This window comes from Desulfatibacillum aliphaticivorans DSM 15576, from assembly GCF_000429905.1.
In the GTDB taxonomy this organism is placed as follows: Bacteria; Desulfobacterota; Desulfobacteria; order Desulfobacterales; family Desulfatibacillaceae; genus Desulfatibacillum; species Desulfatibacillum aliphaticivorans.
In genome coordinates, this window is sequence record NZ_AUCT01000018.1 from 115,344 (window position 1) to 173,014 (window position 57,671).

43 protein-coding genes and 1 tRNA gene (2 of these 44 cut by a window edge) are annotated in these 57,671 nt (G+C 55.7%); 30 read left to right on the forward strand and 14 right to left on the reverse strand.

Annotated elements, in window-relative coordinates; genetic code table 11:
* Window positions 1-684, forward strand: the 3' portion of a protein-coding gene (gene rfaE1 / locus G491_RS0116110; RefSeq protein ID WP_028315335.1) for a D-glycero-beta-D-manno-heptose-7-phosphate kinase. The gene continues 786 nt to the left of window position 1, outside the view; the window shows 684 of its 1,470 coding nt (coding positions 787-1,470); its start codon lies beyond the left edge, outside the window; its stop codon occupies window positions 682-684.
* Window positions 685-790: 106 nt separating this feature from the next.
* Window positions 791-1,162 carry a nuclear transport factor 2 family protein gene (locus G491_RS31090; RefSeq protein ID WP_035219104.1) on the forward strand — a complete coding sequence of 124 codons (372 nt, stop codon included), beginning with the start codon at window positions 791-793 and terminating at the stop codon, window positions 1,160-1,162.
* Here the strand turns inward: G491_RS31090 and G491_RS34060 are convergent.
* Window positions 1,159-2,172, reverse strand: coding sequence for an AraC family transcriptional regulator (locus tag G491_RS34060; protein WP_051327303.1), 1,014 nt, complete (start codon window positions 2,170-2,172; stop codon window positions 1,159-1,161). The genes G491_RS31090 and G491_RS34060 overlap by 4 nt on opposite strands.
* A 133-nt stretch (window positions 2,173-2,305) precedes the next feature.
* Here G491_RS34060 and G491_RS0116125 point away from each other — a divergent pair, with 133 nt between their 5' ends.
* From G491_RS0116125 to G491_RS34065, 4 genes are all read left to right on the forward strand, one after another.
* Complete coding sequence (locus tag G491_RS0116125) at window positions 2,306-2,794, forward strand: hypothetical protein (RefSeq protein WP_028315336.1); 489 nt, start codon at window positions 2,306-2,308, stop codon at window positions 2,792-2,794.
* 362 nt (window positions 2,795-3,156) lie between these two features.
* Window positions 3,157-4,959 (forward strand): hypothetical protein, encoded by a 1,803-nt coding sequence (locus tag G491_RS0116135; RefSeq protein ID WP_028315337.1) that lies wholly within the window; start codon window positions 3,157-3,159, stop codon window positions 4,957-4,959.
* A gap of 254 nt (window positions 4,960-5,213) precedes the next feature.
* On the forward strand, window positions 5,214-7,370 hold the full coding sequence (locus tag G491_RS0116140) for a thioredoxin domain-containing protein (protein WP_084511546.1): 2,157 nt from the start codon (window positions 5,214-5,216) through the stop codon (window positions 7,368-7,370).
* Window positions 7,371-7,511: 141 nt separating this feature from the next.
* Window positions 7,512-8,966 carry a SpoIIE family protein phosphatase gene (locus G491_RS34065; RefSeq protein WP_051327304.1) on the forward strand — a complete coding sequence of 485 codons (1,455 nt, stop codon included), beginning with the start codon at window positions 7,512-7,514 and terminating at the stop codon, window positions 8,964-8,966.
* Window positions 8,967-8,972: 6 nt separating this feature from the next.
* Here G491_RS34065 and G491_RS31105 read toward each other — a convergent pair whose 3' ends face one another.
* Together G491_RS31105 and G491_RS34070 are read right to left on the reverse strand one after the other, a co-directional pair.
* Window positions 8,973-11,327 (reverse strand): PAS domain S-box protein, encoded by a 2,355-nt coding sequence (locus tag G491_RS31105; protein ID WP_051327305.1) that lies wholly within the window; start codon window positions 11,325-11,327, stop codon window positions 8,973-8,975.
* 190 nt (window positions 11,328-11,517) lie between these two features.
* The gene (locus G491_RS34070; RefSeq protein ID WP_051327306.1) at window positions 11,518-14,628 is read right to left on the reverse strand and encodes a sigma 54-interacting transcriptional regulator; all 3,111 of its coding nucleotides are present in this window, start codon (window positions 14,626-14,628) and stop codon (window positions 11,518-11,520) included.
* Between the two features lie 662 nt (window positions 14,629-15,290).
* Between G491_RS34070 and G491_RS0116165 the strand changes: the two genes are divergently transcribed.
* Genes G491_RS0116165 through G491_RS0116175 form a run of 3 tightly spaced genes read left to right on the forward strand, consistent with a single transcriptional unit; the run spans window position 15,291 to window position 18,875 of the window.
* On the forward strand, window positions 15,291-16,334 hold the full coding sequence (locus tag G491_RS0116165) for a (Fe-S)-binding protein (protein ID WP_028315339.1): 1,044 nt from the start codon (window positions 15,291-15,293) through the stop codon (window positions 16,332-16,334).
* A 16-nt stretch (window positions 16,335-16,350) separates the two neighbouring features.
* Window positions 16,351-17,709 carry an FAD-binding oxidoreductase gene (locus tag G491_RS0116170; RefSeq protein ID WP_028315340.1) on the forward strand — a complete coding sequence of 453 codons (1,359 nt, stop codon included), beginning with the start codon at window positions 16,351-16,353 and terminating at the stop codon, window positions 17,707-17,709.
* Entirely contained in the window at window positions 17,709-18,875 is a 1,167-nt protein-coding gene (locus G491_RS0116175) for a (Fe-S)-binding protein (protein WP_015947595.1), read from the forward strand. Before G491_RS0116170 ends, G491_RS0116175 begins: the two co-directional genes overlap by 1 nt.
* A 771-nt stretch (window positions 18,876-19,646) precedes the next feature.
* On the opposite strand, the gene G491_RS0116185 is transcribed toward G491_RS0116175, so the two are convergent.
* The 3 genes from G491_RS0116185 to tadA are packed head-to-tail and all read right to left on the reverse strand — an operon-like array spanning window position 19,647 to window position 22,398.
* Window positions 19,647-20,582, reverse strand: a complete 936-nt coding sequence (locus G491_RS0116185) for a GGDEF domain-containing response regulator (protein ID WP_028315341.1) — start codon at window positions 20,580-20,582, stop codon at window positions 19,647-19,649.
* A gap of 60 nt (window positions 20,583-20,642) precedes the next feature.
* Complete coding sequence (locus G491_RS0116190; protein ID WP_028315342.1) at window positions 20,643-21,935, reverse strand: adenylosuccinate synthase; 1,293 nt, start codon at window positions 21,933-21,935, stop codon at window positions 20,643-20,645.
* Entirely contained in the window at window positions 21,928-22,398 is a 471-nt protein-coding gene (gene tadA, locus G491_RS0116195; protein WP_028315343.1) for a tRNA adenosine(34) deaminase TadA, read from the reverse strand. Before tadA ends, G491_RS0116190 begins: the two co-directional genes overlap by 8 nt.
* 103 nt (window positions 22,399-22,501) lie before the next feature.
* Here tadA and G491_RS0116200 point away from each other — a divergent pair.
* Window positions 22,502-22,578, forward strand: a tRNA-Arg gene (locus tag G491_RS0116200).
* Window positions 22,579-23,186: 608 nt separating this feature from the next.
* Here the strand turns inward: G491_RS0116200 and G491_RS0116205 are convergent.
* The 4 genes from G491_RS0116205 to G491_RS0116220 all read right to left on the reverse strand — a co-directional run bounded on the left by G491_RS0116205 (window position 23,187) and on the right by G491_RS0116220 (window position 29,312).
* Window positions 23,187-24,425: an iron-containing alcohol dehydrogenase gene (locus G491_RS0116205; protein ID WP_028315344.1), complete on the reverse strand. Its 1,239-nt coding sequence runs from the start codon at window positions 24,423-24,425 to the stop codon at window positions 23,187-23,189.
* A gap of 694 nt (window positions 24,426-25,119) precedes the next feature.
* On the reverse strand, window positions 25,120-25,590 hold the full coding sequence (locus G491_RS0116210) for a PaaI family thioesterase (protein WP_028315345.1): 471 nt from the start codon (window positions 25,588-25,590) through the stop codon (window positions 25,120-25,122).
* A 42-nt stretch (window positions 25,591-25,632) separates the two neighbouring features.
* The gene (gene priA / locus G491_RS0116215) at window positions 25,633-28,107 is read right to left on the reverse strand and encodes a replication restart helicase PriA (protein ID WP_051327307.1); all 2,475 of its coding nucleotides are present in this window, start codon (window positions 28,105-28,107) and stop codon (window positions 25,633-25,635) included.
* On the reverse strand, window positions 28,104-29,312 hold the full coding sequence (locus G491_RS0116220) for an aminopeptidase (RefSeq protein WP_028315347.1): 1,209 nt from the start codon (window positions 29,310-29,312) through the stop codon (window positions 28,104-28,106). Before G491_RS0116220 ends, priA begins: the two co-directional genes overlap by 4 nt.
* Window positions 29,313-29,487: 175 nt before the next feature.
* Here G491_RS0116220 and G491_RS0116225 point away from each other — a divergent pair, with 175 nt between their 5' ends.
* The 7 genes from G491_RS0116225 (at window position 29,488) to recD (ending at window position 42,767) form a co-directional block, all read left to right on the forward strand.
* Complete coding sequence (locus G491_RS0116225; protein ID WP_028315348.1) at window positions 29,488-29,715, forward strand: hypothetical protein; 228 nt, start codon at window positions 29,488-29,490, stop codon at window positions 29,713-29,715.
* Window positions 29,716-29,717: 2 nt separating this feature from the next.
* Window positions 29,718-31,634, forward strand: a complete 1,917-nt coding sequence (locus G491_RS31115) for an ATP-dependent helicase (RefSeq protein WP_035219111.1) — start codon at window positions 29,718-29,720, stop codon at window positions 31,632-31,634.
* A gap of 34 nt (window positions 31,635-31,668) precedes the next feature.
* Complete coding sequence (locus G491_RS31120) at window positions 31,669-32,532, forward strand: substrate-binding domain-containing protein (protein WP_051327308.1); 864 nt, start codon at window positions 31,669-31,671, stop codon at window positions 32,530-32,532.
* A gap of 18 nt (window positions 32,533-32,550) precedes the next feature.
* On the forward strand, window positions 32,551-34,152 hold the full coding sequence (locus G491_RS34075) for a two-component system sensor histidine kinase NtrB (protein WP_028315349.1): 1,602 nt from the start codon (window positions 32,551-32,553) through the stop codon (window positions 34,150-34,152).
* Between the two features lie 88 nt (window positions 34,153-34,240).
* Window positions 34,241-37,498: an exodeoxyribonuclease V subunit gamma gene (recC, locus tag G491_RS0116245; RefSeq protein WP_028315350.1), complete on the forward strand. Its 3,258-nt coding sequence runs from the start codon at window positions 34,241-34,243 to the stop codon at window positions 37,496-37,498.
* On the forward strand, window positions 37,498-41,001 hold the full coding sequence (recB, locus tag G491_RS0116250) for an exodeoxyribonuclease V subunit beta (RefSeq protein WP_028315351.1): 3,504 nt from the start codon (window positions 37,498-37,500) through the stop codon (window positions 40,999-41,001). Before recC ends, recB begins: the two co-directional genes overlap by 1 nt.
* On the forward strand, window positions 40,998-42,767 hold the full coding sequence (recD, locus tag G491_RS0116255) for an exodeoxyribonuclease V subunit alpha (protein ID WP_028315352.1): 1,770 nt from the start codon (window positions 40,998-41,000) through the stop codon (window positions 42,765-42,767). Before recB ends, recD begins: the two co-directional genes overlap by 4 nt.
* Window position 42,768: 1 nt before the next feature.
* Here recD and G491_RS0116260 read toward each other — a convergent pair whose 3' ends face one another.
* Genes G491_RS0116260 through G491_RS0116270 form a run of 3 tightly spaced genes read right to left on the reverse strand, consistent with a single transcriptional unit; the run spans window position 42,769 to window position 44,446 of the window.
* A complete protein-coding gene (locus G491_RS0116260; protein WP_028315353.1) occupies window positions 42,769-43,410 on the reverse strand; it encodes a YkgJ family cysteine cluster protein in 642 nt (213 codons plus the stop codon).
* A 7-nt stretch (window positions 43,411-43,417) separates the two neighbouring features.
* Window positions 43,418-43,585, reverse strand: a complete 168-nt coding sequence (locus G491_RS35535) for a hypothetical protein (RefSeq protein WP_015947611.1) — start codon at window positions 43,583-43,585, stop codon at window positions 43,418-43,420.
* 12 nt (window positions 43,586-43,597) lie between these two features.
* Window positions 43,598-44,446 carry an alpha/beta hydrolase gene (locus G491_RS0116270; protein ID WP_028315354.1) on the reverse strand — a complete coding sequence of 283 codons (849 nt, stop codon included), beginning with the start codon at window positions 44,444-44,446 and terminating at the stop codon, window positions 43,598-43,600.
* A gap of 353 nt (window positions 44,447-44,799) precedes the next feature.
* Here G491_RS0116270 and G491_RS31130 point away from each other — a divergent pair, with 353 nt between their 5' ends.
* Complete coding sequence (locus G491_RS31130) at window positions 44,800-45,912, forward strand: response regulator transcription factor (RefSeq protein ID WP_211239152.1); 1,113 nt, start codon at window positions 44,800-44,802, stop codon at window positions 45,910-45,912.
* Between the two features lie 975 nt (window positions 45,913-46,887).
* Here G491_RS31130 and G491_RS0116280 read toward each other — a convergent pair.
* On the reverse strand, window positions 46,888-47,679 hold the full coding sequence (locus G491_RS0116280) for an RNA 2'-phosphotransferase (protein WP_028315355.1): 792 nt from the start codon (window positions 47,677-47,679) through the stop codon (window positions 46,888-46,890).
* 145 nt (window positions 47,680-47,824) lie between these two features.
* On the opposite strand from G491_RS0116280, the gene hemL reads away from it, so the two are divergent.
* The 12 genes from hemL to G491_RS0116340 all read left to right on the forward strand — a co-directional run.
* Window positions 47,825-49,102 (forward strand): glutamate-1-semialdehyde 2,1-aminomutase, encoded by a 1,278-nt coding sequence (gene hemL / locus G491_RS0116285; protein WP_028315356.1) that lies wholly within the window; start codon window positions 47,825-47,827, stop codon window positions 49,100-49,102.
* A gap of 121 nt (window positions 49,103-49,223) precedes the next feature.
* Entirely contained in the window at window positions 49,224-49,445 is a 222-nt protein-coding gene (locus G491_RS0116290) for an AtpZ/AtpI family protein (protein ID WP_319792468.1), read from the forward strand.
* Between the two features lie 5 nt (window positions 49,446-49,450).
* Window positions 49,451-49,846 (forward strand): ATP synthase subunit I, encoded by a 396-nt coding sequence (locus G491_RS0116295; protein ID WP_015947617.1) that lies wholly within the window; start codon window positions 49,451-49,453, stop codon window positions 49,844-49,846.
* A complete protein-coding gene (gene atpB, locus G491_RS0116300) occupies window positions 49,847-50,536 on the forward strand; it encodes a F0F1 ATP synthase subunit A (RefSeq protein ID WP_028315357.1) in 690 nt (229 codons plus the stop codon). It begins immediately after the preceding gene.
* A gap of 91 nt (window positions 50,537-50,627) precedes the next feature.
* Window positions 50,628-50,906, forward strand: a complete 279-nt coding sequence (atpE, locus tag G491_RS0116305; RefSeq protein WP_015947619.1) for an ATP synthase F0 subunit C — start codon at window positions 50,628-50,630, stop codon at window positions 50,904-50,906.
* 109 nt (window positions 50,907-51,015) lie between these two features.
* Window positions 51,016-51,666 (forward strand): redox-sensing transcriptional repressor Rex, encoded by a 651-nt coding sequence (locus tag G491_RS31135; RefSeq protein WP_015947620.1) that lies wholly within the window; start codon window positions 51,016-51,018, stop codon window positions 51,664-51,666.
* A 98-nt stretch (window positions 51,667-51,764) separates the two neighbouring features.
* Window positions 51,765-52,679, forward strand: coding sequence for a sensor domain-containing diguanylate cyclase (locus G491_RS0116315; RefSeq protein ID WP_028315358.1), 915 nt, complete (start codon window positions 51,765-51,767; stop codon window positions 52,677-52,679).
* A gap of 19 nt (window positions 52,680-52,698) precedes the next feature.
* On the forward strand, window positions 52,699-53,766 hold the full coding sequence (locus G491_RS31140; RefSeq protein WP_051327309.1) for a histone deacetylase family protein: 1,068 nt from the start codon (window positions 52,699-52,701) through the stop codon (window positions 53,764-53,766).
* Window positions 53,767-53,856: 90 nt separating this feature from the next.
* Window positions 53,857-54,219: an LIM domain-containing protein gene (locus G491_RS31145; RefSeq protein ID WP_051327310.1), complete on the forward strand. Its 363-nt coding sequence runs from the start codon at window positions 53,857-53,859 to the stop codon at window positions 54,217-54,219.
* A 356-nt stretch (window positions 54,220-54,575) separates the two neighbouring features.
* Window positions 54,576-55,259: a PTS sugar transporter subunit IIA gene (locus G491_RS31150; RefSeq protein ID WP_051327311.1), complete on the forward strand. Its 684-nt coding sequence runs from the start codon at window positions 54,576-54,578 to the stop codon at window positions 55,257-55,259.
* A 7-nt stretch (window positions 55,260-55,266) separates the two neighbouring features.
* Window positions 55,267-56,988, forward strand: a complete 1,722-nt coding sequence (locus G491_RS0116335; protein WP_015947625.1) for a chloride channel protein — start codon at window positions 55,267-55,269, stop codon at window positions 56,986-56,988.
* A gap of 57 nt (window positions 56,989-57,045) precedes the next feature.
* Window positions 57,046-57,671, forward strand: the 5' portion of a protein-coding gene (locus G491_RS0116340) for a universal stress protein (protein WP_028315360.1). 202 nt of this gene lie beyond the right edge of the window; only the first 626 of its 828 coding nucleotides appear in the window; its start codon is at window positions 57,046-57,048; its stop codon lies off the right edge, out of view.

Sequence of the window (57,671 nt, forward strand, 5' to 3'; positions counted from 1 at the left end):
GCCCAGGCCAGACAGGTGTTTGACGTCTCCGGCGCCGGGGATACGGTCATCTCCGTGCTGGGCCTGAGCCTTGCCGCGGGGGCGTCGTACAAGACCGCGGCGGCCCTGGCCAACACGGCCGCCGGAATTGTGGTGGCCAAGGTGGGCACGGCCACGGTGGATCAGGCGGAGTTGAAAGCCCAGTTGCAGGACCAGCCTATCGCTTACCAGGCCAAGCTCAAACCCCTGCAGGAGCTTAAAAGCGCCCTGGAAAACCTGCGCCGCCAGGGCAAAAAGATCATTCTCACCAACGGATGCTTCGACCTTTTGCACGAGGGGCACATCAATCTTCTGGAGCAATCACGCAAGCTGGGCGACGTGCTTGTTGTGGCCGTGGACGACGACGAGTCGGTGCGCATGGTCAAAGGGCAGGGCCGCCCCATCATTCGGGAGCGGGAAAGGGTGAAAATCATCAGCGCCATGACCGGCGTGGATTTTGTCACGGTCTTTTCCACAAACCAGTTGGACGAACTTATCCGGGCCGTTCGCCCCGACATCCTCACCAAAGGGGGGAATTACAAGCCGGACCAGGTGCTGGGCCATGAGATCGTGGAGGAGTTGGGAGGCCGGGTGGCGCTGATTCCCGACGCCTCGGACGTTTCGTCCACCCGCATCATTCAGGATATCCGCAACGGCAGGGGATAAAAAAAAGAGGCAACGCCTTCGCAGCCGCCCACAGGCAACCACTCGGCCGAGCCTCCGTTTTCAATGTATCTCAACAATGACTTCTTGTCAAAAGGTGGAGGCAAAAATGACTGACAACGCGCAAGACCTGGAAATGATCAAGGAAACCGTTCAGAACTATTTTGACGGCATGTATTACGGCGACGTAGCCAGGCTGGAAAAAGCCTTTCACGCCGAGGCTTTTTTGTTCGGCCATTTCCACGGCAAGTTCTCCCACATGCCGGCCTCGGGCTTTTTCAAAATGGTCGCTTCCGCGCCGTCTCTTGAATCCAAGGGAGAGCCCTTTGACATGGAAATCCTGACCATCGACGTCACCGGCCAGGTGGCAGCGGTCAAGGTCCGCGACGTGTATATGAAAATGCAGTTTTTTGATTACCTGAGCCTGGCCAAGGTGGACGGGGAATGGAAAATCGTCAACAAGGCCTATCATCACGATTAAAGAACGGACTTCGGGCTTTTGCCGGTCCAGCGTTTAAAAGCTCGGTTGAACGCGCTTTGCTCGGAAAATCCCAATAAGAAGGCAATGTCGCACAAGGTCATTTCCCCTTTCTGCAAATATTGCAGGGCCGCTTCCTTGCGCACGTAATCCAGGATTTCCCGGTAGGTGGTGGATTCCTCCTTCAGCCGGGCCTGCAGGCTTCTCACGCCCACTCCCAAATCCTTGGCCGCAGCGTTCACATCAAAGGACGCCCCGCGGACCAGCCTGGAGGTAATGATTTCCGCTGTCTTATGCGCCCAGGTTTGGGAAAAGTAAACGCGATGCAAAAGGCTTTGGGCGAAGCTCTCCAATCTTTGCAATAAGGCGGGATTAGCCATGGCCACGGGCAGGGACAGGTCTTGCGCTGATATAATCACCTCGCTTTTCGGGGCGTTAAAAACCAAAGGCGCGGCGAACCGATCCTCATATGGCCCGCAGTCGCCAGGCTCGGGATATTGAAACCGCGTCTCTTTAAGCCGAATTCTCCCCTGCCCCAAAAATTCCAAAATCCCGGCAAAAAAAGACAGCAAGGTCTCAGCTATGGCGCGGGGCGGCCTAAAACCAGGAATCTCGGTTTTCCAGCCCAGGCGGGCGACTTCTCCGTCTATCCGCATGCAAGGCCGCAAAACATCGGCCATGAGGTCGTGATACCGGAAAAATCGGTCCAGGGCCTCGCCCACGGTGGGGCTGTTCATCATCATGTTGATGAGAACGCTGCCGCCCGGGTAGCTTCGGGCCATTTCCCGCCCGAAATTCAGCCCAAAACAAGGGTCCTGAGCGGCTTTTTCGGCCTCCCGGAACAAAAGCTGGTACTCCAGGGCCGGCAGCCGCGCTTCCGGATCGGAAAAACAGCGGGCGTTCGGATCCAGGGCCGCGGTTTGGCATATCGAGTCAAAATCCAGGCCCAAACCCAGCACGTAGTTTTTTAAATTATGCACCATGAGGGAGGAAACTGTCGGGCTTCGGGGCATGGAATTTTTTCCTTGGGTTAAAAATTACGTAAATGGTCAATGGAAACGCGCTGCGAGTCAATACGGGCTGGCTGGCTTTTTTATATACCTTGGGCCGGCTGAATTGAGCAACCCCTAACCCAAGGAGAAAAAAATGGAAGCTATCGGAAGAAAAATTGTGTGCACCAAGGAAAAAACCCTCAAAGGCTCGCCTTCGGAAATTTTCCCCCTGCTCTGCCCGGTGCTGGAGGAAAGATGGATTCCCGGTTGGGAGTACGACTTGTTGTACACCCAAAGCGGAGTCAACGAAACCGGCTGCATTTTTCGGGAAAACATGTCCGGGCCCAACCTGTTCGAAGAGCCCATTCCCGCAATATGGACCACCATCCTCCACGATCCTGAAAAGACACGGGTGGAATTTGTCATCTGTTATGAAGGCAGGGGCGTCTCCTGGTCCTCGGTGCAGCTTTCCCCAGCCGGGGAAGGCCTCACCAAGGCAAACTGGCGCAAGGAACTGACCTCCCTCAGCCCCAAAAACGACCGGTTTTCGGACCAGGAATTACACGACAAAATGCTCGTCTCCCTGGATTTTCTAGCGGACGCGCTTTCCCATTATTGCGGGACCGGAACCATGCTTGCATAGGCATACTAAAGCGGTCTCATTGAATGCGGCCTATGAAAGCGCAGCCTTCCCGGGCGGATTCGAAACCCGCCCGGGGAAAGCCGCCGCAACGCAGGGGCGCCCGCCTTGAAATAAGGGGCGGATTTTTTAAAATTATCAGTAAATAATCAAAATTTAATGAATTTTAAGTATAATTTATTTTGAATTTACTGCGTTTTTTATCCAACTTCCACGATTCCTATTTCGCGCTTTATCCACGCCTTTTTTCCACGCCAAACCCGTCTTTAATGTTTTTTTTGACATGATATGGACAGATTGTCATAATTGAACCACCGGATCAAAACATAGCCTGAGCAAACGCCCAGGCCTGCAGGGAGGGACTAATGATTATGACAAAGCGCTCCATGGGCATTGTTGTTCTTTTTTTGCTCCTGGCCCAAGCGGTCTTCGCGAATGATAGCCGCATCGCCGGCAAAGCCGTAATTCCCGGGGCTCCCGGAGTTGTGAACGGCGACGTTAACGGCGACTCCATCGTCAACCTAAAGGATATTCTGTACAACATGCGCACATTGACCCGGATATCCAATCAAGCGGCGGACTTCGGGGATCTGGACGACGCCTCCACCAATTTTCCCACCACCCTTGGGACGCAAAACGCGATAGCCGGACGCACCGGTCCGTATCACAGAAACGTGTCCCACGAATGGATCGGCTCCGGCTCCTCTTCCACCACGGATACCGAGCTGGACGCCAAAACCATTGATTTGGACTTTGACGACGCGGATTTTGACATTTATCCCATATCCTCCAACAGCCAGGCCACCGGAGTCGGGGTCATCAGGATTCCTATAGGCACTGACAGCGATACAGCCGTCCGTTATCTGAACGTGGCCGCTGACTTGAACAATGACGGCCGTTTCCAATCGTACGGAACACTGCCCAACAGGCAGCACGAATGGATTGTGGTCAACTTGCCCATCCAACACCAGGGCGGGCAACGGGACATCAGCACGTCTTTCGCCCTGACCGACCCCAACGCCCTCATCGCTTTTCCATGCATTCGCATCACCCTGACCACGGAAATGATCGACCCGGCCTTGTTTGGGGATAACGGATGGGACGGATCCGGGCCGGCAGGCGGGTTCGCCCGGGGCGAGACGGAAGACTGGTGTTTCGGCCCCCAAGGCGAGACCACGACAACAACGTATGACTGGCCCCTGGCTTATGGAATACAGCCGCCCGCCTGGGAGGTTCCCCCGCTTCAATGGCCGGAGCCCGAGCCCCCCATCTACGACCCGCCGGACAACCCCTTCCCTCCGGGATTCGCGCCGCCCGGAGGTAAAATCCAGGACGGAGGCGAAAACCATCCCGTCACCCAGGCTCCAGGCCCCATGGCCGAACCGGCGGGCTTTCAAAAAGCATTCAAAAAACAGGCCCATATCCCCGAAATGGTCGGAACCAAACAAGAGGGCGATTATGACTGCGCCCCCACCTGCGGCTCCAACTCCGTAACCTATCTCCTGGAAAAAGCCCGGCTCATCGGGGATATCCAGGAGGCCGCCTATTCCGAAAACCCGGAAACAGCCGCCAGAATTGCAGATTCCATTTTTAACGGCATCCCGGAATGGCCGAATCATGCCGAAGAATTTGTGCGGGAAAAACTCAAGCAAGCCATGAAAGACGGCGGCATGATGGACGCCGCCAACAATAAAGGCACCACCCCGGATGGGTTCCTGGCCGGGAAAAAAGCCGCCTCCAACGCCGTGAAGGCCGCCACCGGGACAGGCCTTACCACCAAAGGCCGCGAAAACGCCTGTTTCAATAATATATTTCAAGCCGTCTCCAAAGGACGGGACGTGGAAGTCGTCCTCACCTTTAAACCCGAAAGCACCCCGCCGGAAGGCCACATGGTCATCGTGACCGGAGCGACTATGGATCACAACGGAAACCTGACCCTGACCTTTGTCGATCCCCTGCACAGGGAAAAAGGCGAACAAACCTACACGGTGGGCAACGGAGCTGAAAAAGGCTCCGACACTGCGGTCAACAAAAGCGGCCTTGAGGTGAAAAACTATCCGGGCTCAGGCGGAAAACGAGCTGTAATCACACACCTTTTCGAAGAATACTTGACGGATTCCACGGAAAGCACAGGAGGAGGCGGAGTGATTGGCGGTATAAGCAAATAAACGCAAAAAGCCCGGCATGGCTGGATCATGCCGGGCTTTTTGCCACTACGCGCCCGGGCTCCCATCTCTAATCCCTTTTCAAAATAACTCTCCCCTGGCGTTTCGTCCCGATTCTTTAAAATCCATCCTTCCACGCTTGCCATATGTAGTATTGATTATTATTTTCAATGAAAGAAGTGGTACACAGGAGGCTTTGCGGCTTCTTTTTAATCAGGCCTTGAATACCCATTGGGAAAGGGGGAACAGGACGCACTATGGACAGCCAGGCAAGACGCACCCATGCATATTTTCCCACGCCGGAGGAAATAAGAACCCTGCCTCCGGACGGCGGCGCCAATTATAATCGTCTGATTTTTGAGAAAAGCCCGTATCTGCTGCAGCATGCGGCCAATCCGGTGGATTGGCGGCCCTGGGGGGACGAGGCTTTTGAACAGGCCAAAAAAGAGGACAAGCCGGTATTTTTGTCCATTGGGTATTCCACCTGCCACTGGTGCCATGTGATGGAACGGGAGTCTTTTGAGGATCCGGAGGCGGCCGCATTGTTGAACAGGCATTTCATCTGCATCAAGGTGGACCGGGAGGAGCGGCCGGATATTGACCATGTGTACATGAGCGTCACCCAGGCCATGACCGGCGCCGGCGGCTGGCCCATGAGCGTATTCCTGACTCCCGGCAAAGAGCCTTTTTATGCAGGCACCTATTTTCCCAAGGAAGACCACATGGGGCGGCCGGGGCTCATGCGCCTCGCAACTCTTTTGGGGGAGCTTTGGAAAAACGAGCGCTCCAAGGCTTTAAACGCCGCCCAGCAGGTGGTGCAGGCCCTCTCCCAGGCCCAGCCGAAAAAGGGCCGGGAGGAATTGGGGCCCCACACCTTGGGCAAGGCTTTCGCCGGGTTGAAAGCCTCCTATGATGTTCAACGGGGCGGGTTCGGCCGGGGCAATAAATTTCCCACCCCGCACAATCTGACCTTTTTGCTGCGCTACTGGAAACGCACGGGAGACGCCGAGGCCCTGGCCATGGTGGAGAAAACCCTCACGGCCATGCGCATGGGCGGCATATACGACCATGTGGGATTCGGCATTCACCGCTACGCCACGGACCCGAACTGGCTTTTGCCCCATTTTGAAAAGATGCTGTACGACCAGGCATTGACCGCCAACGCCCTGTTGGAGGCGTATCAGGCCACGGGCAAGGAGGAGTATGCAACCAACGCCCGGGAGATTTTCACTTACGTGCTCAGGGACATGACCTCCCCGGAAGGGGGATTTTACAGCGCGGAGGATGCGGACAGCGAGGGCGAGGAAGGCAAATTTTACGTCTGGACCACTAAGGAAATTACCGAGATTCTGGGCAAAGAGGACGGAGCCTTGTTTATATCCGCTTTCAACCTGGTCAAAGGCGGCAATTTTTTTGATCAGGCAACAGGCCAAAAAACAGGCGACAGCATCCCCCACCTTCAGAAGGATCCGGGCCGATTGGCCGCGGATCTTGGCATGGAAAAGGCGGAATTGGAATCGCGCCTGGAAAAAATCCGGGCCGCCCTTTTTGCGGAGCGGGAAAAACGCATTCATCCGTACAAGGACGACAAGATCCTTACGGACTGGAATGGACTCATGATCGCCGCCCTGGCCAAGGGGGGGCGCGTCCTGGGGGATGAGAAATACACCCTGGCTGCGGTGCGCGCCGCCAACTTCATATTGGACGCGCTCCAGGACGGCGAGGGGCATTTACAAAAACGCTTCCGGGAAGGAGAGGCCGCCCTGCCCGGCCTGCTGGACGACTACGCCTTTATGGTCTGGGGCTTGCTGGAATTGTACGAATCCACCTTTGGAGTCAAATGGCTGAAAAAAGCCGTCACTTTAAACGAAACCATGCTGGATTTGTTCTGGGACCGGGAAAACGGCGGCTTGTTCATGAGCCCGGTTTACGGCGAAAAACTGTTCATGCGCGGCAAGGACCTGCACGACGGCGCCCAGCCCTCGGGAAACTCCGTGGCGGCCGTCAATCTTTTGCGTCTGGCCGGGATTACAGCCAATGAGGAATGCCGGGAAAAGGCCGAGGCCATCCTGCAAGCCTTTTCCGGGCAAATCGAGGCCCAGCCGTACGTGTACACCCATTTGCTGGGCGCCCTGGATTTTATCATCGGCCCGGCCTTGGAAATCGTCATATGCGGAGATCAGGGCGCCAGGGACTCCACGGTCATGCTGGACGGCGTGAATCAGCGTTTCGTACCAAACAAGGTTCTGGTCTTCAGGCCCAATACAGAGGATTGCAAGGAGCTTGACGAGCTTGCGCCGTACACTCGGGAGCAGGCCTGCGTGCAAGGCAAAGCCACGGCTTATGTATGCCAGGGATATACCTGCCAACGGCCCACCACCGACCCGGAGGCGCTTTTTCGCATTTTGTCGTGATGACATGAGCAAGGCGCTCATGTCATAATGGATAAAAATGGATTGTTCACCAACATAAGGAAGGCGAATATGCGCATCGCTCTGCTATACGGAATATTCACCGTCATCCTGACCCTGTACGGGGGCAAGGTCTGACCGTTCATGGAGAACCTGCCCCCCGTGAAATTGGGGGCGGCCATATTGTTCTTTTTTGCGGCGGCTTTGATTCCCCGCTGGTTTCTGGAAAAGCGGTGGGTGGAAAAAAGCCCCATGTCCCAGTCCGGCCGACAGATGGCCATGGATCTTGTGCTGGTGCTGATTTTCGGGCTTATGGGCGCCATCTACGCCCATGTGTATCTGGGCTTCCCCCGGACCAGCGCTATTTTGCTTTATGTGGGATTCTCTTTGGCCGGCTTTTTCATCGCCGTGGACATGGCCTTGCACCGGGAGCGCAAAGTCCTGACGGCCGCCCTGGACGCCAACAACTATTTGCCTCCGAAAAAATTCTATTCGGTCACCAGAAAATTCGCTCTTGTGGCCATTTCCTCCGCGCTCCTGACCACCTTCGTGATCTATCTGGTGGTGCTCAACGACATTGACTGGCTCGCTTCGGCCGGACAGGATGCGCAAAGCATCGCCATGGCCCAGGAGTCCGTAGGCAAGGACATCCTGTTCATCATGCTGATATTCATGGCCTTGGCCGTGAACATGATCTGGTCGTACTCCCGGAATTTGAAGCTGCTGTTTGAAAACGAAACCAATGTGCTGGAAAGCGTCAGCAAGGGGGATTTGACCCGCAGGGTTCCCGTGGCCACCAACGACGAGTTCGGCGTGATCGCCGGCCACACCAACATCATGATTCAGGGGCTCAGCCACAGGCAAAAGCTCCTGGGCGAACTGGCCCTGGCCGAGGAAGTGCAGCAAAACCTCCTGCCCCAGGCGGCGCCTACTGTGCCCGGCCTGGACCTTGCCGGAACCAGCCGGTACAGCAGCCAGACCGGCGGGGATTATTTTGATTTTATCACCCTTCCGGATGAAAAAATCGGCCTGTTGATCGCCGACGCCTCCGGCCACGGCGTGGGCTCCGCCCTGCACATGGCCACGGCCCGGTCCATTTTCCGCACCCTGGCCTTGCGGGAAGACCGGCCCGCGAAAATCGTCACCGACATGAACAGGCAGCTTACCCAGGACACCTGGGAAACCGGCCGGTTCATGACCTTTTCCTACACGGTTGTGGACCTGGATAAACGCGCCCTGACCTGGGTGCGGGCCGGACACGACCCGGCCTTTTTATACGACCCGAAAACCGACGCGTTTGAGTATCTGGACGGACGCGGCGTGGCCCTTGGGCTGCATCCCGCCTGGGAGTATGAGGAATACGGCATGGAAGGCTTTACGCCCGGCAAGGTCCTGGTCATCGCCACGGACGGCATTTGGGAGTCCGCCAACGCCCAGGAGGAGATGTTCGGCAAAAAGGCCATGGAAAAGGTCATCCGCCAGCATGCGAAAAACAGCGCGTCCAACATCATGGAAGCCATCCTGGACGAGGCCCAGGCCTTCCGCGCCGGTCAAAAAATGGAAGACGACATGACCATCATTGTGGCCAAGGCGGTGTAGAAAGCGTCATTCCGCGCAAGTTTTCTGATCCAGAGCCTCCCTGACTTTTATGGCGACTTCATGTTTGGAAAAAGGTTTGTTAATGAAATTGATGCCTTCGTCAAGTACGCCGTGATGGGCGATAACGTTGGCCGTATACCCGGACATAAACAGACATTTCATACCGGGGTAAGATTCTGTAAGGCGCTCCGCCAAATCCCTGCCGCTCATTTCCGGCATAACCACATCGGTCATCAGCAGGTGGATGCGCCCGGAAAACGATTCAGCAAGTTGGATAGCCTCTTTGGGTCCGGAGGCGGCGAGCACCTGATATCCAAGACGTTCGAGCATCATTTGCGATACTCTTAAAAAGGCTTCTTCATCCTCCACGACCAAGACTGTCTCCGTCCCCCCTGCTATAGGCTCCCTCTCGGCCCGTTCCCGGTGTTGCATGGATTCCTTGATGTACCTTGGAAAATACAACTTAAAACAAGTCCCTTCCCCCGGTTCGCTATAGATATTTAAAAAGCCGTTGTTCTGTTTGACGATCCCGTAAACGGTCGCCAATCCCAGACCTGTTCCCTGACCAATTTTCTTTGTGGTAAAAAAAGGTTCAAACAACTTGTCCATATTTTCCTTCTTTATACCGCAGCCATTATCGCTTACTGCTATCATTACATACTCGCCTGACTTAAACCCTTCATGATCCCGGCAATACTCCTCTCCAAAGAACATGTTATTGGTTTCGATGGTAATTTTGCCGTCGCGTTCAATGGCATCTTTGGCGTTTACGCACAAATTGGCCAAAATCTGGTCAACCTGAGAAGGGTCTATCATAACCTTCCACAGCCTGTCTTTAGGCCTCCAGGCAAGGTCAATATCTTCCCCGATCAGGCGGGACAGCATCTTAAGCATGCTTTCAATCGTTTCATTCAGGTTGAGCGCCTTGGGAGCGATGGTTTGCCTTCGAGCGAAAGCCAGGAGCTGTCGGGTGAGGTCCGCCGACCGTTTAGCCGCTTTCTGGATTTCCTGAAGATTGGCGGCAATGGGAGCATTTTCGTCCAGGTCTTCCAAGGCCATTTCCGCAAAACCGGATATTATGCTCAGCATATTGTTAAAATCGTGAGCAACGCCGCCCGCCAGCCTTCCAATGGATTCCATTTTCTGGGCTTGCTGCACCTGCGCCTCCAATTTGCGTTTTTCGGTGACATCCTGCACAGTGGAAATCATCAGATTCTGATCAAAAATCGGAATATTCTTAGCAAAAACAATGCGCTCCGCCCCCGCTTTCGTCGTTATTTTAAGGTCTTCCCAAGCCATTCTCTTGGGGTCGCCGGAGGCCATGTCCTCCATGATGCGCAGTTGCAGGGCCTCCCGTTCTACGGGGTCGGGAAAAACTTTTTCAAAAAAGCCTTGAATATTGGGAAACTCTTCTTTCCCCCAACCATATATCTCTTCAAACTTCCGGTTTAGATAGGTTACTTCGCCAGTATCGATAAAATTAACCCCAAGCCCTATAGGGAGATAATCCAAAATCATCTCTATAAATCTGTTTCTCTTTAACAATTCCTGCTGAACAGAGGCCTGTTTCATTTCAAAGTCTTTATAGTCGGTTATGTCCCTCGCGATGGCATAGGTTTTCCCAACCTCCGGAATGGGATGCGACACCCAGCTTAACCAGCGATAGGTCCCGTCTTTGCATCTGTACCGGTTTTCAAAATTGATCACATTCTTGCCTAATTTCAAGGAAGTCTCAACCACTTGGCGGGTTTTTTCAAAGTCATCCGGATGAAGAAAATCCAGGAACGATTTATTCAATAGCTCTTCTTCCGAAAAGCCCAGGGTATCGGTGAACGCTGGATTGACTTTCAGAAAGGCGGTGGTGTTTATGTCCGCAATGCAGACCATGTCTATGGATAAGGCAAACAGCTGGGCGTACTCAGCCTCCCTTTCCTTCAGTTCCGTAATATCCGTATATGCTCCAAGCATTCCCTTTAGTTCACCCTCTTCATTGAACAAAGGCGCCTTGCTTGTCAAAATCGTTTTAACAGATCCATTCGGACCCGTTTGCGGCTCTTCAATAAGCAATTTGGGTTTGCCGCTCTGAATAACCTCCTGATCGTCAGCGCGATACTGCTCCGCCTGGTTTTTCCAGGCCATTTGATAATCATCTTTGCCAATCATATCCTTGGGGTCATCAAAACCTGCATCCTTGGCAAAAAGTGTATTGCAGCCCAGATACCGGAGATCCGTATCTTTCCAAAAAACTCTTACCGGCGCCGCATCCAAAATGGTTTTGATAATTTGCCTTGAGTCATGCAAATCCTTCTCTAACCGGTGCACTCTCTCTTCGAGTTCTTCATAGATTGGCTTCGGGGGCATAGGCATCCTTGTTTTTTGCATTCCGGAAGAAGAATGGGAGGAGTTTCTACTATCGCAACTTTAATTTACCAACGGTCATGAACTGGTGTCCAGAAGTTTCCTCCAATAAGATTGACCGCGGCTTGCCGCATGCCGCGGTGTTCAGCACGTCCTGCATTGGCGGCAAATCCTCTATACGCAGGACATTTCTTTAGGGACGCTTTATGCCCAGTTTTTTCATGCGGGCGGCGAGGGTGGAGGGGTTGATGTCCAGGAATTCAGCGACGCCCCCGGGGCCGCGCACCTTCCAGTTTTTTTGCTCCAAGGCCCACAGAATATGGCTGCGTTCGTTTTCCTCCAGGCTGTGGGGGCGGTGCAGGCTGCGCCCGTCTTCCTGGTCTTCCAGATCCGGAGCACGAAACAGGGGGCCGGAGCTTAAAATCATGCCCCGCTCTATCACGTTGGCAAGCTCCCGGATGTTCCCCGGCCAATGATACTTCAGGAGCTTGTTCATTTCCTCCCGGGAAATCTTTTTGGCCTCTATTTGCATTTTTTGGGCGAAAACCCGGATGAACCGCTCGGCCAGCAGGGGGATGTCCTCCTTGCGATCCCGCAAAGGCGGCACGACGATGGGAAACACGTTCAACCGGTAATAAAGGTCCTGCCGGAACCTCTTACCCGCAGCCAGGCTTTCCAGATCCCGGTTGGTTGCGGCTATAAGCCGAAAGTCGGACCGGATGGTTTCGTTGCCGCCCACCCTTTCGAACTCGCTGCTTTGCAGCACGCGCAGGAGGTTGGCCTGGACGTCCAGGGGCAGGTCTCCGATTTCATCCAAAAAGATGGTCCCTTTGTCGGCCAGTTCAAAACGGCCGATCCGGCGGGAGGAAGCCCCGGTAAAGGCGCCTTTTTCGTGGCCGAATAATTCGCTGTTGATGAGGGTTTCGGTAAGTGCGCTGCAGTTGGCTTTGACGAAAGCCTTGCCCCGCCTTTGGCTTTGATAGTGGATGGCGTTGGCGGCAAGCTCCTTGCCCACGCCGGTCTCGCCCAGGATGAGGACGTTGGAGCCGGTCCCGGCCACCTGCTCGATCAGATGCAGCATTTTGCTTACGGCCTGGCTTTTTCCGATGACCTCCTTGTAATTATCCCGGGAAAAGCTCGGCCTTGATTGAATGCGCCTCCCCTGGGACATGGCTCTTTTCAGGCGCTCGATTTCCTCCTGGGCGTTGGCGTTATCCAGGGCGGCTGCGGCCTGGGCCGCGAAAAAGGAAAGCAGTTCAAAGTCCGACTCCTTGAAGGCGGAATTGAGCAAACGGTTGTCGTGATAGAGCACGCCCAGGGTTTTCCCTTTGAATATGATAGGCGCGCAAATGCTTGATCGGGCCGCCTCGCCGGACCCGGCGCTCCACTCCTCCGGGGGGCCGGATTCCTTGCGGATAAAAGATTTTTTGTCCACGCCCAGGGAGGCCGCCTGTTGGATCAGACGCATGGAAGGCTCAAATGCGGGGCGTTCAACCTGGTCGGCGGTTAAATTCCTGGAGGCCCGCAGCTTCATAAGCGGACCGTGGGGATCTTCATTGGCCACGAAAATCGCCCCCCGCTCGGCGCCGGTCAACTGATTGACCGTTGACAGGATGCTGTGCAAAAGCTCCTTGCCGTCCTGGACCGAGGCCATGTCATTGCCCAGGCTGTAGATGCCGGAGAGCAGCCTTTGGGCGGAGGCCCTGGTTCGAAAAAGGGGTTTGAGGTCCGGGGGAATGGTTTCTTCGTGATACTGCTCCAACACGCCGGACAGCCGGTCCGCCATGCCTTGCGCCGCTTCGGCCTCCCCTTGCAAAAGAAGCCTGCGTATGATTTCCATACGGGTGCGGAGGATTTCCAGTTCGTGGCCCGACTCCTCCAGCCACTTAAGGGATTGATCCAGGGATCGCCTGATGGCCTCTTCCGGCTCTTTATGGAAGGCCTGCAGCAGGGCTGTATAGCGATAAGCCAGGCCTTTGAGAAACACGTTCCGGCCGACCAGGATGCTTTGGATTTCCCGATCCAGGGAAAGGTTGAGCATGCGGGGATACTTGCCTTGCTCCATGGCCCAGCAAAGCTCCAGCAAGTGGGGCTTGTGGTGCAGGGCGTCCACGTTGACCTCCCGGCATTTTAGCACGAACCGCCTCAGGGCGGCCACCGAGCGGCGGATGTCGCCTTTCAGATAATACAAATGGGCTAAAAAGCCGTCGGCCAGCATTTCGATATAATTGTTCCCGCTTTGCTTGAGGGCGGCGTGGTTCGCCTCGATGTATTCCAGGGTTTCCGCCGTGGACTTGATGCTGTGCAAGGCGTTGTGAATGGAGCCTGTGGCGAATGCGGCCGTATGCAGGTCGCCTGCTTCCAGGCAGGATTTCTGGATGGCGTCCAACATGCCCAGGCCCTGGGTGATCTGGCCCGTAAAGGTGTAGCACTGGCCCGCCGTGATGGTGACCAGCAGGGGAAATCCCCCTTCCGGCCGCGCTTCCACATCTGAGACGGCCGTTTCGTACAGGGCTGCGACCTCTTTGAACCGGCCCTGCCAGAAAAGAAAAAAGGTGCGGAAAGCCAGGGCCGAACGCATGAGCCAGGGCTCGTTGCACTGCAGAGCCAGAGCCCAACCGTCCTTGAAAATTTCGTAGGCGCCGTCGTACCGGTTTAAAAGCCACTCGTTCTTGGCGATGTGCATGCGAATGAGCGCCTGGGAGGCTTTATCCCCGCGTTTCTCCGCACGCACCAAGGCGTCCCGAAGCACGGCGGCCGTCTCGTCCGTACTTTGCCGGGCCGTGGAAACCTTGGAGGTCTTCAAAGCCATTCGGATGAACAAATCGTCGATGGCCGGCCCTTCCAGCCTCAACAAGTCGTCCTTGAGCTTTTTGTAGCATTCCAGGGCCTTGTCCGGTTGAAACTTCTTTACGAACGCGTCCCCCGCCAAGAGCAGCCCGGCGCAGCCCTGTTCGTCGTTGGGTATCCGAAGTAAAAAGGGCGCAAGATGAGAGGCGTCCAGGTCGTTCTCCCGGCATTCCTTCAAAAACAGCATGGCGGCGCTGCGAAAGCGTTTTTCCCTTTGGCCCGGCCCCATGCCGGCCAGCACGTGGTCGCGGATTTTAGGATCGGCCAGGGCGTAGCTCCCGGCGCCTTTGGGCGCCAGCCACCCGTCCTCCATGGCTTGTTCAAAGATTTCCAGGACCAGGGAGGGCCTTTGGCCGGAGAGTTCGATGATCCAGTCTATGGAAAAGTCCCTCTCGAACAAACAAACGGCTTCCCGCACTTTTTCCTGGGCGATTTTTTTCGAGATCGGGGCCATGGGCGCCTCTCCTTTGTTATTGCGCTTTAAATGAATATATCAATTTCAGCGCGGGGACCGCACAACTACGGCGAGGAGACCTCGCAACTACCGCGCGGGGACCGCGCGACTACGTCCCCCCCCATCCTGTCCTTCCCCCGCCAGGGGGGAAGGGACCATGATTCTCGGGCTCTGGTATTTAGGCAGACCATAGGCGCAAAAGTAGTTGTTTGATTTCAGGCCGTTGCTTCCAACCCCAAAGGTTGCATAAAGAGTCTTTCCTGAATCATCAAAAAGAGGACGCTGGGTCCCCGCTTGCGGCCGATCCCAAAAAACGGATCGGCCTTGCGGGGATGACGGGCTTTTGCACCGGACGCCTCCCCAAGAGATGATTGAGATTTCGGATAAGATTTCCGGGCTCGTCCCCTGCAGTTCGGATGCTGCATGGTATACTGTACTCGGGCGTTTTTCAGGAGTCAAGAAAAACGCTATATTTAGCCTTTAGACGTCAAATATGATGCATCGTCGTCCAGCTAATTACTAACCGACTAAATACACAAGAAATACGAATCAAGCCCCCTGGCGCCCTTCTTGCCTATTTACACGCCGGCAAGAAAGACAACCAACCAAAACGCACAACAAACCAATCGGACTATCTGCACACCCAACCACAGGAGGCGTCCATGTATGAATTGAAATTCGATCCGGACCTGTGCATGGCCTGCGATACCCAAGACTGCCTGGTCAAGTGCCAGCACATGGATATCGACCAGGAAACGGCCCGCACGGAGATCCTGAAACTGGCCGACGGGGAGGACTCGTTCGTCCTTCGGGACTGCGTAACCTGTTACGCTTGCGAGGAATACTGCCCCAACGGCAACCATCCTTTTTATTTGATCGTGAAAATGCAGGAGGAATTGGGCATGCTGCCCCTGCCAGATCCGCTGGTAAAAAGCGGCGTCCAGGTGGGCATTCCCTTCAGGGGGGAGCCGGTCATCGACGAAATGGAGGGAACGGTTCTGAATATGGGGGTGTTCAGCCCGCTGCTCGGCCGGGTGGAGGGGAGCAAACTCTTTGAAGGGCTGCCCGTCATTTCTCACGATTCCCGCAAGATGTTCCATTATTTCTGCCAGTTGATGTATTTGCATTACGGCAAGACCTCGGTGATCAACGAACGCCTGGACGGGATCATTCAAACCTTGGCCTCCCACGGGGCAAAGGAAATCGTGCATTTTCACGACGAGTGCTACGGGACATACACTTCCTACGCCCCGGCTTTTGGGATCGAGGTTCCGTTCAAATCCATCCACCTTTTTGAATTTTTGTACAACCGGCTTTTGGAACTGAAGGACGAAATCAGGCCCCTGGGGTACAAGGTGGTGTATCAGCGACCCTGCTCCTCGCGCCTGTCTTCCGACAAGCACCCATTCGTCGCCAAGATTTTCGACCTCATCGGCGTGGAATACATGGACCGGGAATACAAGGACGAAAACGCCATGTGCTGCGGCGCCACCATCCTGGGTCAGAAAAAGGAGGGCAGCCGGGTTTATTGCGCGGAAATCCAGAAGAAAAACATCGACGACATGAAAAAGGCCGGCGGCCAGATTTGCGTATTCAACTGCCCTGCCTGCATGCAAACCCTTGGCATGCCGGTAAGCAAGGCGGGCATCATGCCCTTGTTCATGAGCGACCTGTGCAGGCTGGCCATCGGCGAAAAAGTCGGATAGAAAAGGGGGATAAACCATGAGTTCCATTCAACAGGAATTAGTCAATATAGTGGGGGAGGATTACGCCTCGGACCGGCGGGAGGAGTTGTTCACCTACTCCAAGGACCTGGGCACATCCCAGCCCTTGTGGCCCGAATACGTAGTGGCGCCCAAGACCACGGACGAACTCCAGGCCGTGGTCCGGCTTGCCAACGAAACCAAAACGCCCATTGTTCCGCTGGGCGGCGGCCTGACCCTGGCCGGCTTGGCCCTGCCTCAAAAGGGGGGCATCATCATCGACCTCAAACGCATGGATAAAATCCTGGAGGTCAACGAGCAGGGCCGGTACATCGTGGTGGAGGCGGGAATCTCCCACGGCAAGATCACCTCGTACTTGAAAAAGAACCACCCCAACCTCATGCATTCCGAGCCGGGCGCGCCTCCGGCGGCCACGGTAGGCGGCAACCTGGCCATTCACGGCCAGGGGGACCTGGCCCATCCCTACGGGTTCAATACGGACATGGTCAACGGCCTGGAAGTGGTGCTCCCCACGGGCGACATCGCCCGATTCGGGTCCTGCGCCGTGGGTTCGGGCTGGTACACCATGCATCCCCTGCCGGACATCGGCCTTTTCCTGGGCTGGAACGGCGCCACGGGGATCATCACCAAGGTGTCCCTCAAGCTCTATCCCTGCAAAAAATTCCGGGAAAACAATATGTTCGTGGTGGAAAACGAGGAGTTTGTCCCGGACGTGCTCTTTGAAATCTCGCACCTGGGCATGGCGGAAGACCTCATCGCCACCAGCTCGGAAATCCCGCCCATGATGAACCGGCTGCACTATATCAGCATCATCAACACCGGGGATTCGGAGGAGGAGCTGGAGTTTAAGCGGCACATGACCTTCGACGTTCAGCTTGCCAAATACATCCGAAGCGGGGTGGGCGGCATTGTGTCGCTTTATGATGAACGGACCCGCCCCCAGGTGAGCAAGTCCGCGGACTGGAAAAAAGGCGGCGGCTTTGAATACGTAGGCGCCATCGTGCCCGTGTCGTTCTATCCCGAATGCTATCGCCGGGGCTCGGAAATCTCCGGCCGGCATTTCATCCCGTACACGGTCCTTGGCCGGGTTATCGGAAGCTGCCACAGCATGATGTTCTCCTGGTCCTATGCCTTCAACCGGGCGGACGACGCCACAGTCAAGCACGCCAGGGACGCGCTGCACGAAACGGATGAACTGGTCATGGAGATTAACGGGACCATTTGGAAGCCCGCTATTTTCGGCCAGAAACTCATGCTCGAACGCATGGACCAGGGCGCTCTTCGCCTCATGAAGGAAGTGAAAAAGATTCTCGACCCCAATGGGATCATGAACCCCGGCAACTGGGAGGTGGACTAATGAATCTCATGGAATACAAATACAAGGATATGATTCACCGCTGCTTTCGATGCGGATACTGCAAGTTCCCCACGGATTGGAGCGACGTCACCAACTGCCCGCCTTACGCCAGGTTTCGCCTGGAAAGCTACTCCGCCGGCGGCAGGCTGTGGCTCATCCGCGCCTGGCTCAACGGAGAGCTGGAATGGTCCCCCAACCTGGCCAACATCGTCTATTCCTGCGTGGGCTGCAAAAACTGCGTGGAAAAATGCCCCCACAGCTTTAACGACGACGTGGTCAACATGATCATCGCCGCCAAGACCGCCATGGTGGACGAGGGGAAAATTCCCAAGGCCGTGGGCGAGTTCCTGACGAACGTCCAGTTGCACGGCAATCCCTACGGCATGGCCGCAAAGCGGCGCGAAGACTGGATGGAAGGCCTGAACCTGGAGCCCTACAAGAATCAGGAGTACCTCTTTTACGTAGGATGTGAAGGCTCCTACGACACCCGGGCCCAAGGCGCGGCCAGGGCGACCGCCAAACTCCTGCAAAAGGCCGGGGTTTCCTTCGGCGTCCTGGGCTCGCAGGAAATTTCCGACGGAAACGAAGTGGAAATGATGGGCGAAGACGCCCTTTTGGAGGATCTGGCGAAAAAGAACATCAAGATGTTCACCGATCTGGGGGTGAAAAAAATCATTACCCTCTCGCCCCATTCCTACAACGTGTTTAAAAACCGGTATCCGGATTTCGGCGGCGAGTTCCAGGTTTATCACCACAGCCAGATTCTGGCCAACCTGCTTAAAAAAGGCCTGATCAAGGCGCCCGAGCAGGCGGACGCCCGCATCACCTTTCACGATCCCTGCTTTTTGGGACGCTGGAACGAGGAATACTCGGCCCCAAGAAAAGTACTGGCCGCCATTCCCGGTGCGACCTTTGCCGAAATGGCCCGCAATAAAAAAGGCGCGCTGTGCTGCGGCGGCGGCGCCGGCAACTTTTACACGGACTTCCTGGGCGGCAGCGAGGACAGCCCGGCCCGCATCCGGGCGCGTGAGGCGGACGAAACCAAGGCCAATATCCTGGCCGTGGCCTGCCCCAACTGCCTGACCATGCTGGAGGACGCCGTGAAAACCGAAGGCCTGGAGGATAAAATCAAGGTGCGGGATATTTCGGAAATCTTGACCGCATAATGGCGCAGCCATTGTTGAAACAAATGAAGAAATCCCGGGGTGGTTTAAACTGCTCTGGGATTTCTTTTTGTATAAAGGAAATGCCATTCACCAGTTGCATTTGGACGATTGGAAGTTCTCCAAGGCGCTGACAACAATGCTGCTCCGGATAGCAAGAATGAAAGGCTGCAAGGAAGGAAGAAGGTTTTGGAGAAATCCATTTGGCCGGGGCTTACAGCGACCAAAGCAGACGATCAGGAATAGCCCAATCTTTTCCTGGCAGGCACGGGGGCCTGCAACTACAAAACTATTTAGCATCTTCGCCTGATGATGCAGTGTAGTTGCGCCCCCCTGTGGGCGCCGATAAACGTGCGAGGGGCCTTGAAAGCAAGGCAAGTCCTACGGCAACATTGAGCCGCAAATCAATAAAGGTTAAAATCCGGCTTCATGTATGTAGGTAGCCCCGGCAGAGCAGTATCCTGCCGGGGTCGCAACGCGACATGCAGTAAAACCTCACAGGCTGTAGAATCTAAGATCATATTGCGAACGAACGATCTACCCAACACAGGAGCAGAATTTCGACCCGCTCTGCATGCCCGCCGGCCGCTCCCAATTTCAACCGCCCTTAGGGCCGCACCTTGTGTGCTATCGCACCCAGGCAGCAAACAGCGCTGCCTGGGCCACCCAACGGCTTTCGCGTCAATTTTCTTTTTAAAACGGTTATGACCGGAATAGATGTCAAACAATTTTTCGGGATGCAGCAATAAGGGATTGTATCAGTCTTCCGCGCAACTACGCCTCGCCCCCCGGCTTGCCCGGAGCGGACAACGCGGCCACCTGGTTTCCGCCTGCGCGTTTGGCCTTGTACATGGCCTCATCCACTCTTTTGACCATGTCGGCCAGGTCTTCGCCGGGAATGCACTGGGTGACGCCCACGCTGATGGTCAGATGCACGTCCTTGTCCTCCACGCGATGCACCAGATCCCGCGCCTCTTCACACACCCTCTGGCCAACGCCCAACGCCTCTTCCTCGTCGGTTTCCGGCATGAGCACGGTAAACTCCTCGCCGCCGTATCGAAACGCAGTATCGGTGAGCCGGATGCAGTCCTGCACGGCCCTGGCTATGCGGGCCAGGGCGCGGTCTCCTTCAATATGGCCGTAGGTGTCGTTGAAATTCTTGAACTTGTCGATGTCGAAAAGCAAAAGGGACAAGGGCCGTCCATAGCGCCGGGCCCGGCGGATTTCCACGTCCAGGGTTTCGTAAAAGTGGCGGGAGTTATACAGCTTGGTCAGCCCGTCCGTAACGGCCAGTTCCTGGAGCTTGCCCATGAGCTTTTCCCGCTCCTGGTCAAAGGCGCGCTCCCGCAGAACCCGTTTGATGCGCAGGCTCAACTCGGAAAATTTGATGGGCTTGATAATAAAGTCGCTGGCGCCTTGCTCGATGGCGTCTTCGTAGGTGTACTGCTCGCCGAAGCCGGTCATGACAATGACGTCGGCGCCGTGCTCCTTTGTGATGAGATTGGTCAGCTCCAGGCCCTGTATGTCCGGCAGCTCAATGTCCGTGACCACAAGGTCCACCTGCCTGTTTTTCAGGATTTCCAGGGCCTGCTCGCCGTTTTCCGCCTTGACGCCGTTATAACCGGCGGCCAGGACCAACTTCAGGAGGGTATTGCCGACATCAATATCATCGTCCACAATCAAAATATCAGCGTGCCTGAAATCCGTCATGGAGCTTCTCTCCGTTTCCGTTGATCCCGTCCGTGGGCTATAATTTATAGGTCCAGCGAATTATCCCGCAAAAGGATCCTTCACGACCATGGTTTCATCGCGGCCGGGGCCGACGGAAATAATCTTGATGGGCGCGCCCAACAGCTCTTCCACCCGGTTCAGGTAGTTCCGGGCGTTTTCCGGCAGGTCGTCAAAGTTTCTGACGCCTGAGATGTCCTCGGTCCAGCCGGGCATGGTTTCATAGACCGGCTTGCACTTGGCAAGCACCTTGAGGTCGGCCGGGAAGAAATTAAGGGTTTCGCCTTCGCATTCGTACGCGGTGCAAATACTCAAGGAATCCAGGCCGCCCAGGACGTCCAGCTTGGTGATAGCCACGCCGGTCAGTCCGTTCAAACGGGCCGTGGCTTCCAACAGGACCATGTCCAGCCAGCCGCAACGGCGGCGGCGGCCGGTGGTTGCGCCGAATTCCGCGCCTTTTTCCTGGATCCGGTTTCCGACTTCGTCTTCCAGTTCCGTGGGGAAGGGGCCCATGCCCACCCGGGTGGTGTAGGCCTTGACAATGCCCAGCACTTCGTTGACCTGGCCGGGGCCTACGCCCGAGCCGGCGCACACGTTGCCGGCCACCGTATTGGAGGAGGTGACGAAAGGATAGGTGCCGTGGTCGATGTCCAGGTGGGTGCCCTGGGCGCCTTCAAAAAGCACCTGCTTGCCTTCTTTGATCCCCTGGTTCAGAACCACGGAAACGTCGACCACGTGGGGGGCCAGGCGTTTGGCGTATTCCGTGTACTCGGCGATGATGGCGTCCGGGTCCACGGGGTCCGCCTTGAAAAATTCGGTCAGGAGAAAGTTTTTTTCCTCGCAGGCTTCCCGCACCATGGAGTCAAACACTTCCGGGTCCAACAGGTCCACAAAGCGGACGCCCTTGCGGGCCGCCTTGTCTTCGTAGCAGGGGCCGATGCCGCGGCCGGTGGTGCCGATTTTCTGGGCGCCTTTTCTGGCTTCCCTGGCGTGGTCCATGGCCTGATGATAGGGCATGATAATCTGGGCGCGTTCGCTGATAAGCAGGTTATCCGCGTTGATTTCCACTCCCATGCCGAGGAGCTTGTCCACCTCCTCCAGCAAAACCTTGGGATCCACAACCACCCCGTTTCCGATGAGGCAGGTCTTGTTCTGAAGAATCCCGGAAGGAATCAGGTGGGTGATGGTCTGGGTTCCGTCCACAACCACGGTGTGTCCCGCGTTGTTTCCGCCCTGGAAACGGGTGACCATGTCGGCCTTTTCAGCCAGCATGTCCACGATCTTGCCTTTTCCCTCATCTCCCCATTGGGTGCCAACCACTACGATGTTAGCCACTTTTTGCTCCTTGTCTTTTTAGACGGAAAAATTCCTGCATGATCGTCCGGCACGCCTCTTCGCACACTCCGGAAACGATCTCCGGATGATGGTTCAAACCCGGGTCGGACGCAAAGTCGTACAAGGATCCGCAGGCGCCCCATTTGGGGTCCGGCGCTCCGAAAACCACCTTGCTGACGCGGGCGTGAATCACAGCGCCCATGCACATGATGCAGGGTTCTACGGTGCAGTATAGCACACTGTTTAACAACCTGTAATTGCCGATAACCCGGCCCGCTTCCCGCAGAGCCAGGATTTCCCCATGGGCGGCGGCGTCGTTCAGACCAATGGTCCGGTTGTGCGCCTTGATGATAAGGTCCTGATCCGGCAATACAAGAACCGCGCCCACGGGAACCTCGTCTTCATCCCATGCCGTTTTGGCCTCGTCAAGAGCCATTTGCATGTATTTGGAATGTTTTTCCATAAAAATCCTTTGTCAGGAAACAATTTTTTTTCGTCCCCGATATTTTCACCCTAATAGGGGCTTGACAAAAGGCATGAAAGAGAATAATTCAGTCCCAGTTTTTGCGCCCGTAGCTCAGCTGGATAGAGTGCCGGACTACGAATCCGTAGGTCGCAGGTTCGAATCCTGCCGGGCGTACCAAAAATAACAGGGGTCGGCCCAAGCGGGCTGATCCCTTTTGTTTTTCAGGCCTCTACAGCCTCGTTCAATCCCCTTATGTCCGCCCAGGCCCTTTCCACCGCCGCATTTACAACCGAATCTTTGAATCCCAAAACCCCGAGCCCTAATAATTAAGGATATACACCTTTCGCCGCGGAGCGTCCATAGCCTTTAGGCGGGCACACCCTAAGCCATCCCGCTGTTGAGCAATTGAAAATGATCTGCAATCACCGCATTAAATATTTTCCTGTTGCTTGCTTTCCGTATCGTTATTTTAGGATAAAGCGATAAGCTAAAATAAAAGAGAACCATATTTGAGGGGAAAGTCAGACGCTCATGTGCAGTTCGAGCCCCCCCCTTCTTGCGAGCATTTTTACAGGTACGCGGATTTCATCGAGATTTTAAGTCGCGGCGCCGAGATTCCGGACTGATACGAGCATCCGGCATCCAATCCGTAGGTCTTAGGTTTGAATCCTGCCGGGCGCACTAAAAACAACAGGAATCGGCCCAAGCGGGCTGATCCCTGTTGTTTTTTGCGGCCTCTTTCTTTTCCGCATGTTCGGCAGGCTAAAATTATCCGTCCGCCGGATCTATGCCTGAAGCGACTTAATGACGGCCATGCAATCCTCCAGCTTCATGATCTTGGGGACCGGATAGTTGGGGTTGCACTCGCTCAATGCGCGCTCGGCAATCAGCGGGATGTCTTCATCCTTAATTTGCTCGAACTTCTCGGGAATCCCGATTCGCTTATTGAGATCCCTGAGGGCTTGAATAAATGCGTTGGCTTTTTGGGCTTTGTCCATGCCGGCGGCGCTGATGCCGGTCATGTCGGCAAGCTCCGCCAACTGTTTGTGGATTATTTTGCCATACCAATCGAGCACATAAGGCAGGATGACCGACATGGCCAGGCCGTGGGGAATGCCGTACATGCCGCCGAGATTGTGGCCTATGGTGTGGACGTTGCCCACGCCCCCGCGGGTAAAGGCGACCCCGGCTTCATAGGCCGCGCGCAGCATCTGGCCACGGGCTTCCACGTCTTGGCCGTTATTATAGGCTTTTTCGATATTGTCGAAAATGAGCTGGATGGCCTTTATGGCTTTGAGGCGCGTACTTTCGTTATTATAAAACTTGCCGATATAGGACTCCACAGCGTGCGTCATGGCGTCCATACCTGTCGTAGACGTGATGTGCGGAGGCAGGTCCAGCGTCAGCATGGGGTCCAAAACCGCGTACCGCGGCCGGAGGACGAAGTCCCCCACCGGAAATTTTTCGTGGGTTTCAGGATTGGACACCACCGCTGCGATGGTTGTCTCGGAGCCGGTGCCGGCGGTTGTAGGCACCGCAAAAAGCATAGGCGGAAGCAAAGAGCCCATTCTCAAAGCAGGAAGGATCACCTTGAACAGCCCCTTCATCTTAACCACCGAACGCCCGGGACGGGCCACCCGTGCGCCTGTCACTTTGGCGCAATCCATGGGAGATCCGCCGCCGAACGCAATGATGGCCTGGCATTTGTTCGCGTTGTATACATCCAGCGCGCCTTCAATGTTTGCAATGGTCGGATTGGGCTGCACCTGGTCGTAAACGAAATATTGAATGCCGGCCGCCTTCAAAGCCTCAAAAAGCGTGTCGAGCAGGTTCAGTCCCATGAGCACCGCGTCCGTGACCACCAAAACCCTTTCAAACCCCTTTTCCTTAATAACAGCGGGAAGTTTCTTAACGCTGTCCGGGCCGTCTATGATTTCCGGCTCGAGCCAGGGAGACACTTTCATCCCCAACCCCAATCCGTATTGATAAGTCCGGTAGTAAGCCTTTTTTAATTGCCAGATCATGATCCCCCTCCTTAAAGTTAAGTTGCAAGCCGATTCTATCCGGTATACTTGGCATGCCTCGCGCCGGCATCGGCAATGACGGCGGTCCCCTCCGGCTTGCGGCGAAGCGGCTTCCGCCGTTCCGCCAGGATTAAACAGCTCGGTTACGCCTCTGAAAGGCGTTCATTTCGACTGGTGTTAACATAAAAAAAACGATGCCGCCACTGGCCGGTCAAAGCGGGAATTCTTTGATAGAAAAAATACGTCTTCCCGGCCTATCTGCCTAAATTACTTCCAGAAAATAACCCCTGAAAACTGGAATTCCGGTGTAAATATGGAACACCCCTGTCAAAAGCGGAAAAGGCGCGCTCATAAAGGGCCGGTCGCAAATAAAGGGCTTTTGAGAGACATCCAGAATAACAAAATATATCCACTGTGGACATTTCATATCTTGTACATAGGATTTTAATGCATAGCTCAGCCATGGTGCGCTCTTCTTGAAATATTCGAATTGAGAACTTTTGGAAGGCGGATAAGACAGCAAAATATAATTATTTCAGCATGATAAAAAATAAATTGTGATCGGCGACATCTCTTAACAACGCATAAACCGTAGATGCAGTAACTTAAATTTCATATTAGGAAGTCGGTCTTTGGTTGACTTTTAAACCTCTTTTCCAGGCCGCCAAAAGTCAACCAAAGACTTGACCCCTTATTACAGAGTTTCCTTGACCTGGATCATCAAGGCCTGGCCTTCGGCGCAGACCATGCCCTCGGCGATCAAGTCCACGCCGATGGTCACTTTGCGGCCCTTGATTTCCAATACCTTGCCCCGAAGCTCGATCTCCGCGCCAATGGGCGTGGGCGCCTTAAAATTCACATTCAAATTGGCGGTGACAAACCGGGGCATGGTCTCCCGGGTCATTTCCTGGCCCAGCTCCTTGATCTTGGCGGCAGCGGCCGTGCCAGCAGCATGGCAGTCGATGAGCGAGGCGATAAGCCCGCCGTAAACAATGTGCTTCATCCCGCCGGTGTAATAATCCCGGGGGTGGATGCGGCACACGCTTTCTTCGCCGTCCCAATAGCTTTTGATCTGCATGCCGTGCTCGTTCAGCCTGCCGCAGCCGTAGCAATGGGAGTAATCGTCCGGATAAAAGTCCTGAAAAGCCTCTAATTTGTCTTCCATGTGCAAACCCTTCCGTAAAAATAATGGTGGTGAAAAATAAAATTATAGCATGTTCACCGGGTCAACATCAATGACGGCGGTGGGGCCTTTGGCCCCGGCCTTGCTTTGGATGATCCGGTTCACCTGCCTCAGGTATGCCCGAAAGGCCTTGTGATCCAACCCCTTCAAAAGCATTTGCCACCGGTGCATGCGAGCGATCCGCGCAATGGGCGACGGGATGGGCCCCAACACCTGGACGGAATTCTTAAAGGCTTTTTCAGCCCATAGGAGCTTGCGGCATTCCTCGCCTATGGAATTGGCGAAGGCGCCGGTCTCCTTGGAATCCTCCCCGGTGAAGCGGATTTGCGCCAGCCGGGCGAAAGGGGGATATTTCAATTGATGCCGGAACTTTAGCTCTTCGTTGCAAAAGGCGTCATAATCGTTGGCGCAGGCCGTAGTGATGCAAAAATGCTCCGGGTTGTAGGTCTGGAGCACCACCCGGCCGGGCTTTTCGCCGCGGCCCGCCCTGCCCGCCACCTGGGCCAATAGCTGGAAGGTCCGCTCCCCGGCCCGGAAGTCCGGAAATCCCATGGAGAGGTCCGCGCACACCACGCCCACGAGGGTGATGTTGGGAAAGTCATGCCCTTTGGTGATCATCTGGGTGCCCACCACGATGTCCGTGGTTTTTTCTCGCAGGCCCTTCAAAACCGAGACCAGCCCGCCTTTTTTCGCGGCCGTGTCCCGGTCCAGCCGGCCTATGCTGGCTTGCGGAAACATGGACCGGAGGGAGTCTTCCACCTTTTCCGTGCCCATGCCCATCATCTTAAGTTTGCGGGAGCCGCACGAGGGGCAGCCTTTTGTTATGTCCTGGCAAAAGCCGCAGTAGTGGCACTGGAAGCAGCCGTCCTCCTGGTGATAGGTCAGGGACACGTCGCAATGAGCGCAGGTTATGGTTCCGCCGCACTCCAGGCAGACCGGAAAATTGGCGAACCCGCGGCGATTGAGGAAAAGCAGGGCCTGTTCGTTTTTCGCCAGGGTTTCAGTCAGATGATGTTTAAGCACGTCGGTCAAAAGGGAGCGATTTTGACCTGTGGTTGTGTTGCGGAGATCCACCAGGGTGACTTCCGGGAAAGGCCGCTCCGCCACCCGGTTTTTGATGCTGATCTTTTGGAATTTGCCGTTGGCGCAATTATGCCGCGAGGATATGGACGGCGTGGCCGATCCCAGCACGGTCACGGCTTTTTCCATGTGGCATCGCATGACCGCCAGGTCCCGGGCCTGATACCGCAAGCGGCTGTCCTGTTTGTAGGATTCGTCGTGCTCCTCGTCCACAATGACCAACCCGAGATTTTTCACCGGCGCGAAAATGGACGAACGCGCGCCTAAAGCGATGGGCGCCTGGCCCCGGACGATGCGCATCCACTGGTCCAGGCGTTCGCCGTCGGTCAGGCCCGAGTGGAGCACCGCCACTTTTTCGCCGAATCGGGCCAAAAAGCGCCTTTGCATCTGGGAAATCAAGGCGATCTCCGGCACCAGCACAATGACCGAAAGGCCTTGCTCCAGGGCTTTTTCCACGCACCGGAGATACACCTCGGTCTTGCCGCTGCCGGTCACGCCGTGGAGGAGGATGGATTTGTATCCCCGGCCCAGGGCTTGCGTGATTTCCTTGTATGCGACCTCCTGCTCGGAGGTGAGGGTGAAGCGGGTTTCGTCGGGCGGGATGGGCTCGCCGAAGGGATCGCGGTAGACCTCTTTTTCAAACACCTGGATTTCCCCGGCCTCCTCCATCTCCCAAATCCAACGGGGCGCGGACGGAACCTCCTTTTTCAGGGCCCGCATGGCCATTTCCCCGTCTTTGGGAAGAATTTCCAGGATCTTGTGCCGGGATTTCTGCCGGGCCGGGGCGTCGCTTTTATCTTTCAAGGCTTTTATATAGGTTTCGGTCTTGGAGCGGACCCGGCCCTTTTGCATGACCCGGTTGATCTCCACAAAGCCTTTACGCTGCATGGTCAAAATGGTGGAGACCGAAGCGCCTTTGCCCGCCTTTTTGACCAATTGATTCTGGGCAGTGGCGCCCGCAGTCAGCAAAATTTCCAGAAACCGCTGTTCCTTGGGGTTGGCCTGGCCGGCTTCCAGGGCTTTTTCCCCTTCAGGCAGGATTTGCACCATGGCCAGTTCCAGGTGGTTAACGCCGGAAGGCAGGGATTCCTTGATGGTCAGGCCCAGAGGATAGAGGTAATAATCGGCCAGCCACCGGAAAAGGGGAACCATGGCTTCGGGAAACAGGGGGAGCTCGTCCAGGATATCCAGGATGGACCGGGCTTTAAAGCCCTCGGGCTTGGGTGCAGGCCCCAGGATATAGCCCGTGACCCTGCGCCGCCCCATGGGGACCAGCACCCTCTTGCCGGGCTCGGCAAGGGGCGCCTGATCCTGGGGCAGCTTGTAGGTCAGGGTTTGCTCCAGAGGCGCGGCGACAGCCACCTCCAGATAGGCATCCTGAGGTTGGGAGGCGCCCCGTCTGACTCCCGGTTCCTTCACTTGGCGGTTGCGCCCGTGAATTCGCCGTCTTTATAAATGACCAGGGACTCGCCGGATTTCAGGTGCGCGGTGACGGTTTTCTTTTCCGTGTTCACCAGGTCCCAATGAAGGGCGGAGTCATTGAAGCCCAATTTCTTTTTCAGGTCGGCGTCCAGTTCCTTGGCGTCCCCGGAGTAGGTGTCGGCGTAGGAGGCTCCGATGGCCACGTGGCAGTTGCCGAACTTGCCGCCGTAGTTCTCGTCGAACAGGGTGTTGGCCATGAACTTGTCGATTTTGGAGAAGGTTCTGTCCGTCAGGGAGAATTCGCCCAAACGGCCCGCGCCTTTATCCATGGCCACTTGTTTTTTCACAAAATCCTCGCCCTGTTTGGCCGTAACCTTCACCACCTTGCCCTTGGAAAACTCCAGGCGGACGTCCTTGACGTAGTTTCCGCTCCGGAACGAGGGCTGATTGGCGAAATACACCCCTTCCGTTCCGCGCCAGTCCGGGGAGAGAAAAAGCTCGAAGCTGGGAATGTTATGGCCGGAAATGCCGATCCAGCGGCGTTTTTCGCCTGGATCGACCTTGAGGTCCGTATTGGCGGATTTTACCTGGTAATAATCCACATCCATCCCGTTAAGCCAGGCCTTGAGGCTGGTGGCGCGATTGAACAGCTTTTGCCATTCCTTGGCCGGGTCGTCGTGATCCAGCAGGCAGGCTTTGATCCACTGCTCGGTGTAGGCTTTCAGGGACAATTTGGCCTGCTTGGCCAGTTCCTGAGTCGGGACAATGCCCAAGGTCCAGCCGAAGGCGCCGTCCTGCTCCCGTTTGTCCAGGATGTCCCGGAACGGCTTGCGGGCCACGGCGGCCTTGCCCATTTTGGAGGAGTCTATGTGCGCCAGATGGGTGAGAGACTCCGGGGCAATCAGGCTGATGCTGCCGTTGATGTTCTGAAAAAGCTCCTCGTCTCCCGGTGGGATGAACACCAGTTGCTTGTTGCTGGAAAGCTCGTAGAATTGCCGTTCCATGGTCGGGGTGTAGCTCATCCGGAGAATGGGGTTCATGCCCTGCTCCAAAAGCATGGCCTGGAGGACTTCGGCGGTTTCCATGGCGGCCCGGTCGTACCTGACTAAAATGGAGTCGCCTTTTTTGTATTTATCCACCCTGGCCGTGGTCAATCCCCACCAGAAAACCTGCGCATATTTCTTCAACAACTCAAGGTCCATACTCGCCTCCGTAAACAACGCCTTTTGCAGGCCTGTGCAGCTATTTGAAGTTCGGACGAAAACGCCATTATCGCTATGGTTAACCCGCCTTCTTGACAGGGTATCAATAGTTACATACTATCTTCCAGCAACGCAAGACCGCAAGCAATTTCCATAGATTAAAAGGGAGAAACCCATGAGCGATAATACCGAGACCCTGCTTATCAACGCCAACATCGAAATTCCCGTAGAGGCTCTGAAAACCATTGTGGCCAAGGCCAAGGAGGCTGTAGGCGCCGACGCCAAGGGAATATACCGGGTGGATACGTCCGAAGCGGTGAACAAAATCATCACCAAGTTCCTGGCCGAAAGGGACTTCATGGACTTTGTTTCCGACCTGACCAACTACCAGGAAAAATCCTGATTATGGCATCCAATATCCAGTACGAAAAGGACCTGAACGAATCCCAGTACGAGGCGGTAACCACCCTGGAGGGGCCCATGCTGGTCATCGCAGGGGCGGGCAGCGGCAAAACCCGCACCCTGACCTATCGGGTGGCCCGTCTGGTGGACTCCGGGGCGCCGCCGGCCCGCATCCTGCTTTTGACCTTCACACGCAAAGCCTCGGAGGAAATGCTCCGAAGGGCGGGCGTGCTTTTGGGCATGGACTGCGACGACGTCGCAGGCGGCACGTTTCACTCTTTTTCGCACCAGATGCTTAGGCGCTACGCCTTTAAGCTGGGCTTTGACCCGGGATTCGTCATCCTGGACAGGCCGGACTGCGAAGCGCTCATCGACCGTCTGAAAAAGGAATTGGTTCCCAAAGGCGTGAGGAACTTCCCTCGTAAAGGGACGGTCGCGTCCATTTTCAGCCGAAGCGCCAACACGGGCATGAGCGTGGAAAAAATCCTGTTTTCCGAATACAACCACTTCATTCCCCACAAAGACATCCTGGACGAGATGTACACCCAGTACGCCATGACCAAGTCCCAGGAAAACCTGATGGACTTTGACGACCTGTTGCTGCATATGCGCATTATGCTGGCCACGGAGCCGGAAATCCGGGACGTCATATCCAAAAAATACGATTACATCATGGTGGATGAGTACCAGGACACCAATCTGATTCAGGCGGACATCCTCAGATACCTGGGCGAGGGCCACCAGAACGTCATGGTGGTTGGGGACGACTGCCAAAGCATATACGGATTCCGGGGCGCCAACTTTGAAAACATCATGCGCTTTCCAGACGTGTTTCCGGGCACAAAAATCATCCGGCTTGAGGAGAATTACAGGTCCTACCAGCCCGTACTGGACGTGACCAACAAGATCGTCAAGCAGGCGACCAGAAAATACAGCAAGACCCTGTTCACCAATCTCCAGGGTGGGGCCGCGCCCGTCCTGGTAAGTACACGGGATGAGAATTCCCAGTCCCATTTCGTGGTGGACGAAATCAAGAGGCTGCAAAGCCAGGAGATTCCCTTGCGGGAGATCGCCGTCCTGTTCCGGGCGGGGTATCAGTCCTTTGACCTGGAAGTGGAGCTGACCCGGGCGGGAATCAAATTCGTCAAATACGGGGGATTCAAGTTCATGGAATCCGCCCATATCAAGGACGCGCTGGTGCATTTGCGGATCGCCGCCTTTCCCACGGACAAGCTGAGCTGGCATCGCGCCCTTTTGCTGTTGAATAAAGTGGGCGCTAAAACCGCCCAGACCTTGTCGGATAAAATCTGCTCCGGCCCGGGCCTGGCCGCCGTCAAGCCTGCGCCTTCATACAAATCCGGGTTTAATGCTTTGCGGGATTTGATCAAGGATATTTCCCGGCCCGGACAAAAGGTGGCGGACGTCGGCAAGAAGGTTTTGGAGTACTACCGTCCCTATTTGGAGAGCAACTTTGACAACTGGCCCAAACGCCAAAAGGATCTGGACCAGCTTGTCTCCATGATGGAGCGTTACGGCGCCGATCTTGCCAAGTTTATTCACGACGTCACCCTGGAGCCTCCCACCAGCACAGTGGAAGACGTCCTGGCTGTGGGCGAAGCCCCGCCGGACCGCATGGTCCTTTCCACCATCCATTCGGCCAAGGGCCTGGAATGGGAGGCGGTGTTCGTCATATGGACCTTGGACGGCCGGTTTCCTTCGCGCCAGGCCGTGGCCAAAGAGGGCGAAAGCCTGGAAGAGGAGCTTCGCCTGATGTACGTGGCGGCCACCAGGGCGAAAAAGGAGCTGTTTTTCGTGCATCCCACGGATGTTTTCGACGCGGCGTCCATGACCTATTTGTATCGCCCCTCCCGGTTTTTGGAACGGCTTCCAAGAACGGTGTTGAGGAGGGAGTCGTACTAACCCCTTATCAAAATTACGATCATCCGGAGGAACCATGCGCAATTTTTCAAAAAAATCCCGCATGACCACAGTTGTGATTTTGACGTTCATTTGTACGGCCGGATTCCTGGTAAGCGTATGTTTTGCGGAGGACGTCAAGGGCGGCCTTGGCCTGGACGCCGATGTTGTGGTGGGCGGCAGCGGTTCCGCGTTGGGCGCATTCAGCCTTTTGGCGGAAGCCTATATGGCCGAGCATCCCGGAGTTTCCGTCAAGGTTTTGCCAAGCCTGGGCAGCGGCGGGGGAATTAAGGCTTTGGCCAAAAAACGCATCGACTTCAGCCTGAGCGTGCGGCCTTTAAAGGACAAGGAAAAGGCGCAGGGGCTCTGGCAAAAGATCTACGCCAGGGCGCCCTTTGTTTTTGCAACCACTGCGGCTTCCTCCGGCGAAAGTATTACGTACCAGCAACTGGAGGGAATTTATTCGGGCGACATCCAGTCCTGGCCGGACGGCGGCCCGATCCACCTGATTGTGCGCCCCGCTCAGGAGTCTGACACACTATACATCAAATCCATGACTCCTGAACTGGATAAAGCAGTAGACAAGGCCCTTGCCCGTCGTGGTATGATGTTCGCCGTAACGGATCAGGATACCGCAGACTTGCTGGAATCCAATAAAGGGGCGCTCGCCTCCTTGTCCTTGGGGCAAATCATGGCCGAGAAAAGAGCGGTGAATATTCTTTCCCTGGAAGGCGCTCCGCCCCTGATAGACGGCAAGGTCAATCCCGAATATCCTTATTTCAAAACCTATTACATGATATTCAGGCCCGGCATGAGTCCTGCGGCCCGGCAATTTGCAGACTTTGTTTTTTCCGACAGGGGAGTAAAAATTCTGGAGGACACGGGCCACCTAAGGCCTTAGCAACCTATTGAGAGGCCTATGTCTGATCGCATCAGCGCTATCACAACACTTATCGCCGCCATCATATCCGGCGTGATCGCGCTGGGAACCCCCCTTGTGTATTTCGCCACCGCTTACCAGCACGAAAAAGCCGTTGTCAGCACTGCCGCTGAAATCACCACGCGCATGGTCAGCAACTTCGCCGCCCAGTATCCGGGGCTTTGGCCTTTTATGGAGTACCGGATAGAGGAGGTTCTATACCGCAGCGGCGGCGACGTGCCGGAAGGCGTGTCCAAACAGATTCTGGATAAAGACAACAACGTGGTGCTGGACATTCCCCATGAAGCGCCTTTTCCCGCCATCACCCTGGAAAAGCGTTTCTGGATATCCGGCCAGCCAGTGGGCGCGGTGGTCCTAAAACGCTCTTACCGGGGATTGTTGAAAAAAACGGCCGTTGCCGTATTGGTTGGGCTGTTGGCCGGGCTCATGAGCTTTTTGGCCCTGCGCCGCCTGCCCATAAGCGCCCTGAACAAAGCCCTGGCCGATCTTTACGAAGAAAAGGAAAAAACCAGCGCCATATTAAAAGGGATCGGAGACGCGGTCATCACCATTGATAGAGACCTCTGCGTGCTCACGGCCAACATGAGAGCGGAGATCGTCCTTGGCGCCGCCCAGGAGGTTTTGGCCGGAAAATCCATGGAAAGCCTTTTTTCCGCCGACGCGTTCGAACATGCGGAACTGCTGCCCTCTTTTTTCAGGCGGGTCACTGCCCAGGGCGAAATTCTTGTTTTTCCCAACGACATTATTCGGAAGCAGGGAGGAAGGGAATTTTTCAGCCTGAGCGGCGCCCCCATACGGGATAAACGCGGGGTGATTACGGGCGGCGTTTTTGTGATTCGGGACGTCACGCAGCATCATCAGTTCCAGGAGGAGCAGCTTAAGCTGCAGCAGATGGAGTCTCTTGGAGTACTTGCCGGAGGCATAGCCCACGACTTCAACAATCTGCTTTCCCTGATCCTTGGCAATGCGGAGCTGGTGGCTGTAGACATGGCCCCGGACGACCCTAATAAGAAAATGCTTTTAAATGCGTGCGAATCCATTGAACACGCCCGCAGCCTGACCGGACGGCTTCTGACCTTTTCCTCCGGCGGCGCGCCTTTGCAGGAGGAAATCAATATTTCCCAGCTTATAAAGCAGCGGGCCGACTCTCTTTTGGCGGGCTCCAACATTCGGGTGCATTACAACATGCTGCCCAGCATCTTTCCCGTTTCTGCAGACGTTGTGCAGATGGGACAGGTCGTCCAGAACATTGTATTAAACGCTAAGGAAGCTATGCCAGATGGGGGGGATCTGAAAATTTCCGCCGAAAATGTGATCCTGGAGGAAAACAACCTTCTTACCCTGCCGCCCGGCGCTTACGTCCGAATTTCCTTTTCCGACACAGGTCCGGGCATCTCCCTCGAAAACCGATCCCGCATTTTCGAGCCGTATTTTTCCACCAAAACCCGAGGAACCCAAAAAGGAATGGGCCTGGGCCTTGCCACGTGCCTGTCCATCATAAAAAAGCACGGAGGCGCCCTCAGCGTGGAGTCCAACCCGGAAAAGGGCGCTGTTTTTCACGTGATTCTTCCCGCCATTTAAAGCTCCCTTGCATTGCTCGCCCGATTGATTTAAATAAACGGCAATACGCATGTAAAACGTAAATAATCCGCAACGCCTTGGAAAGCCCATGCCCAATAATCGATTCGACTCCGTATTCGGCGAGGAATGCCTCCGGGTCTATTCCAGCAACAGCCTGCAAACTCTGGCCGCCCAACTGGCGAAGTTGCTGGTCAAAGATCCTTTGCCGCCTTTGGAGCAGGAAATCGTTTTGACCCAAAATCCGGTGATGGGCCGATGGCTTTACCTGGAAATGGCGAAAATCAACGGCGCATGCGCAAACCTCCGGGTTACGCTGCCCAATGCGTACATGCACGAACTGTTCGCCAGCGTAATTCCTCCCATGGAAAACGAGGAGCAGTCCCCATTCTCCCCCTGGGCCATGACATGGCGGATCATGGACGCTTTGGCCCGGTTTATGGAAGAACCGCCGTTTACGGAAATCCAACGCTATCTGCAGGACGACCCGGACGGCCGCAAGCAGTTCGGCCTGAGCAGACGCATCGCCGGAGTGTTTGACGGGTATATGCTGTTTCGGCCGGAAATGATTTTGAACTGGGACCACGGCAAGGGCGGGCATTGGCAGGCCATTTTGTGGCGGGAAATCAGCCAGGGTTTTAACAACCGGCACCGGCCTGGCCTGCGTACGGATTTTTTCAAGGCGCTCAGGTCCGGCAAATCCCGTCCAGGCGTCCTGCCCAAAAGAATTTCGCTTTTCGGCGTTTGGGGCATGCCCCCTTTCCACCTGGACGTTTTCTCCGGCGTGGGGCGTATGCTGCCCGTGTATCTTTTTCACGTAAATCCCTGCAAGGAATACTGGGCTCACGCCTTTTCGGACAAGCAAATCACCCGGATTACCACCCGGAGCCCGTTCACCCGTCCCGAAGAATTGTACCTGGAAAAAGGCAACGCCCTGTTGGCGTCCCTGGGCGGAGTGGGTCGGGATTTTCTGGGCTTGGTCGCCGGGCTGGATTGCCATCCCCAGGAACTGTACGAGTCTCCGGACCACACGTCCCTATTGGGCATGATCCAGGGGGAGATTCTGGAATTCAAGGAAGAGGATGGACGGAAAACGCAGGAAAAGGCGCGGCCGCTTCCTGGAGACCGCTCCCTGGCGATCCATAACTGCCACAGCCCCATGCGGGAAATGGAAGTCTTGTACGATCATATCCTAAAGTATTTGGACGAAGACCCGGACCTGGACCCGCAGGACATCATGGTCATGGCGCCGGATATGGACAAATTCGCGCCCTATGTGGAAGCGGTTTTCGCCTCGCCCGGCCCAGGGGGAATTCGCCTGCCTTATTGCATCGCTCACAAGGAAGTCCGCACGGTCAGCCCCAGCGTGAACGCTTTTCTGGAAATCTTTGACCTTTGCCAAAGCCGGTTTGAGGCGGCGGCCGTCTTGGATCTGGCCGGTCTCCCCGCCGTGGCGGAGAAGTTCGGCTTTTCGGAGCAGGATCTGGAAACCCTGGCCCGGTGGATCGCCAAGACCAGGGTGCGATGGGGCGCCAACGCAGACAGCCGCAAGGCTCTGGGCCTGCCCGCCACCGGGGATAACACCTGGGAAAGCGGCCTGGACCGCCTGATGCTTGGCTACGCCATGTCGGGCCTGGACGAAGAGTTTTTTCAGAACATCAGCCCCTTTGGGGATCTGGCTATGGAAGACGCCCCTTTATTGGGACGGTTTGCAGAGTTTACCGAAGCCCTGTTTCAACTCTCCCGAAAACTGGAAAAAAGCCACGAAATCCAGGAATGGGTGAAAATCCTGGAAGGCGTCGTTCAGGAATTTTTAAGCCCCGACGCGGAAGACCTGCACCTGTTGCAAATCGCCTTGTCCAAGACCGCCAAGGCCCAATCCGAACAGGGATATGATCGGGAGGTTGCCGCGGCCGTGGTCAAGGCGGCGGTCGCCGGGCTGCTGGAGCAAAGTTCGCCCAGCGGCAGCATTTTAAGGCGGGGCGTTAACTTTTGCTCCATCGCCCAGGGGGCTGGAATTCCCGCCAAGGTCATCTGTCTGGTGGGCATGGACGACGGGGCTTTTCCCAGGCAGGACGGAGGCATGGGCTTCGACTATATGGCCCGGTCGCCCAAACGCGGGGATCGGTCTCCCCGGGGAGATGACCGGTTTTCCTTTTTGCAGGCGATCATTAACGCACAAAGCAGGCTGCATATTTCGTTTACCGGCCAGGGGATTCAGGACAACGCGGCCTTGTGCCCCTCCCCTTTGGTGAGCGAATTGATCGACTACGTGGAGGCGGGATTCGACCTTTCCGGCTCCGGGCCGCTTGTGGTCGTCCACAAGTTACAGCCTTTTTCTCCGGATTATTTTTCGGGCCAATGCCCCGGTCTTTTCAGCTTCTCCAGACAATATAGCCAGGCGGCGGACATTTTGCAGCGCGGGGAAAAGCAATCCCGGCAATTTTTCTCCCAACCCCTGGAAGAGCCCGAAGCCCAGGATAAGAGTATTTCTCTGGAGGCTTTGTGCGCTTTCTTTCGCATGCCGTCGAAGTCTATTCTCAGGGACAGGGTGGGCGTCTTTCTGGACGCATACACGGAAGCCATGGACAGCGCCGAGGCTTTCAGCCTGGGCGGCCTGGAAAGGCACGTCCTGGCCGGAAAAATGGTTGAAAAGCGGGTTCAAGGGCGATCCTCCCTGGACTTGTACGCCCTGGCCAAGGCGCAGGGGGAGCTGCCCCACGGCAATGTAGGGGCCTTTGCCTTCAACCAACTGGAAAACCAAATAAGCCCATTCGCCCGTAAAGCGGAAGCAATGCTGAGCGAGGCGAACCAGCGATTGGACGCCGACGTCATGGCGGGCGAATGGAAAATCCACGGCAGGCTGTTCCCTCTGGGCCTGAAAGGGCTCATCCTGTACCGCACGGCCTCGGCCAAGGCGTTTGACCGGCTTAACGCCTGGATACGGCATCTTTTTTTGTGCGCGGTCAGGCCGGGCTTTGAAAACACAAGCCTGTTTGCGGGAACGGACGCTATCTATTACTACGACAATGTGAAGCAAAACGCGGCGGTAACCCGGCTGGCGGCCCTGGCGGGAGTCTATGACAAAGGCATGGAGTTTCCGGCGCCGTTCTTTCCCGAAACCTCTTTCGCCTACGCCCAAAGCATGTTCAAGACCGACGACGTGGGCCAGGCAATGAAGGCGGCCAGGAATAAATGGGGGCCGGACTTTTTCGGCCGGGGAGAGGCCTTGGACTCGTATGCCGCGCTTTGTTTTGAAGGATGCGATCCCCTATCCCGGGAATTCCGGGACCTGGCCGTTGAAATATATGCGCCCATGCTGGAATGCGAACGGAAAGGAGGGCGATGATGACGAAATCGCGTGAAGTTCAATTCGCCCCCCTGGAAGGCGTGAACCTGATCGAAGCCTCGGCCGGTACGGGCAAGACCTACACCCTCACAAGCCTCTATATCCGGCTGCTTATTGAAAAAGGCCTGCTGGTGGATCAAATCCTTGTGGTGACCTTTACCGTGGCCGCCACCCAGGAATTGAAGGACCGCATACGCAATCGTTTGAAAATCGCCAGGGACGCCTTTGACGGCAAGGAGGTTGACGACGACCTTGTTCAAGCCGTGGTGAAAAAGCACAACAATCCCCAAAGCAGGCTTCGGGTGGAGGACGCCATCCGTCGTTTTGACGAGGCGGCGGTGTTCACCATCCATGGTTTCTGCCAGCGGGTTTTGGGGGAGAACGCCTTTGAATCCGGGGCTTCCTTTGATGCGGACTTAGTTACGGACAACCAGGATTTTTTGGTGGAAATCGCCCGGGATTTCTGGCGCAGGGAATTCTATGAAGCTCCTGAACTGATCATCGCCTACGCCATGCATCGAACCCGCACGCCGGAATATTATGCAAGGCTGCTGGAATACACGGCCAAATACCCGGGAATCAGAATTATCCCCCAGACGGAAAAGCCTGAGTTTTCTGCCTTGGACGGTTTTAAGGCGGCGCGGAAAAAAGTCGCTGACGCATGGCCGACCAACCGGGATCAGGTGCTGGCCGTGTTTGAATCCGGGGATTTGAAGGCCAATCAATACGGCAAGCCGGATTCGGGCAAGGCCCAGGTGTTCGCCCAGGCCATGGACGACTATTTGCAGGCTGGAGAGCCGGGCTTTCCCCTGTTCCTTCAGTTTAAGTATTTCTGCGCGGACACGGTGCAAAAGGCGGGCAAAAAAGGATGCGAAATTCCTGAGCTGGCCTTTTTCAACGACTGCCAGGATTTGCACGACGCCGGGGAGGAAATGGAGCGGGATTTGGAGCAATACCTGCTCTATCTGGATCAGGAGGTTTTCCGGTTCGCCGAAAAAGCCGAGCCGGAACGGAAGAGCGCCAAGAACATCCGGTTTTTCAACGATTTGGTGCTTGGCTTTCAAAAAGCCCTATCCGGCCCCATGGGTCCGGCCCTGGCCGACGCCGTGCGTAAAAAGTATCAGGCCGCCCTCATTGACGAATTTCAGGATACGGACGCTGCGCAATACGATATTTTCTACACCCTGTTCGCCGGAAGGCGGCAGGCGCTGTTTTTAATTGGAGATCCCAAGCAGGCTATTTACGGCTTTCGGGGCGCGGACTTGTTTTCCTATCTCCAGGCCTCCAGAAACGTGGAGGAAAGCTACAGCCTGGAAAACAACTGGCGGTCTTCGCCCCAGCTCATCCGGGGGGTGAACGCTGTTTTTTCGCGCAATCCCCAGGCCTTTGTGCTGGACGGCATCGAGTTCAAAAACGTCAGGCCAAAGCCCGGCGTGAACCCGGCCCTGCCCTTAGAAAAGGGGCAAACGCCGCCCCTGGAAATCTGGGCCGTAGCGCCCAAGGACGATAAAGCCGTCACCATAGGCGAGGTGCAGGACATTGCAGTTCGGGCCGTGGCTTCGGAAATCTCCCGGCTGCTCGGACAGGGGGACTTTTCGCCCGGCGATATTGCAGTGCTGGTGCGGTCCAACATGCAGGCCCAGGCCGTGCGGGACGGGCTCCGTCAGGCGGGCGTCCATAGCGTATTGAACCGGACCGGAGACCTGTTTGAAACGCCTGAGGCGGTGGAAATGCGACGGGTCATGACTGCGGCAGCCGCCAATCGGCTGCAGAACGTCAAGGCGGCGCTATCCGTCAGCTTTTTGGGCTGGACCGCCGAGGAGCTTGATCGGCTGGCCCCGGGCGAGGAGGTGGTGGAAAAGGTCCTGACCTTGTTCTCCGATCTGCACGAGATCTGGCAAAAATCCGGATTCATGCGGATGTTCACCTATTTTATGCACAATAAGGAGCTTCCCTCCGCCGTTTTAACCCTGCCTGAAGGAGAGCGTCGCCTGACCAACATTGTGCACCTTGCCGAAGTTTTGCATCAGGCGGAAAAAGAGCGAAAGCTGGGCGTATCAGGTCTCATCAAGTGGCTGGACCGGCAAATGGACCCGTCTTCGCCCCGGATGGACGAACATCAGCTTCGGCTGGAAAGCGACGCCCAGGCCGTCCAGGTTGTGACCATGCACGGCAGCAAGGGGCTGGAGTTCCCCGTGGTCTTCTGCCCGTTCATGTGGCAGGAGTCCGAACCGCGCAAAGGGACGCCTCTGACTTTTCACGACCCGGATCAGGACGAACGCCTTACCCTGGATCTTCGCGCCGAGGATTCGCCCCATCGGGAGCAGGCCAAGCTGGAAAACGTTGCGGAAAACGTGCGTCTGGCATACGTGGCCCTGACCCGCGCCAAGGATCGCTGTTACATGCTTTGGGGGGCCATCAACAAGGCCCAGACCTCCGCCCCCGCCTATCTTCTCCATGGGGGCGCCGTGAACGACGGCCGGGTGGAAATCCGGCTGAACTACAAAACCTTGTTCGAGGACCTTGAGGAGTTGGCGAAAGGCGCGGAAAACGCCATCGCCCTGACCTTGCCTCCCGAAGAAATTTATCCGGCGGCCTTTATGGCCGGTGGAGCAAACGCAGCCCTGGAAGCCTTGGAATTTAAGGCCAGGCCGGACCTGACATGGAGCGTCACCAGTTTTTCCGCCCTGTCCATGGATCAGCCCGGCAGGAACGAGCCCGGCGCGGACGAGGCGGCGGCGCCGGGGCCTCAGGTGGAAATCGAGGACGAACCGGAAGAGGAAGCGGCCGACATCTTCGCCTTTCCCCGGGGGACCGGTCCGGGCATCATGCTCCACGATATTTTTGAAAACCTGGATTTTTTGGATCATGCGCCGAAAAAGGTCCTTGATTTGGTGCAGGACAAGCTGGAGGTGTACGGATTCGAAGACCAATGGGCTCAGCCGGTCGCCGGCATGGTGCAAAATGTGCTGTTCTGCCCCTTGGAAAAGGAGAGGCCGGACTTCACCCTAAGCCGCATTCCCATGACCGCACGATCCAACGAAATGGAGTTTTACTTCCCCATCAAGAAAATTACGCCCAAGGCTTTTGAAGGGATTTTCGGAAACGGCCTCCCCAAGGACCGGCCGGACCGGCTGCATTTTTCGCCGGTGAAAGGGTTTGTCCACGGCTTTATGGACATGGTGTTTTGCTTTGACGGCCGGTATTATATTGTGGACTGGAAGTCCAATCACCTAGGGAACGCGCCGGAGGAATACGGCCCGGAATCCCTGGCCCACGCCATGGTTCATCACAAGTACGACCTACAATATTTGCTGTACACCCTGGCCCTGGATTTGCACCTGGCCCAGCGCATCAAGGATTACGACTATGAAAAGCATTTCGGTGGAATTTTTTATATCTTCCTGCGCGGAGTGGATAAAAGCCTGGGGCCGGAATACGGAATTTTTCAAGACCGGCCGGGCCTGGACATGATCCAACGGCTGAAAGGCGCCCTGTTATGATCGAATTCGAAGCCATAGACGGTCAATTCGCCGCGTTTCTGCAGAAGCTGGCGGGCGGCTCAGACCCGGTGCTGCAATCGGCCGCGGCTCTGGTATCCCTGCGAACACGGGAAGGCCATACCTGCGTGGAGCTGAGTTCCGGGCTGGACCGGGACTGCCTGCTCAGCCCGGATTGCCCGGAAAATCCAGCGCAATGGATTGACGCCCTGGCGAATTCGCCGGTGGTCGGAGCGCCCGGGGAGTATCGGCCGCTCATCCTGGATCAGGCGGGCAGGCTGTATTTGCACCGGTATTACGAAGATCAGGCATTGACCGCAAAAAAAATTCTGGAGTGGAGCGTCCCGGACCCGGCGTATACGGACCAGGAACAGTTGGCGCAGGAACTGGATCGATTGTTCGCACCCTTGCCGAAAAATGAAACCGACTGGCAAAAGGCCGCTGCCGCCACGGCGGTGCTGCGCAAGTTTTCCGTGATCTCCGGCGGGCCGGGAACCGGCAAGACCACCATCGCCGCCCGGATCATCCACCTGCTTCTGTCCCTGGCGGACGGACGGCCGCCTTCCATCGCCATCTCCGCGCCCACGGGCAAGGCCGCGGCAAGGCTGCTGGAATCCCTGGGCAAAGAATTGAGCCGTTTGGGCGTTCCGCCGGGAATGGACGACGCCATCCCCAAAAGGGCCAAGACCATCCACCGGCTTATGGGCGCGCGGTTCAACTCAAGCCAGTTTATCCACAACGCGGACAACCCCATAAACGCAGACATCCTGATTGTGGACGAAGCCTCCATGGTGGAACTGTCCCTCATGGCCCGGCTTTTGGAAGCCCTGCCTGATCACGGCAAGCTGATCTTGCTGGGCGACAAGGACCAGTTGGCCTCCGTGGGGCCGGGCTCGGTCATGGGCGATATTTGCTCCGGCCCGGGTTCGCAGGCTTTCTCGCCGGAATGGGCCAAAGTTTTAGCCAAGGCCGCGGGACAGGCGATTCCTTCGGAGAATGGCCTGGCCCCCATAGCGGACGGAATCGTGCATCTGGTGAAAAACTACCGGTTCGCCAAGGATTCGGGCATCGGCGAACTGGCCGACTGCGTGGTCAGGGGCGACGCCGCAGGCGCGGCCGCCAGCCTGGAGAGCGGCGGGGAGATCATCTACGAACCCGTGAACAACCCGCGCACCCTGCCGGCCCTACTGGAAGAGCCTTTACGGGAGGGCTTTTTGCCATTCATTACGGCCAAAAATCCGGCCCAGGCCCTGGAAGCCTTCGGCGGATTCCGCGTCCTGTGCGGAGTGCGGCAAGGCCCCTGGGGCATGAACTCGGCCAACAGCCTGGTGGAGGACATCTTCGCCCGGGACGGTCTGATTTTGCTGCGGAATTATCCCTGGTACGAAAAAAGGCCGGTGGTGGTCAATCGCAACGACGCGGAAATGAATTTGTTTAACGGCGACCACGGCGTTTATATGGACGGCAAGGCGGCCTTTCCGGGCCTGCAGGAGGAGCTTCGGCATTACGCCAGATCCATGCTTCCCGCCCACGACACTGCCTTTGCCATGACCGTGCATAAAAGCCAAGGATCGGAATTTGAATCCGTACTGCTGATTCTGCCGGGGGAGAACTCGCCGGTGCTCACCAGGGAATTGCTTTATACGGCCGTCACCCGCACCCGGTCCAGGCTGCGGATCGTGGGCGCCATGCCCTCCATTAAAAAGGCGGTCCTAAGCCCCACCCGCCGGCCTTCCGGCTTGCAGGACGCATTGTGGAAAACGGAATAATTCATCCCATGGCGGCGGCGAGGATGCGGTTCAACTCCGGGAGAATAGCGGATATTTGCTGCTGATGCTCCGGAGGAATCATGAGCCCCGGCACAGGCTCGTTGTTCAGCAAATTTTCAACGCTTTGGCCGAAAGCAAGATATTGCAGGATCAGGGAGAAATTTCCGAACCTGCCGGGGCAGTCCAGGGCTTCCAAAGCCTGTAAAAAAACCTGGTTCACGGTCAACCAATAATCGTCCATTTCCGCAAACCCGCCGGGCTTGCAGCGCGAGGCCGACAGCATAACCCGGCATCCCAAAGGCCTGGCCGGATAAATGGAGCACACGCCGTCTTCCAAAAAAGGGCATGGATTGAAATGGTCCGGCTTGAACTCCTCGGGCGGCTCCTCGCGCTCCATGCATAAACGGGCCAGGCCGTTTGTGGTGACCGCCGGGGAGAACAACTCCCCTTCGTCTAAATTTGCAGGCAGGGTGCGGTTTTCCTTTTCCAAATAATCCAGGACGGCGCGGCCTTCCAGAGTGGTTGCGGTCACGTGGGTGGTGCAGCAGGAAGCGCAGCCTTTTTCGCAGGCCGTGGGCCAGGGCTCGATAATGCGGTCCAAGAGGGAGTACAAGCGCATGAGCGCCGTGTTTTTTTTGTCCATGTTAAACCTATTTCAAGCCCGGAAATAAGGGCAGTTGATCGTATTTTTCCAGGCATTTAAGGCAATATTTCTTTTTGCGGGCCATGGCCCGGCATACGGTCACAGCCACTTTTTGCTCCCGCTTTTCGCACCAGCGGAAGGTCGTGTCTTCCTTGTTGCCCTTTTCCTTTTCCATTTAAATCTGCGTCTATCCTTTGTTTTCGCTTTGTTTCCACTGCGAATTTACAAAATTTATAACCGCGTCTTCATATCCCGGCGCGTCCGGGCAATCGCTGTGCCCCGCCCCTTTGCCGATAAAAAGTTCGGCCTGCCCGGGTTTGAAGCGTTTTTCCATGGTGTACGCCATGGACAGGGGGAACTTTTCGTCAAACTCCCCATGGATGAGCAGCACGGGCATGAGCAGCTTGGGCGCCAGGTTGGCCGGGCTTTGTTCGTCGATCTGACGGCCGTACATGAGGCTCATCCAAAACAAAACCATGGGACCCAATAATATTCCAAAGGCCTTGCTGAAGCTGCTGTAAAGCAAAAACAGAGCCCGGCGGGTGTAGGAGTAGCATCCTTCCAGAATCAGCACGCGGACCTGCTCCCGGCGATTGTACGCGGCGATGATGGCGCCGCCCGCTCCGGCGGAATGGCCGTACAAAATCACCGGCTCTCCGATCCAATCCAGGACCGTCTCAATATCCTCGGCGAACTTGGCCGCCTGCATCCATTTTTGAGGGCTTGAATTGCCGTGATCCCGGGCGCTGTGCATGACTGTGGTGAAGCCCTGCTTGGCCAGAACCCGTGCGCGGGGCACCATGCGGTCCCGGTTGCGGCTCCAGCCGTGGGCCAGAACCACGATCCCCCTGCTCGGGCCGTCCGGGGCGATGCGCCAGACTTCCAAGGTTCCGCCGTTGACCGCTGGAATGCGCAGGTCCTCAATAGCTCCCCAGTCGGGATTTTCATGGACAGGCCGCCTGGGCATTTGATGCACCAAATAGGTGGCCGCCAAACTCAAAGCTACATAAAAAACAATCAGAATAATCCAAAACATAGAAGAAAAACCGTCCTGATACCGTAAAAAGCCGCCTTTGGCGAACCGAATTTCGTTTTGCAGAGTATTACGCCGCCAGGGGAGGAAGGTCAAGGCAAAGAATGGTTCGGCGGGGTTGTCCGGCAAATGGCATGGACGACGCAGGGGGAGGCTTTCCCATCCGTATAGTTTTTATCAATTGACGGGGGAGGCATCGGCTGAAAAAGGAGACAGCATCACTGAATGCTTTAATATTAATGATGAAGATGATAAATTGAGATTCATAAAATCGGGTTCCCTCGGTTTCAAGAGGGAAACACCCCAGGTTTCCAGGAGGTCTGTTTTTCTGCTGTATACAGCAATGGAATGCGCCAGTGACTTCGAATATCAGGAAAGACAAAATCGCCGATGCGCTTAGAGAGTTGCATCACGCCTTGATTAATACGCACGATTACGGTGAGTTCCCGCACATTCTCACTTCCGTCATAAACACGCTGTTTCCGGTGGACTGGATGGGGCTGTATACGTTCGGGCTTCCGCAAAACTCCTACAATGTGGCAACCAACCAAGGGCTTCCCTTTGATTGGAACGAAAAATACATAGAAGTCATGGAGCATGACCCGGTCAGGAAAAAGAGTTTAAGTCAGCCTGTGGGAGGCGCATGTATTTTTTCCCCCAAGGATTTCCACACAAACGAAGAAGCCGTCTATTGCTATGAAACATCCAAAAAATATACGGACACGTCCCAGTTTTTAACCCTTCACTGCGCCAGGACGCCCTCCATAGACTCCGGCATGGCTTTTTATCGAACCGACGAAAAATTCGCCTTTGAAGAAAGCGACCGGCAAACCCTGAAATACCTGAGCCCGTTTTTGGTTTCCTTATCCCATACCATGATGCTTTATGCGGAATTCGACCTGAAACGCGCCGCCCTGGAAACTGTCTGCAAAAGCCGCAAGGACTTGTATCTTTGCCTGGACGGCTGCCTGAATATAATCGATCTTCCCAAAGAAACCGAGGCGTTCTTAAGGCGATGTTTCAAGCATTCGGCCTGGAAAATCCTTCCTGAAGACATTTTGATATGGCTCAAAAGCGCCGTCGCCCCAAGGGGCGCCATCATCCCGGGCGCCGGCCCCTGGTCAACCACTTGCGTGCTCCCCGACATGGAACTGACAATAACCGCCCACGCCGTGGTTACGGAACAGCAAAGAACAGTCCTGGTGCTTCTGTTAAAGCCGCATGGACGCAAGGAGGATTTCTCCGTCCTCGCCAAAGACGGCTTAAGCCCCCGAGAGCAGGAAGTCCTATCCTACCTTCCCCTGGGATACTCCAACCTGCAAATCGCCCGAGCCATGAATATCGCGGAGGTCACCGTAAAAAAACACTTGAAAAACGCGTCAAGAAAGCTGGGTGCGTACGGCAGGACCGAAACCCTTTTCAACGCCATGAGACGAAAGTCCCTTTTGGAAAGCGCGTCCGTGTTCTGATGATTTTGGCGCCTGCGTTATGCGTGCGCACCCCTACGCCCGCCTTCCTGCGTTTGCACCGCCTTGATGCTCAGCATGCGATGCAAACGTAGAAAGCGCTTTTCCCTCTCCCTGACGCCAACCATCCCCCGCCAGCCGCACTTTTTCTGAATATAAAATAATAACCGTTCCGAGTGTGGAAAACAATTATCCTTTCGGATACCTTTTGGGAAAATCTGATGAGCAAACTGGTTGGACAGATGCGAAGTTGCTTTGCTGATATGTTGATTTTGGGGGGCGCGGGGACTGCGCAACTATATGCCGAGGAAACCTCGTAACTACGGCGCGGAGACCGCGCAACTACAAAAAACGGAATCGACAGAGGTTTTTCGCCCGCTGGCCGTCCCTGATTTCCAACATCTTCTCAGGTCGCGCCTTTTGTTGCTAACGCAACCCAGGCAATACACTACATTGCCTGGGCCACCCTCCCTCCAAGGGAGCGCGCAAACAGGCATTGAGGAGGAGACCGGTTTCAAGGAGGAGGGCTCGCCCTGCCGGTCTGTATTTGGGTAGCCCCGGCAGAGCAGTATCCTGCCGGGGTGCGCGAGCACATGTTTTTCAACCGCCTGCCCTGGCCAAAGCCGGGGAACTTACGCAATTGCATGGCGAGGGGACCTCGCAACTACACGGCGCGGAGACCGCGCAACTACACGGCGCGGAGACCGCGCAACTACAAAAAACGGAATCGACAGAGGTTTTTCGCCCGCTGGCCGTCCCTGATTTCCAACATCTTCTCAGGTCGCGCCTTTTGTTGCTAACGCAACCCAGGCAATATACTGCATTGCCTGGGCCACCCAGCGGCGGCATGGCGAGGGGACCGTACGGCTACAAAAAACGGCATCGAAACGGGGTCCTGTCTTTACGATATTATATAATGTTGGATTCCCACATAGGAATGATGACCCCGGGCGCGGCAGGCCGCGCCCTTTGGCGGGATTACTCTTCGTCGTCGCGGCCTTGGCGGCGCTGGCGGCGGGCGTCTTCCTTCCAGGAGCGCTTTTTGCGGCCGCCTTTTTTCTTAAAGCCTTTATCCCCCCCTTTACCCTTGCCGTAGCCCTTGCCGTAGCCGTCGTCCAGATCCATGGCGAAGGCGCCCATGGACAGGGCCGGATCCTCCGCGGGTTTGGGTTTGGCGGGTTTCTTGGCGGCCAGCATCTCCTCCACTTTGGGAAGCGGCGGCCCGGTAAAGCAGCCCTTGGGGATGAACTCCGCGGTCAAAAGCACTTCCCCGGCTTGCTCAAAGACCACGCCCAGTTCCTGAGCCATGGCCGTGTTGACGGTCAGGACAATGGGATTGCCATCCCGTCGCTTTCCGATGCGAAAAGCCATGTCTTCGTCCCGGCATAGGATGACAAACGGCGCGCCCACGGGAAAAATGCCCTTTTTATCGATTTCGGGATAGGTTTTGTTGCGGGCGCCTACATAAAGCAGTTTGGGCAGGTCCTCCGGGACTCCCGTATAATATAAGGATGGGTCCCACTCCACGGCCCGGACGATCCCTTCCTCGTGTTCGTACTCTATGGCGGGGTCTTCCAGGGTATAGGCCACTTCCTTGATGTGCGCCTTGTTGACGTGTTTCCATCCGTCTTCCTCGGAAAGGGCCCTTACCAGGTCTTTCACTTTCACCCAGCCATCCTCGTTTGGAAAGAGGCCGAACTCGTCCGGTCTGCGTCCCAGCACGTAGGCCAGGAACTTGTTTAAAGTCTCCGGTCTTTTACCTGATCCCATGATTTCCTCCGTCGTTCAGGGTCTTATGGTTTTTTAATACCAAAGCCTGAGAATAAGGAAAAGCTTTCTTGACGCTTAGACCCCGCTTTGATAGCAATTTTTCACGATTGAAACCTTATTTTCTCCTGAAAGGAGGCTTTCGCATATGGAAAAATCCAAAGAACTATTCGCCAGAGCGTGCAAAACCATCCCCGGCGGGGTGAACAGCCCGGTGCGGGCCTGCGGGTCCGTGGGCACGGACCCATGCTTTATCGCCAGGGGCCAGGGTTCGGCGATTTTTGACGCGGACGGCAAGCAATACATTGATTATATAGGCTCCTGGGGCCCCCTGATCCTGGGGCACCGGCATCCGGCCGTGATCAAAGCCATTGAAGCGGCCCTGGCCAACGGATGCACCTTCGGCGCGCCCACGGAATTGGAGATCGACCTGGCCGAAGCCGTGGTCAACATCATGCCTTCGGTGGAAATGGTCCGCATGGTCAATTCCGGCACCGAGGCCACCATGAGCGCCGTCCGCCTGGCCAGAGGCGCCACGGGCCGGGACGGGATCGTCAAGTTCGACGGCTGCTATCACGGCCACGGCGACAGCCTGCTGGTGGCCGCCGGGTCCGGCGTGGCCACCCTGGGCATTCCCGGAAGCCCGGGCGTGCCGGACAAGGTCGCCGAATCCACCGCCTCGCTGGAATACAATAATATTGAGGCGGTTAAGGAATATTGCAAGAAAAAGGGCGACCGGACGGCCGCCATCATCGTGGAGCCCGTGGCTGGAAACATGGGCGTGGTCGCTCCCAAGCCGGAGTTCATCCAGGGCCTGCGGGAGGTTTGCGACCAGTACGGCATTGTCTTGATTTTGGACGAGGTCATGACCGGATTCCGCGTGGCTTTGGGCGGCGCCCAGTCTTTGTACGGCGTAACGCCTGACCTCACCACCATGGGCAAGGTCATCGGCGGAGGGCTGCCCGTGGGCGCCTACGGAGGCAAGCGCTCCCTCATGGAAAAAATCGCGCCTTCCGGGCCTGTGTATCAGGCCGGAACCCTATCGGGCAACCCCATGGCCATGGCCGCCGGAATCGCCACATTAAAGGAAATCAGCCAGCCCGGTTTTTACGAGGCGTTGGAAAAAAGCTCCCAAACTTTGGCCGACGGCCTGAAAAAAGCTGCGGCGGACGCCGGCGTGGAAGCCGTGATCAGCCGGGTGGGTTCCATGCAGACCTTATTCTTCAGCCCAGGCCCGGTGGAAAATTTCGAAGACGCCAAAAAATGCGACCTGGATCGTTTTTCCAAGTTTTACCAGGGGATGCGGGACGAAGGCGTCTTTTTGCCGCCGTCCCAGTTTGAAGCGTGGTTCGTCTCTTCCGCTCATACTGAGGCGGATATTGAGGCCACGTTAAAGGCGGCTGAAAAGGTCTTGAGGCAATTATAGTTTTAGTACGTTTTTGGTTGACTTCGAGGCTTGCTTTTGGTACGTTTCGCCGTCCCGTACCCGCATGTGCTGTTTTTCACATTCGCGTGCAAACGAAAAGGCCGTGTGCGTACAAGGCAGGATGATGAACAAAGAAACCCTTAAATTTATTAGGGAAATGTCCTATTTCAGCAGCCTTGGACTTTCCGTGGCCCTGGCCATTGTTATCGGCCTGGGGCTGGGAGTGTATCTGGACCGGCGGTTCGATACGCATCCATGGCTGACCTTTATCGGATTGGGTTTTGGAATAGCGGCGGGATACCGGAACATCTGGCTGGCCCACCAAAAGAGCCAAAGGATGTGAGGGGGATGATGAACGATTCCTTGGAAGAGCGCCTGGTCAAGCATGTGGTATACGCCAACTGGGTGATTTTCGCGCTGGCAAGCGGCATTGGGCTGTACGTTGCGTCAGCGCCGTTCGCCATGGGCATAATTTGCGGCGGGCTGATTACGGTGGTTAACTTCCACCTTTTGTCCCGCACTCTGCAAAACGCCCTGGACCCCGGGCCCGGAACCAACCATCGGGTTGTGGTGGCCAGGTATTACCTTCGCTTTTTAATCAGCGGCCTGCTGATTTTCGGCCTTTTGATATTTAAGATCGTGCATCCGATAGGACTGTTTGTGGGATTATCCGTGGTCGTGGCTGGAATCTTGATGGCCTTGATCCTCGAATTGAAATATGTTTTCAGCAAGGAGGCAAGATAAGTGAAGCACTTTTTCGAATTTTTTCCGTGGCTTTTTAGTTTATTCGGGATGGATCATTTTGCCCATGAATACCACCACATTATCTTTTCCTGGGTGGCCATGATCATTTTGATCCTTGTCGGCGTTTTGGCGGCGAAAACCATCACCATGATTCCCGGAAAGGGACAGAACGTCCTCGAAATCCTCGTGGGCGGCCTGGAAGAGTTCATGGTCGGCGTGGTGGGCGAGGAAGGCCGTTGGTTCCTTCCCTTGGCGGCTACCTTGTTCCTGTACATTCTTCTGTGCAACCTCATGGGCCTGCTGCCGGGCTTCTTTCCCCCGACCGCTAACGTGAACACGCCTCTTTCGTGCGCCATAGTGGTTTTCTGTTTCACCCACTTTCTGGGAATTAAGCACCATGGCGCCAAGTATATCAAACACTTCATGGGTCCCATATTGGCGCTGACGCCTCTGTTCCTGATTCTTGAAACCATTTCCCATTTTGCCAGGGTTCTTTCCCTGACCTTCCGTCTTTTCGGAAACATGATGGGTCACGAACTGGTGCTCATGATTCTGTTTTTCCTGGCAGGCGCTTTTCTGGCTCCTCTGCCGATTATGGCCATGGGCATCCTGGTGGCGGTTGTGCAGGCATTCGTGTTCTTCATGCTGTCCATCATGTACTTTGCGGGCTCCATTGAGCACGCTCACTAAATTAAGGCTTTCAAACGCGTTTCAAACGTGTATGTAAGGGTTTTTGGAAGAAGCCCGATATTAACTATCTTTTTTGAGGGAGGTTTTCGTAATGGAAGCAACAGCTCTTAGTTTCTTTATCGCAGCAGTCACCGCCGCCGGTTTCGGCATCGCCATCGCAGCTTTTGGATGCGGCATCGCTCAGGGTATCGGCCTCAAGGCCGCCGTTGAAGGCATCGCCCGCAATCCCGAAGCTTCCGGTAAAATCACCACCACCATGCTGATCGGTCTCGCCATGATCGAATCTCTGGCCATCTACGCTCTGGTTGTGGCCCTGATTCTTATCTTTGCTCATCCCCAGGCTGGCGCCATCGCCGCTCTGTTGGGCTAAGAGATCCGCGGTAATATGGTTTTTTAAAAGAGGGGCTGCCGTAAAAAGCAGCCTCTCTTTTTCTCCATTCTTGTGAAAAGGTTCACTAATCAAGACTCGGGATAATCTTGTGCATAAGATACCAAACATAGCGGTTATACGTCTGGCTCTGTATGCCAAGCACTTGGAAATGCTCCATAATGACGGTGTTGAGTTGGTTTCCTCCGTCAAGCTGGCGAAAATGTGCGGCGCCAATCCCGCCCAGATTCGCAAAGACCTGGCCTATTTCGGACAATTTGGAGTCCGGGGCGTGGGATATTACGTCAACGATCTGCTGAACGCCTTGAAAGAAGTCATGGGGACCAATCGCACGTGGCGGCTCGGCCTGTTTGGAGTGGGCAACCTGGGCAAGGCGTTGCTGGGATTTGAACAATTCGCCCAAAGGGGCTTCATATTTACCGCCGCATTTGACAAGGATATTGACCTTGTGGGAACCGAAGTGCAGGGAATTGAAATTTCCCAGTCCGAAGACATCAAAGAAGTGATCAAAGGACCGGGGTGTTTTGACATTGCTGTGCTCGCCACAGGGGCTGACAGGGCGCAGGACTGCGCCATGCGCATTGTTGAGGCCGGAATTCACGCCATCTTGAACTTTACTCCCATCCGGCTTGTTGTGCCGGAGAACGTATTTGTTGAAAACGTGGACTTTACGGTCCGCTTGCACGCCCTGTGTTACAGCCTGACAACAGGCAGTGACGTGACTCAGCGTCACCCTCGCTAAACGCTTGTACCCGCGCTCTTTTCTCTACGCTTGCACAAAACTCCAACAATGTGCTAACGGTTAATATTCCGTTAAAATTTGCACCGGAGGGATGCGTCATGTTTGAGGAAGGCCAATTCCGCAAAGATATATTGGACAATCTGTTTGACGGCGTTTATTGCGTAAACAAGGATAGAATCATCACCTACTGGAGCGAGAGCACCGCCCAGTTGACGGGGTTTTCCGCCCAGGAGGTGGTTGGCAGGTCATGCCACGAAAACCGGGTTATGTATGTGGACAACTGGGGGCATAACCTGTGCGAGGCGGGCATGTGTCCGGCCATGAAAACCATGCGGGACGGCATTCTAAGGGAAATTGCCGTTTCCTACCACCACAAGGACGGGCATCTGGTGCCCGCCCAGGCCAGGATTTTGCCCTTGCACGACAAAAAGGGCTGCATAACCGGCGTGGTGGAAATTTTCCAGGACGCCACTCCCGTTCTTCGCGAAAGGGAAAAGGCCAAGGAGTTGGAAGACCTGGCCCTGAACGATCCTTTGACCCGGGTTGCCAACAGGAATTGCGGAGAAGCCCGGATGGAGGCCAAGCTGAATGAGTTCCGAAGATACGGCTGGCCTTTCGGCATTCTTTTCTGCGATGTGGATAAGTTCAAACAGGTCAACGACACATACGGGCACGACGTGGGGGATTTGGTTTTGAAGGCTGTGGCCAAGACGCTTTCAGGCAACCTGCGCGCTTCGGACATTGTGTGCCGATGGGGGGGGGATGAATTCTTAGTCATCCTGCCCAGCATTGATTTGCAGACGCTATCCCAAATTGCGGAAAAGGTGCTGCGCATCATAGAAAAAAGCCGGGTAACCATAGGCTCAGGAGACGATCAAAGAATCGTCAAGGTGACCAGTTCCATCGGCGGCACAGTAGCCCGCCTGGACGATACCGTGGAATCCCTCCTGAAAAGGGCGGATGAACTTATGTACCGGAGCAAACGCGCTGGCGCCAATCAAGCCGCCGTGTAGTCTGCAGGAGGATGCAAGAATGAAAAAGCTGCCTGTCTGGGGCGTCGTGGGCCTTTGCCTGTTCGCACTATTTTTATGCCCGGCCGCCTCTGGCGATGAGCCGGAAATCCCCTTGCCTATTGTTTACAGCAAGCATTACAACATCACCCTGTTCGGGATTCAAAAGCTCCATCCTTTTGACAGCGAAAAGTACGGCCGGGTATACAAGTATCTTGAGAAAAACGTCGGGCTGTCGCCTGAGCGCATCTTTGAGCCGGAAGAAATTTCGGAGCTGGATCTTTTGCGGGTGCACTCCCGGGAGTATTTGGACTCTCTGAAAAAATCCAGCGTGGTGGCCGAGATAGCCGAAATGGGCGCCCTCAAACTCATGCCCGGCTTTCTCCTGGACAAGAAAATCCTCAAGCCCATGCGATACGCGACCGGGGGCACTGTGCTGGCGTGCCGCCTGGCCCTCCAATACGGCTGGAGCGTCAACCTTTCAGGCGGATACCATCACGCCAAGGCGGACCAGGGGGAGGGATTTTGCTTTTACGCCGACATCCCTGTCGCCGCCCATGTCCTGTGGGAGCAAAACCCGGCAATGAAGATCATGGTCGTGGACCTGGACGTTCACCAGGGCAACGGGCATGAAGCGGTCTTTAAGGACGATCCGCGGGTTTTCATCTTTGACATGTACAATGCGGAAATATATCCCCGAGATAAAGAAGCGGCCGAATACATCGACTTTAATCTGCCCGTCGATTATGGAGCGAAGGATGAGGAGTACCTCGTCCTGTTGAAGAAAAACCTGGAGCCGGCCATTATCCAGTCCAATCCGGACTTGATAATCTATAATGCAGGCACTGACATTTATAAAGACGACCCGCTGGGGGTTTTGAACATTACGCAGGACGGAATCATAGACCGGGACGAGCAGGTCTTCAGAACGGCCGGAAAGCTGAATGTTCCCGTCGCCATGGTCCTTTCCGGCGGATACACCAAGGAAAGCGCCGGCATCATCGCCCAATCCATGGAAAACCTATTGGAAAACGTCTTCAGGGCCGGCAGTCTGAGGGTGGCGGAAGCAAGCAGGGCGTCTTGCATTTAACTAAGGATAACCACGTGTAAAACCGCTGAACGAAAAGCCATAACTTGATCAGGATGGAACATTTTTCCGTGGACCCAAGGAGCAGGAGCCATGAAATGCCGCCAATGCCGCCGGGATATTCCCCAGGACGACCGCTACGAGCATGCCGGAAACCTTTATTGTGAAGACTGCTATATTCAGATTCTTTCCCCCGCCCGGTTCTGCGACCCATGGGCGGACTACAGCGCCAAATCCTTTGAGAAGCATGGCATGATCTCCCCGCTGACGGAGCCCCAGAAAATGCTGCTGAAATTAATCAAGGAGTTGGGAAAAGCCGAGCCCGCGGAATTGATTGAGCACACACGGGGGGCAATTGATCCCGCCGACGGAGAGCGTGAACTTGCAGCCCTGTCTCGTATGGGAAAAATCGAGATCAAAAGCGTGGAAGGCAAGGCGATCATCCGGGCTTTGTAGTTCAACGCTCTAGCATTACTGCAATTGCACGAAATTATAAGCGAAGTCAAAATCAGGGGGGCCTGCAGAGGGCGCTGTGAGGAGAATCAGGCGCCGATCCAGGAAAATAATCATTATTACATCAATAAAAGACATAATGTATTGAAGAATCCTCTATCCGACGCAAATCATTTTTTATAGGGGTTGACTGTACGCCTCCTTTGTCCTATTTTGCCTCCCCGTGGTCTGTTTTTCGGAACAGCCCAGATTTTACAAATTATTCATCCTTAATTCAGGGTCGCGAGCGGAAATTTTTTCGTTCAAAAGAATATACCCCCTGTCTTTTTAAGACAGAGGGTGGACGTGTTTTTTTGCTTATGAAAATGGACATCAGACAAGCGGCGGCTTTTTTGAGTTTGCCGGTCAAAACTCTGGAAAGATGGATAGCTCAGGGATTCCTGCCCATACCGGCGGGCACAAGCAGTTCTCCCATATTTGATAAGAGCTGGCTTGCCAATTGGGCCAAAAGCAAAAATTTAAGCATCAGCCAAACATGCCAGGACGATCCCGCATGTCCCGCGCCTGCTCACAACCTGGTCCAGGCCATGCGCCGGGGCGGCGTGTTTAAGGATGTGGATGGCGGCACAGTGGACGAAGCCCTGACGCAGGCGGCGTCTCTTTCCCCCGTGACCAGCGATCATTTGCAGGCTTTCACCCAGCAGCTTTTGGAACGGGAGCGTTTATGCTCCACGGGGCAAGGCAAGGGGGTGGCTATTCCCCATGTCCGCAGCCAGACGGGAGATGCAGGGGCGGAAGCCTCGATCACCACCTGCTTTCTCAAGGAGCCGTTGGACTTCAACGCCATTGACGGCAAGCCCGTCACCACCCTTTTTCTTCTCATAAGCCCTTCGGTGGACGTTCACCTACGCCTTCTTTCGCGGCTTGCCTTTTGCCTGCGGGACGACTCTTTTGTAGAATTTCTGAATCAGCGCCCCACTCCGGAAGATTTGTTGGGAAAAGTGCAGGAACTGGAAGCCAAGGTGGCGGACTCCGGTTTATAGGTTAACCATGACGCCAAAAAACATAGCAGGCATGGCCAAACGACTGTTTTTTCTGCGCCATGAAAAGGTGGCGCTGCTTCTCGCAGGCGTCCTGGTGGGATGCTGCAGCGGCGTTGCCGCGGCCGGGCTAAGCTTCGCCATTGAGCATCTCTGGGAATTATGCGCCCACGCCAAGCATTATTGGTGGGTCTTCGTCCTGCCTGGCGTTGGGGCGGCCTTATCCTCTCTGTTTTTGAATAAAATCGTCCGGGAAGGCGCAGGGCATGGAGTGCCGGAAATTATATATGCAGTCTCCCGGCGTGGAGGGCTGCTTCGGTTTCGTTCCAGCTTTTCCCGGCTTGTCAGCAGTTGCCTGACCATCGGCAGCGGCGGCTCCGCCGGGCCGGAAGCCCCGGTGGTCATGAGCGGGTCGGCCATTGGCTCCAACATCGCCCAAAGGCTGGGATTTCCGGCCCGTCACAGGATCACTTTGGTGGGTTGCGGTGCGGCGGCGGCTATCGCGTCCATCTTTAACGCGCCCATCGCCGGAATAGTCTTTACCCTGGAAGTCGTATTGGGAGAGTGGACCGCCGTGAATGTCATCCCCATCGGCGTGGCCTCCGTGGCGGGCACCCAGGTGGGCCGGCTGCTGATGGGCAACAGCATTCGATTTTCCCACACCCATTTCAGTCCGGGGACCTGGGATATTGCGGCCGCGTTCGGATTGGCCCTGGCCACGGCCCTGATTTCCGTGGCTTTGTCCCGCATGATTCGAAGCAGCGGCAAGGTGTGGGGCAAGCTGCCTGCGTCCAAGATGAGCCGCGCCTTTGTGGGCGGCGCTTGCGTTGGTCTTGTGGGCTTGTTTTTCCCCCAGGTCCTGGGAGAAGGGTACAACCAGATTTACTCCCTGATTCACGGCCAATACAGCCCCGGCCTCATGCTGCTTTGCGCCATACTGGGCTTGAAAATGCTGGTTACGGCTACGACGCTCGGGTCCGGGGGCTCGGGCGGCATCTTCGCGCCGGGCCTGGTTGTGGGCAGCTTTACGGGAGTGGCTTATTTCAGGCTATTAAGCCTCATGTTCGACGTCACGCCTCTGGCGCCCGAAGGATGCTACGCCTTGCTCGGCATGGCCGGCATCATGGGCGGCATGCTGCAGGCGCCTTTGACGGGCCTGTTTTTGGTGGTGGACATCACCAGCGGGTATGAGGTCATTCTGCCGCTGATTGTGGTGTCTCTGGTCTCCTCCAGCGTTTGCCGGTATTTTGAGTCAGACTCCTTTTACCTGAAGGATCTGAAGGCGGAAGGCGGGCTGATCCGGCCGGGCACGGACGAAAGGGTTTTGGAGGACTTGCAGGTTTCTGAGGTGCTGGAGCATAATCTGATCCCGCTGAACAATCATATGACGCTTGCGGACCTGGTGGGGCAGGTCAAATCCTCGCAGAGGAACCACTTTCCGGTCCTGGATGTGAAAACCAGTGAGTTTCTAGGAATGATCGACCTTGCCAAGGTCAGGCCTTATCTTTTCAACCGGGAATTGTACGGAACCGTCCTTGTTGTGGATATCATGGACCACTTCCCTCCCGCCGTTTCTCCGGATGAAAGACTGACGGACGTTCTGGAGCTTATGGATCGAATCCAGGCTTTCAGCCTGCCGGTAATCTCGGGCAAACGCTTTTTGGGCATGGTATCCAAAGGGACCCTGCTGGACCACTACCGCCGCGAGTTGATAGTCCAAACCACCTATTGACCTTGAGGCCTCAGCTCGGCGCCTTGCTCAACAAATCACGAATAAGGAGCAAATCCCATGGTTAACAGTCTGTTACACGTTTTCAGAAACAACGCCTTCGGACGGGAAACTTTTATGCAGTCCTTGTATTTCTGCAAGGCCCTGGACTTCACCCTGAGGGTGTACATCCCCCGTCATTCCAAGTTTCTCATGTACTTTGAAAACGAAGTGACCCAGGTGGATTTGGACCAGTCCTACCTTTCGGACCCGGACACGGCCCAGGAGCACGTGGAGGCCCTGGCTAAAGAAGCGGGAGTCTCCGTGGACTTTCTCACGCCCAAGGATTTCACCGCCTCCACCCTGCCCGACGTTCCCATCGGGTTCGACTGCATGTGCAGCCCCCGAAGCATGAGCGACAAGACAAGCCGCATCGGCCTGGGGTACGTCGGTCCCAAGGTGCGCAGAATCGCCGCGGCGGCCCCTTTTCCCGTGCTGGTGACCAGCCTGTGCTACAAGCCGTGGAACAGCGTGGCCGTCTTTTTCGGCGGTTCGGCCAACGCATTCAAAGCCCTGTCCATGGGATTGTCGCTTAGCAGGCGATCCGGCATGCCCCTGGATCTTTTCACCATCGAGGAAGGGGACGTAAACCGGGAAACCCTGGACAATCTGCTCCAGGTGAGGGAAATGACCTCCGTGGTGGAGGA

Bases quoted from the DNA above. Each gene is read 5' to 3' on its own strand.
- G491_RS31090 (WP_035219104.1), top strand. From the start codon at position 791: ATGACTGACAACGCGCAAGACCTGGAAATGATCAAGGAAACCGTTCAG.
- G491_RS34060 (WP_051327303.1), bottom strand. From the start codon at position 2,172: ATGCCCCGAAGCCCGACAGTTTCCTCCCTCATGGTGCATAATTTAAAA.
- G491_RS0116125 (WP_028315336.1), top strand. From the start codon at position 2,306: ATGGAAGCTATCGGAAGAAAAATTGTGTGCACCAAGGAAAAAACCCTC.
- G491_RS0116135 (WP_028315337.1), top strand. From the start codon at position 3,157: ATGATTATGACAAAGCGCTCCATGGGCATTGTTGTTCTTTTTTTGCTC.
- G491_RS0116140 (WP_084511546.1), top strand. From the start codon at position 5,214: ATGGACAGCCAGGCAAGACGCACCCATGCATATTTTCCCACGCCGGAG.
- G491_RS34065 (WP_051327304.1), top strand. From the start codon at position 7,512: ATGGAGAACCTGCCCCCCGTGAAATTGGGGGCGGCCATATTGTTCTTT.
- G491_RS31105 (WP_051327305.1), bottom strand. From the start codon at position 11,327: ATGCCCCCGAAGCCAATCTATGAAGAACTCGAAGAGAGAGTGCACCGG.
- G491_RS34070 (WP_051327306.1), bottom strand. From the start codon at position 14,628: ATGGCCCCGATCTCGAAAAAAATCGCCCAGGAAAAAGTGCGGGAAGCC.
- G491_RS0116165 (WP_028315339.1), top strand. From the start codon at position 15,291: ATGTATGAATTGAAATTCGATCCGGACCTGTGCATGGCCTGCGATACC.
- G491_RS0116170 (WP_028315340.1), top strand. From the start codon at position 16,351: ATGAGTTCCATTCAACAGGAATTAGTCAATATAGTGGGGGAGGATTAC.
- G491_RS0116175 (WP_015947595.1), top strand. From the start codon at position 17,709: ATGAATCTCATGGAATACAAATACAAGGATATGATTCACCGCTGCTTT.
- G491_RS0116185 (WP_028315341.1), bottom strand. From the start codon at position 20,582: ATGACGGATTTCAGGCACGCTGATATTTTGATTGTGGACGATGATATT.
- tadA (WP_028315343.1), bottom strand. From the start codon at position 22,398: ATGGAAAAACATTCCAAATACATGCAAATGGCTCTTGACGAGGCCAAA.
- G491_RS0116205 (WP_028315344.1), bottom strand. From the start codon at position 24,425: ATGATCTGGCAATTAAAAAAGGCTTACTACCGGACTTATCAATACGGA.
- G491_RS0116210 (WP_028315345.1), bottom strand. From the start codon at position 25,590: ATGGAAGACAAATTAGAGGCTTTTCAGGACTTTTATCCGGACGATTAC.
- G491_RS0116220 (WP_028315347.1), bottom strand. From the start codon at position 29,312: ATGGACCTTGAGTTGTTGAAGAAATATGCGCAGGTTTTCTGGTGGGGA.
- G491_RS0116225 (WP_028315348.1), top strand. From the start codon at position 29,488: ATGAGCGATAATACCGAGACCCTGCTTATCAACGCCAACATCGAAATT.
- G491_RS31115 (WP_035219111.1), top strand. From the start codon at position 29,718: ATGGCATCCAATATCCAGTACGAAAAGGACCTGAACGAATCCCAGTAC.
- G491_RS31120 (WP_051327308.1), top strand. From the start codon at position 31,669: ATGCGCAATTTTTCAAAAAAATCCCGCATGACCACAGTTGTGATTTTG.
- G491_RS34075 (WP_028315349.1), top strand. From the start codon at position 32,551: ATGTCTGATCGCATCAGCGCTATCACAACACTTATCGCCGCCATCATA.
- recC (WP_028315350.1), top strand. From the start codon at position 34,241: ATGCCCAATAATCGATTCGACTCCGTATTCGGCGAGGAATGCCTCCGG.
- recB (WP_028315351.1), top strand. From the start codon at position 37,498: ATGACGAAATCGCGTGAAGTTCAATTCGCCCCCCTGGAAGGCGTGAAC.
- recD (WP_028315352.1), top strand. From the start codon at position 40,998: ATGATCGAATTCGAAGCCATAGACGGTCAATTCGCCGCGTTTCTGCAG.
- G491_RS0116260 (WP_028315353.1), bottom strand. From the start codon at position 43,410: ATGGACAAAAAAAACACGGCGCTCATGCGCTTGTACTCCCTCTTGGAC.
- G491_RS35535 (WP_015947611.1), bottom strand. From the start codon at position 43,585: ATGGAAAAGGAAAAGGGCAACAAGGAAGACACGACCTTCCGCTGGTGC.
- G491_RS0116270 (WP_028315354.1), bottom strand. From the start codon at position 44,446: ATGTTTTGGATTATTCTGATTGTTTTTTATGTAGCTTTGAGTTTGGCG.
- G491_RS0116280 (WP_028315355.1), bottom strand. From the start codon at position 47,679: ATGGGATCAGGTAAAAGACCGGAGACTTTAAACAAGTTCCTGGCCTAC.
- hemL (WP_028315356.1), top strand. From the start codon at position 47,825: ATGGAAAAATCCAAAGAACTATTCGCCAGAGCGTGCAAAACCATCCCC.
- G491_RS0116290 (WP_319792468.1), top strand. From the start codon at position 49,224: ATGATGAACAAAGAAACCCTTAAATTTATTAGGGAAATGTCCTATTTC.
- G491_RS0116295 (WP_015947617.1), top strand. From the start codon at position 49,451: ATGATGAACGATTCCTTGGAAGAGCGCCTGGTCAAGCATGTGGTATAC.
- atpE (WP_015947619.1), top strand. From the start codon at position 50,628: ATGGAAGCAACAGCTCTTAGTTTCTTTATCGCAGCAGTCACCGCCGCC.
- G491_RS0116315 (WP_028315358.1), top strand. From the start codon at position 51,765: ATGTTTGAGGAAGGCCAATTCCGCAAAGATATATTGGACAATCTGTTT.
- G491_RS31140 (WP_051327309.1), top strand. From the start codon at position 52,699: ATGAAAAAGCTGCCTGTCTGGGGCGTCGTGGGCCTTTGCCTGTTCGCA.
- G491_RS31145 (WP_051327310.1), top strand. From the start codon at position 53,857: ATGAAATGCCGCCAATGCCGCCGGGATATTCCCCAGGACGACCGCTAC.
- G491_RS31150 (WP_051327311.1), top strand. From the start codon at position 54,576: ATGAAAATGGACATCAGACAAGCGGCGGCTTTTTTGAGTTTGCCGGTC.
- G491_RS0116335 (WP_015947625.1), top strand. From the start codon at position 55,267: ATGACGCCAAAAAACATAGCAGGCATGGCCAAACGACTGTTTTTTCTG.